49 protein-coding genes (2 of these 49 running past the window's edge) are annotated in these 57,671 nt (G+C 52.7%); 30 read left to right on the top strand and 19 right to left on the bottom strand.

What is annotated here, in order from left to right; genetic code table 11:
• The 4 genes from RB298_RS30505 to RB298_RS30490 all read left to right on the top strand — a co-directional run.
• Nucleotides 1-117: the final stretch of an ABC transporter substrate-binding protein gene (locus RB298_RS30505; protein ID WP_015734101.1), read on the top strand. It extends 1,212 nt beyond the left edge of the window; the window shows 117 of its 1,329 coding nt (coding positions 1,213-1,329); its start codon lies beyond the left edge, outside the window; the stop codon is at nt 115-117.
• Nucleotides 118-195: 78 nt separating this feature from the next.
• Entirely contained in the window at nt 196-1,089 is an 894-nt protein-coding gene (locus tag RB298_RS30500) for a carbohydrate ABC transporter permease (protein WP_036666213.1), read from the top strand.
• A 2-nt stretch (nt 1,090-1,091) separates the two neighbouring features.
• A complete protein-coding gene (locus RB298_RS30495) occupies nt 1,092-1,925 on the top strand; it encodes a carbohydrate ABC transporter permease (RefSeq protein WP_015734103.1) in 834 nt (277 codons plus the stop codon).
• 100 nt (nt 1,926-2,025) lie between these two features.
• On the top strand, nt 2,026-2,241 hold the full coding sequence (locus tag RB298_RS30490) for a DUF2905 domain-containing protein (RefSeq protein WP_009591958.1): 216 nt from the start codon (nt 2,026-2,028) through the stop codon (nt 2,239-2,241).
• 181 nt (nt 2,242-2,422) lie between these two features.
• Here the strand turns inward: RB298_RS30490 and RB298_RS30485 are convergent, their stop codons facing one another.
• The 5 genes from RB298_RS30485 to RB298_RS30465 all read right to left on the bottom strand — a co-directional run bounded on the left by RB298_RS30485 (nt 2,423) and on the right by RB298_RS30465 (nt 5,964).
• The gene (locus tag RB298_RS30485; RefSeq protein WP_486050155.1) at nt 2,423-3,292 is read right to left on the bottom strand and encodes a YitT family protein; all 870 of its coding nucleotides are present in this window, start codon (nt 3,290-3,292) and stop codon (nt 2,423-2,425) included.
• Between the two features lie 17 nt (nt 3,293-3,309).
• A complete protein-coding gene (locus RB298_RS30480; RefSeq protein WP_096772978.1) occupies nt 3,310-4,554 on the bottom strand; it encodes a cation:proton antiporter in 1,245 nt (414 codons plus the stop codon).
• Between the two features lie 3 nt (nt 4,555-4,557).
• A complete protein-coding gene (locus RB298_RS30475; RefSeq protein WP_009591954.1) occupies nt 4,558-5,049 on the bottom strand; it encodes a cation:proton antiporter regulatory subunit in 492 nt (163 codons plus the stop codon).
• A 237-nt stretch (nt 5,050-5,286) separates the two neighbouring features.
• Nucleotides 5,287-5,631 (bottom strand): hypothetical protein, encoded by a 345-nt coding sequence (locus RB298_RS30470; protein ID WP_015734106.1) that lies wholly within the window; start codon nt 5,629-5,631, stop codon nt 5,287-5,289.
• Nucleotides 5,632-5,772: 141 nt separating this feature from the next.
• Nucleotides 5,773-5,964: a hypothetical protein gene (locus RB298_RS30465; protein ID WP_096772979.1), complete on the bottom strand. Its 192-nt coding sequence runs from the start codon at nt 5,962-5,964 to the stop codon at nt 5,773-5,775.
• 217 nt (nt 5,965-6,181) lie between these two features.
• On the opposite strand from RB298_RS30465, the gene RB298_RS30460 reads away from it, so the two are divergent.
• The 11 genes from RB298_RS30460 (at nt 6,182) to RB298_RS30410 (ending at nt 23,155) form a co-directional block, all read left to right on the top strand.
• On the top strand, nt 6,182-6,811 hold the full coding sequence (locus RB298_RS30460) for a stalk domain-containing protein (protein WP_486050089.1): 630 nt from the start codon (nt 6,182-6,184) through the stop codon (nt 6,809-6,811).
• Between the two features lie 47 nt (nt 6,812-6,858).
• Nucleotides 6,859-7,290 carry a zinc ribbon domain-containing protein gene (locus tag RB298_RS30455; protein ID WP_096772981.1) on the top strand — a complete coding sequence of 144 codons (432 nt, stop codon included), beginning with the start codon at nt 6,859-6,861 and terminating at the stop codon, nt 7,288-7,290.
• Between the two features lie 181 nt (nt 7,291-7,471).
• Nucleotides 7,472-9,031, top strand: a complete 1,560-nt coding sequence (locus tag RB298_RS30450) for an extracellular solute-binding protein (RefSeq protein WP_486050088.1) — start codon at nt 7,472-7,474, stop codon at nt 9,029-9,031.
• Entirely contained in the window at nt 9,013-10,863 is a 1,851-nt protein-coding gene (locus RB298_RS30445) for a sensor histidine kinase (RefSeq protein ID WP_486050087.1), read from the top strand. The genes RB298_RS30450 and RB298_RS30445 overlap by 19 nt, the downstream gene beginning before the upstream one ends.
• A gap of 26 nt (nt 10,864-10,889) precedes the next feature.
• Complete coding sequence (locus RB298_RS30440) at nt 10,890-12,500, top strand: response regulator transcription factor (protein ID WP_213577345.1); 1,611 nt, start codon at nt 10,890-10,892, stop codon at nt 12,498-12,500.
• Nucleotides 12,501-12,896: 396 nt separating this feature from the next.
• Complete coding sequence (locus RB298_RS30435; RefSeq protein ID WP_486050085.1) at nt 12,897-13,238, top strand: hypothetical protein; 342 nt, start codon at nt 12,897-12,899, stop codon at nt 13,236-13,238.
• Nucleotides 13,239-13,672: 434 nt separating this feature from the next.
• Nucleotides 13,673-14,641: an ABC transporter permease gene (locus tag RB298_RS30430; protein ID WP_050802821.1), complete on the top strand. Its 969-nt coding sequence runs from the start codon at nt 13,673-13,675 to the stop codon at nt 14,639-14,641.
• A 16-nt stretch (nt 14,642-14,657) separates the two neighbouring features.
• A complete protein-coding gene (locus tag RB298_RS30425; RefSeq protein WP_375121077.1) occupies nt 14,658-15,575 on the top strand; it encodes a carbohydrate ABC transporter permease in 918 nt (305 codons plus the stop codon).
• Between the two features lie 298 nt (nt 15,576-15,873).
• Nucleotides 15,874-17,406: an extracellular solute-binding protein gene (locus tag RB298_RS30420; protein WP_096772987.1), complete on the top strand. Its 1,533-nt coding sequence runs from the start codon at nt 15,874-15,876 to the stop codon at nt 17,404-17,406.
• A 124-nt stretch (nt 17,407-17,530) separates the two neighbouring features.
• Nucleotides 17,531-22,180 (top strand): S-layer homology domain-containing protein, encoded by a 4,650-nt coding sequence (locus tag RB298_RS30415; protein WP_486050082.1) that lies wholly within the window; start codon nt 17,531-17,533, stop codon nt 22,178-22,180.
• Between the two features lie 867 nt (nt 22,181-23,047).
• A complete protein-coding gene (locus RB298_RS30410) occupies nt 23,048-23,155 on the top strand; it encodes a hypothetical protein (protein WP_015734120.1) in 108 nt (35 codons plus the stop codon).
• Nucleotides 23,156-23,178: 23 nt separating this feature from the next.
• Here RB298_RS30410 and RB298_RS30405 read toward each other — a convergent pair whose 3' ends face one another.
• The gene (locus RB298_RS30405) at nt 23,179-23,940 is read right to left on the bottom strand and encodes an aminoglycoside adenylyltransferase domain-containing protein (protein ID WP_486050080.1); all 762 of its coding nucleotides are present in this window, start codon (nt 23,938-23,940) and stop codon (nt 23,179-23,181) included.
• Between the two features lie 184 nt (nt 23,941-24,124).
• On the opposite strand from RB298_RS30405, the gene RB298_RS30400 reads away from it, so the two are divergent.
• Nucleotides 24,125-24,832 (top strand): 4'-phosphopantetheinyl transferase family protein, encoded by a 708-nt coding sequence (locus tag RB298_RS30400; protein ID WP_486050078.1) that lies wholly within the window; start codon nt 24,125-24,127, stop codon nt 24,830-24,832.
• Nucleotides 24,833-24,910: 78 nt separating this feature from the next.
• On the opposite strand, the gene RB298_RS30395 is transcribed toward RB298_RS30400, so the two are convergent.
• Together RB298_RS30395 and RB298_RS30390 are read right to left on the bottom strand one after the other, a co-directional pair.
• Complete coding sequence (locus RB298_RS30395; RefSeq protein ID WP_486050076.1) at nt 24,911-26,485, bottom strand: FAD-dependent oxidoreductase; 1,575 nt, start codon at nt 26,483-26,485, stop codon at nt 24,911-24,913.
• 145 nt (nt 26,486-26,630) lie between these two features.
• Nucleotides 26,631-28,943, bottom strand: coding sequence for a helix-turn-helix domain-containing protein (locus RB298_RS30390; protein ID WP_486050074.1), 2,313 nt, complete (start codon nt 28,941-28,943; stop codon nt 26,631-26,633).
• 198 nt (nt 28,944-29,141) lie between these two features.
• On the opposite strand from RB298_RS30390, the gene RB298_RS30385 reads away from it, so the two are divergent.
• The 8 genes from RB298_RS30385 (at nt 29,142) to RB298_RS30350 (ending at nt 38,341) form a co-directional block, all read left to right on the top strand.
• The gene (locus tag RB298_RS30385; protein WP_096772991.1) at nt 29,142-30,680 is read left to right on the top strand and encodes an extracellular solute-binding protein; all 1,539 of its coding nucleotides are present in this window, start codon (nt 29,142-29,144) and stop codon (nt 30,678-30,680) included.
• 210 nt (nt 30,681-30,890) lie between these two features.
• Nucleotides 30,891-32,429 (top strand): extracellular solute-binding protein, encoded by a 1,539-nt coding sequence (locus tag RB298_RS30380; RefSeq protein WP_036672196.1) that lies wholly within the window; start codon nt 30,891-30,893, stop codon nt 32,427-32,429.
• A gap of 150 nt (nt 32,430-32,579) precedes the next feature.
• Entirely contained in the window at nt 32,580-33,473 is an 894-nt protein-coding gene (locus tag RB298_RS30375; RefSeq protein ID WP_375121119.1) for an ABC transporter permease, read from the top strand.
• A gap of 21 nt (nt 33,474-33,494) precedes the next feature.
• Nucleotides 33,495-34,373 carry a carbohydrate ABC transporter permease gene (locus RB298_RS30370; protein ID WP_009592190.1) on the top strand — a complete coding sequence of 293 codons (879 nt, stop codon included), beginning with the start codon at nt 33,495-33,497 and terminating at the stop codon, nt 34,371-34,373.
• Nucleotides 34,374-34,419: 46 nt separating this feature from the next.
• Nucleotides 34,420-35,829: a family 43 glycosylhydrolase gene (locus tag RB298_RS30365; RefSeq protein WP_486050153.1), complete on the top strand. Its 1,410-nt coding sequence runs from the start codon at nt 34,420-34,422 to the stop codon at nt 35,827-35,829.
• 14 nt (nt 35,830-35,843) lie between these two features.
• On the top strand, nt 35,844-36,962 hold the full coding sequence (locus RB298_RS30360; protein WP_486050071.1) for a hypothetical protein: 1,119 nt from the start codon (nt 35,844-35,846) through the stop codon (nt 36,960-36,962).
• A 181-nt stretch (nt 36,963-37,143) separates the two neighbouring features.
• The gene (locus RB298_RS30355) at nt 37,144-37,476 is read left to right on the top strand and encodes a cupin domain-containing protein (protein WP_192569267.1); all 333 of its coding nucleotides are present in this window, start codon (nt 37,144-37,146) and stop codon (nt 37,474-37,476) included.
• Nucleotides 37,477-37,531: 55 nt separating this feature from the next.
• On the top strand, nt 37,532-38,341 hold the full coding sequence (locus RB298_RS30350; RefSeq protein ID WP_096772995.1) for an alpha/beta hydrolase: 810 nt from the start codon (nt 37,532-37,534) through the stop codon (nt 38,339-38,341).
• 96 nt (nt 38,342-38,437) lie between these two features.
• On the opposite strand, the gene RB298_RS30345 is transcribed toward RB298_RS30350, so the two are convergent.
• From RB298_RS30345 to RB298_RS30335, 3 genes are read right to left on the bottom strand one after another with little or no spacing between them, the layout of a single operon-like run.
• On the bottom strand, nt 38,438-39,541 hold the full coding sequence (locus RB298_RS30345; RefSeq protein ID WP_486050069.1) for an ABC transporter permease: 1,104 nt from the start codon (nt 39,539-39,541) through the stop codon (nt 38,438-38,440).
• Complete coding sequence (locus RB298_RS30340; RefSeq protein WP_486050067.1) at nt 39,507-40,529, bottom strand: ABC transporter ATP-binding protein; 1,023 nt, start codon at nt 40,527-40,529, stop codon at nt 39,507-39,509. Before RB298_RS30340 ends, RB298_RS30345 begins: the two co-directional genes overlap by 35 nt.
• Before the next feature lie 5 nt (nt 40,530-40,534).
• Nucleotides 40,535-41,698: an NEW3 domain-containing protein gene (locus RB298_RS30335; protein ID WP_192569264.1), complete on the bottom strand. Its 1,164-nt coding sequence runs from the start codon at nt 41,696-41,698 to the stop codon at nt 40,535-40,537.
• 235 nt (nt 41,699-41,933) lie between these two features.
• Here RB298_RS30335 and RB298_RS30330 point away from each other — a divergent pair, with 235 nt between their 5' ends.
• From RB298_RS30330 to RB298_RS30320, 3 genes are all read left to right on the top strand, one after another.
• Nucleotides 41,934-42,533 carry a sigma-70 family RNA polymerase sigma factor gene (locus tag RB298_RS30330; protein ID WP_015734135.1) on the top strand — a complete coding sequence of 200 codons (600 nt, stop codon included), beginning with the start codon at nt 41,934-41,936 and terminating at the stop codon, nt 42,531-42,533.
• Nucleotides 42,514-43,410, top strand: coding sequence for an anti-sigma factor domain-containing protein (locus tag RB298_RS30325; RefSeq protein ID WP_486050065.1), 897 nt, complete (start codon nt 42,514-42,516; stop codon nt 43,408-43,410). Before RB298_RS30330 ends, RB298_RS30325 begins: the two co-directional genes overlap by 20 nt.
• 90 nt (nt 43,411-43,500) lie before the next feature.
• On the top strand, nt 43,501-44,532 hold the full coding sequence (locus RB298_RS30320; RefSeq protein WP_486050063.1) for a dienelactone hydrolase family protein: 1,032 nt from the start codon (nt 43,501-43,503) through the stop codon (nt 44,530-44,532).
• A gap of 180 nt (nt 44,533-44,712) precedes the next feature.
• Here the strand turns inward: RB298_RS30320 and RB298_RS30315 are convergent, their stop codons facing one another.
• The 5 genes from RB298_RS30315 to RB298_RS30295 form a co-directional block, all read right to left on the bottom strand.
• Nucleotides 44,713-47,964, bottom strand: a complete 3,252-nt coding sequence (locus RB298_RS30315; RefSeq protein ID WP_486050061.1) for a carbohydrate-binding protein — start codon at nt 47,962-47,964, stop codon at nt 44,713-44,715.
• An 80-nt stretch (nt 47,965-48,044) separates the two neighbouring features.
• On the bottom strand, nt 48,045-49,394 hold the full coding sequence (locus tag RB298_RS30310; protein WP_486050059.1) for an ABC transporter substrate-binding protein: 1,350 nt from the start codon (nt 49,392-49,394) through the stop codon (nt 48,045-48,047).
• Between the two features lie 98 nt (nt 49,395-49,492).
• Nucleotides 49,493-50,392, bottom strand: coding sequence for a carbohydrate ABC transporter permease (locus RB298_RS30305; RefSeq protein WP_192569260.1), 900 nt, complete (start codon nt 50,390-50,392; stop codon nt 49,493-49,495).
• A gap of 14 nt (nt 50,393-50,406) precedes the next feature.
• On the bottom strand, nt 50,407-51,297 hold the full coding sequence (locus RB298_RS30300; protein ID WP_096773004.1) for a carbohydrate ABC transporter permease: 891 nt from the start codon (nt 51,295-51,297) through the stop codon (nt 50,407-50,409).
• Nucleotides 51,284-52,615 carry a glycoside hydrolase family 125 protein gene (locus RB298_RS30295; RefSeq protein ID WP_486050057.1) on the bottom strand — a complete coding sequence of 444 codons (1,332 nt, stop codon included), beginning with the start codon at nt 52,613-52,615 and terminating at the stop codon, nt 51,284-51,286. The genes RB298_RS30300 and RB298_RS30295 overlap by 14 nt, the downstream gene beginning before the upstream one ends.
• A gap of 526 nt (nt 52,616-53,141) precedes the next feature.
• On the opposite strand from RB298_RS30295, the gene sigK reads away from it, so the two are divergent.
• Nucleotides 53,142-53,843: an RNA polymerase sporulation sigma factor SigK gene (sigK, locus tag RB298_RS30290; RefSeq protein ID WP_006208952.1), complete on the top strand. Its 702-nt coding sequence runs from the start codon at nt 53,142-53,144 to the stop codon at nt 53,841-53,843.
• A 227-nt stretch (nt 53,844-54,070) separates the two neighbouring features.
• On the opposite strand, the gene RB298_RS30285 is transcribed toward sigK, so the two are convergent.
• The 3 genes from RB298_RS30285 to RB298_RS30275 form a co-directional block, all read right to left on the bottom strand.
• Nucleotides 54,071-54,340: a hypothetical protein gene (locus RB298_RS30285; protein WP_486050055.1), complete on the bottom strand. Its 270-nt coding sequence runs from the start codon at nt 54,338-54,340 to the stop codon at nt 54,071-54,073.
• 204 nt (nt 54,341-54,544) lie between these two features.
• Nucleotides 54,545-54,823, bottom strand: coding sequence for a hypothetical protein (locus RB298_RS30280; protein ID WP_213577375.1), 279 nt, complete (start codon nt 54,821-54,823; stop codon nt 54,545-54,547).
• A 103-nt stretch (nt 54,824-54,926) separates the two neighbouring features.
• Complete coding sequence (locus RB298_RS30275) at nt 54,927-55,763, bottom strand: sugar phosphate isomerase/epimerase family protein (protein WP_375121061.1); 837 nt, start codon at nt 55,761-55,763, stop codon at nt 54,927-54,929.
• Nucleotides 55,764-56,065: 302 nt separating this feature from the next.
• Here RB298_RS30275 and RB298_RS30270 point away from each other — a divergent pair, with 302 nt between their 5' ends.
• Both RB298_RS30270 and RB298_RS30265 read left to right on the top strand, forming a co-directional pair.
• Complete coding sequence (locus tag RB298_RS30270) at nt 56,066-57,031, top strand: acetylxylan esterase (protein WP_486050053.1); 966 nt, start codon at nt 56,066-56,068, stop codon at nt 57,029-57,031.
• Between the two features lie 280 nt (nt 57,032-57,311).
• Nucleotides 57,312-57,671, top strand: partial view of a Na-translocating system protein MpsC family protein gene (locus RB298_RS30265; protein WP_009592183.1) — the 5' portion only. It continues 15 nt past the right edge of the window; only the first 360 of its 375 coding nucleotides appear in the window; its start codon is at nt 57,312-57,314; the stop codon falls past the right edge of the window.

The raw sequence follows: 57,671 nt of genomic DNA, 5'->3' as shown, positions 1-57,671 counted from the left end.
CCCACCATCAACAACGTCCTGTGCACAACCACCTTCAACGAGATTTTTGAGGACGGCAAGGACATTACCGAAGCCCTGAATGACGCCCAGAAGCAAATCGAACAGGAATTGAAATAACGTTCGCTTATACGGTACAAAAACGAAGAGCTGCTCATGGATCGTCGGTGAGCGGCTCTCATTCAAAGGAGTCGAATCATGATTAAAAAATTTCTGTACTCTCAAAAGGTTGCTCCTTACGTGTTTGTCCTGCCGTTTATTCTGGTATTCCTCGTATTCTGGGTGTTTCCGCTCGGCAGCTCATTCAGCATGAGCTTTCAGAAAACGCAGCTGGGGCAGGAAGCGGATTGGGTCGGCTTGGCTAATTACGGGAAGCTGATGGGGGACGGCGTCTTTTTGAAGGCAGTCACGAACAGCGCGATTTACATGGTGTTGACGCTCCTGATCCTGATTCCGTTTCCGATGCTGTTCGCGGTGCTGATCAACAACAAGTTCATGTGGGGAAGGGAGTTCTTCAAGTCGTCTTTTTTCTTCCCTGCACTGACGTCGGTCGTTGTGGCAGGCACCATCTTCCGGCTCATGTTCGGCGAGATGGAAGGATCCCTGATCAACAGCATCCTGGGGTGGTTCGGGATCGATCCGGTGAAGTTTCTGAAGGGACAGGTCACCGGCTTTATCGCGCTGGTGGCTCTCGCCACTTGGCGGTGGACGGGGGTCAATATGCTATATTTTTTATCGGGACTCAAGAACATTCCGGGTGAATATTACGAGGCGGCATCCATCGACGGTGCCTCGGCCTTCCAGAAGTTTACCAAAATCACGATGCCTTTGTTGAAGCCGACCACGATTTATGTGTTAACGATCAGCATTTATGCGGGGCTTGCCATGTTTATCGAAAGCATGATGCTCTGGAACGGCAACAACTCTCCAAAGAATATCGGCCTCACGATCGTCGGTTACCTGTACCGTCAAGGCATCGAGAAGAACAATTTGGGTTATGCCGCCGCTGTAGGGATCGTGCTGCTGGCAATCACCATGATCATTAACCTGACGCAGCTGAAGCTCTCCGGCATGTTCAAGAAGGAGGATTGAGGATGAGAAGAGAAACGCTGGTCAAAATAATCCTCTTGATCTTGTTCTCCATACTGTGCTTTCTGATCCTGGTGCCTTTTTATGCCGTCACCATCGCTTCCTTTAAACCCGGCGAGGATTTGATCCGGTATGGCCTGAATTTGAAATTTGATCTGTCGGTGATGAGCCTGGACAATTTCGCCTACCTGTTTACGGGCGATCACTCCTACTTCATGTGGTTTTTTAACTCCTTGCTCCTCACGGTGGTGCAGGTTACGTTAACCCTGCTGGTCAGCGCAACCGTTGCCTATGGGTTTGCAGCCTATGATTTCATCGGCAAGAACTTCTTGTTTATCTGCGTGCTTTTGATTATGATGGTTCCTTTTGAAATTCTTCTTCTTCCGCTATACTCCCTGACGTACAATCTGGGCCTCATGAATACGTACTCGGCGATTGTGCTGCCGGGGATCGCAAGCGCGGCCACGATTTTCTTCTTCAGGCAGTATTTAAGAGGGGTTCCAAAAGAAATGATTGCGGCAGGTCGGGTCGACGGGGCCAGCGAATACGGGATCTATGTTCGGCTGATCCTGCCCGTGATGAAGCCGTCCTTTGCAGCCATGGCGATTCTGAACGGCATGAACAGCTGGAACAATTTCCTATGGCCGTTCATGGTGCTCAGCGATGATCGCAAGTACACGCTTCCGATCGGGTTGAAGACGCTGTTGACTCCTTACGGGAACAACTATGATTTATTGATTGTCGGCTCCTTTTTCTCGATCATCCCGATTTTCATCTTGTTCATGGCCTTCCAGAAATATTTCATTGACGGGATGACGGCGGGGGCGGTGAAAGGCTGATCGTTCGGTCGGTATGACCGGTCCTGCCCTTGCTGTCGGCACCTCAAATCCATTATGATACAAGGAAACCTGCGTATTCTGATGAATGAGGTGACATATCGTGCATCCTGTAACAAAGGCTCTACTATGGATTGGCGGCGCTCTGATCGTGATCGGGCTGCTGTGGCCTGTCATCGGCCGATTCGTCGGCCGGCTGCCGGGCGACATCGTCGTGGATAAACCCAATGTCAAAATTTATTTTCCGATCGTAACCTGCCTCGTCATCAGCGTGGTGGGTTCGTTGATTCTGTTTCTGATCCAGCAGTTTCGCAAGTAGTCGGGATTTCATAAGAAAAACGTCATCGACGTACTTTCTCAGAAGACAGACCGCGGTTAGGGGATGTTTTTCTTGCGATATCAGGAAGGCCTAAGCTTCGGAGTTTATACTTTCTGATATCTAAAAAAACAGGCCGGTTAGGGGAAACCCTTAACCGGCCTGTTTACGTGGAACAGCCGTTTTATTTTTGGATGATGGTGATTTCGGCATTCGGATCCAGGCTAAACACGATGGATTTGAACCTGGGCATTTCCAGAATGTGAACCCGGTAGACCAGCTGCTGCGAATGGGGGGCGTCACCGTGGTTCGCGCCTTCACCCTTGGCATGTGCCGATAGGGGATCATACCCCATGATGGCTTTCATGGTGTGCCGGATTTCCGCTTCGCTGATGCTTAGAATCCGTACCTCCCGTTTAAGCGGAAGGCTTGAAGTCGTAACGCGCCCTGTCTCCAGTGCCATCAGGCACGCGATGGCGGAATACATCGCCCGTTCCCAGCCGAGGAGGAGCCCCGCCAAAGTCAGTACCAACAGATTGATCATGATATGGACGTAGGGCAGCTTCAGCCGGGTCAGCAGCTGCGATAGCTGCTGGGGGATCTTCGGCATCTGGAGCGTATCCAGGACGACGCCGTAACGAAGGCCGATGCCGATGCCGAGACCGAGGAAAATGCCGCCGATGCCTGCGCTCCCGATCTTGCTGTCGATGAGAGCGGGGATCGGAAAGAACAGGATCGAGCATACGGAAAACGTAAGCAGCCCGACGGTTGCGATGACGGCTTTTTCCCGGTTCGACCGGCGATAGGCCAGCAGAAGCAAGGGCAGATTTAATGCAAACAAAAACATGCCCGTATGAAGTCCCGTCAGATGCGAAGCGAGCGCAGAGATTCCCGTTACGCCGCCCGCGATGATTCCGCTAGGAACAAGAAATAAATCCAAACCGAAAGCTGCGATCAGGCCTCCGATGGCAGCCATGCTCAGTCTTCTTCGTGTACTTGCCTTGCTTGCGGCCTCTTGTGCACCGTTCGTTGTCCGAACCGGGGCTTGAACCATAGGCAATGTACCCTCCTTTATCCGCTGGCACTTTCATCCTTTAGCTTCGGTTTAACCGGTTTCTTCTCCTTATGATCTTTAAATTTAAATATTTTGTTCAAGAAGTTATAGACGTGCTTGGACTCCTTGGTCAGCAGTGGTCCGAGTATGGCGAGTATCAGTACATACAGGGCAGCGAACGGTTGAATGAAGGTTGCAAGCCCGCCGGCTTTCCCCATATTGGCGAGAATGATGGAAAACTCCCCGCGGGATACAATCGTCAGACCGATATTGGAGGATGCTTTCGAAGACAATCCGGCGCTGCGGCCAGCAAGCATGCCTGCAATGAAGTTGCCAAGAAGCGTGATGATCACGGCGATCAGCGATAACCACACAGCTCCGCCAAGCTCGGACGGTACTATCGTTAAACCGAAGCTAAAGAAGAATATGGCTCCAAAGAAATCGCGGAATGGTAATATCAAATGCTCAATGCGTTCACGATGCTCGGTCTCGGCCAGAACAAGCCCGACGAGCAGCGCGCCGATGGCCTCGGCAACATGAATCGTTTCAGCGAATCCTGCGAGCAGGAACAACGCGCCGAATACGACCAAGGCAAACAATTCGTTAGACCGTATATTCAATGCTTTATTCAGAAGCGGTACGGCTTTACGCCCGATAATAATGACTAGCAGCATAAATCCAAGAGCGATTACGGCAGATATCAGGACGCCGCCCAGCGACGAGGAGCCGCTCAATACGAGTCCGGAAAGAATCGAGATATATACAGCGAGGAATACGTCCTCAAACATGATGATCCCGAGGATCATCTCGGTCTCCGGATTCGCCGTTCTTCTCAAGTCGACCAGCACCTTGGCTACGATAGCGCTCGAGGAGATGGTCGTTATGCCTGCGACAATGAGCGTCTCCGCCAAGGGAAATCCGGCAAAGATCCCGATCATCAGTCCAAGCGTAAAGTTAATGGCAATGTAGATGCTGCCACCTACAACGATGGACTTGCCCGATTTGATCAATCGGCCGACCGAGAACTCGAGTCCGAGATAGAACAGAAGGAAGAGTACGCCGATCCGCCCCATAAAGTCGATGAGCGGAGCACTTTCTATAAAACGAAAATCGAAAGATCCAAAATGAAAAGCATGAGGCCCAACCGCCATCCCCACCAGAATATAGAAAGGGACGACGGAAAACCGGAGTTTAGCTGATAGCAACCCCGCCAGGGCGATCAAGGCAATCGCCAATCCTACTTCTAAAACCAAATGATCCATTCATCAACCACGTCCGTTCATCAAGATTTGTTTAAATAGCCGCTGTTGTTGACGTTCACCCACGACGACGAGCGTCGAATCCGGTGTAATGATAACGTCAGGCCCGGGATTGATTTGTTTGCTGTTTTTGTCAACTCTTGCAATGATGGTTGCGCCTGAGGCTTGGCGTACGCCCAGATCGCCAATCGATTTACCTGCCCCGTAATAGTGGGGCTCGATGCGGTACCACTCGATGATCAATTCATCCAGCGCCATGTCGATCGTTTCGAGCGCCTTCGGTTTATACGTGAGACCGCCGACGATGGCCGCAATTTGACGGGCCTCGTCATCGTCCAGGGAAATCATGGAGATGCTTTCGTCCGGATCGTCGTATTCATAATGGTACATTTCACGGCGGCCGTCGTCATGAATGATGATGACCAGTTTATCGCCACCGCGGGTATCAATTACGAATTTCTTACCGATTCCAGGCAAATCTGTTTCGCGAACATGCATAGATTAGAGTCCTCCTAAGAAAATACACTTTTTAGTTGTTTTGCACACCGATCACACGGATATCAAAAATACACGCAGCCAAATAAAACAATCCATTCACGATGAAATTGCACAGTCTTTAATAAACCCTGATGCACAGGTCAATCCGCACAGGCTGTTTATGTTGTTGCATGGGAAAAGAAAAATTGGCAAATTTAAGAAACCGCAGTCAGTTGGAATGCGAAAAAGTGTGGAGGACTAGACGAACTTCGATGTGTATTTAATGGGGAATAATACTAAAAGCCGGAGTCGAAGCGGAATAATCGGCCGATAGGGCAGACGTGTTTTGGGAGCCTGCTGCATCACAATGGCCGACATCAATAAGAACAGCGCTATGGTATTGCCGGCTGCCTTAAGTTTGGAGAGAATTTGAGAGTGTTTCAGAACAGCCGCTTTCAGATGATGGTCATGCTTGTAAACATACCGCTCATCTTGGGTTTCGTTGCTGTAATACTCCTGGACGGGAATGTATAGGGCAAATGCCGTAACCAGAACAAGCACCAGCATCCATGCAATTCTTGCCGTTTTTAAGAAACAGTTCACGGTTACTCCCCCCTTCGTCCCAAGCTTCTATGTTAATCATAACATAAAAATAATCGTTCTCAAAATGAGAACGATAAATTATTTTTGAACACTTTTACAGATCGATTCAATTTTTTACATTATATAGAAGCGATGCTTCTTCTATTTTTTGCGAAGCTTATCATAGTTTTCCGTATCGGGCCCGATATCGGCTTTCGCTTGATCCTTATCTTCCAAAACGCCGAGGACAAGATCGTCGAGTTTATCGGTTGCGGCCTGATCCGGCCGGTCGGGCTCGGGGATCGGGTCCACGCCGGGGAATTGACCGTCAAATTCAGGTTTCTGTTTGCTCATTGGGCTCTCATTCCTTTCTGGCAATATTGTGGCACAAAAGGATCTGTTATATGTAACGAATAAACGCGGGAGATGAAAGTGAAACAATGCAGGAACGTCGGCCTGGTAACAATTCATAACAATTCACCTTCTATATAATGTAACCCTATATATCAATCAGCTATATAAGAATATGCTAGAATAGTAGAGGAATATTATACCAGGGGGTTATTTAGGCATGAAGAAAAAATGGATAGGCTGCACCCTTGCTTTATTGCTTGTATCCGGCTCTGTCGTATCTGCGCATCCGGGACGAACGGATGCCAACGGAGGGCATACCTGCCGAACCAATTGCGAACGCTGGGGTCTGTCATATGGCGAGTATCATTATCATAACGGCGGTGGGAGCTCTTCCGGAAGCAAGTCGTCCCCATCCGCGCCTAAGTCGAAATCATCGCAAAAGAGCACAGCTAAGCCTGCAGCGCCGAAGCCCGCGACTCCGGCTTATGCTAAGTCCGGCCTTAAGGTTTACGTCAACGGCAGCGTGGTAAAATTTGATAGCGAGCCATTGGTGTACAACAACATCAACCTGGTGCCGCTGCGAGAAATTGCGGAGGGCATGGGGGCTAAGGTCAACTGGAATCGCGATGCGGCCAGCATCGGCGTGCAGAGAGGCAATCATAAAATCACGCTCACGATCGGAAGCAAAACCGTTTTCTATAATGGCAAATCGGAAACCGTTGCGGTCGCTCCCAAAGTGATGGACGGCGTGACGTATGTTCCCATTCAGGTGTTCGCACGGGGGCTGGGCGCTGGCGTGAACTATACCGAGCATGATAAAATTCTGAGAATATCGTTTAAGGAATAGAATAAACACGGGTTCCATTTTGCGAACAGAGAGGGGAAGAGTTTGCTTTGAGTTTTTTTGATAAATTTAAAGCCGGTGTATCGGACGCCGGAAACAAAGCGAAAACGCTGGTAGAGATCAATCGCTTAAAGCTGCAGAACAACGGCAAAAAAAGCGATATCGACGAACAGCTCCTGGAAATCGGCAAGGTTGTATTCGCTTCAACCGAAGCAGGGAAGTGGCCGCCTGATCAGGAGAGCATCCAAAGCTACGTGGCCAAGATTCATCAATTGAATTTCGAAATCGAGCAAAATCTGCTCCAGATTGCCAACCTTACGGATGAGAAAATATGCCGGGGGTGCGGGAACAGTTCAGCCATGAACGCCAAATTTTGCGCCCACTGCGGCCGTACGTTCGAAGTGATTCAAGTTCAAACGGAAGAGCAGCGCAAAGAGGTTCCGCTGCTGGAGGATGGCGGCGACCAAGAGGAGCCGAAATAGAAGCTGTTTGCTTCATGAATAGCCGTACCCTGGTTCGGGAATGACCAGGGTCGGCTTTTTCTTTTTGTCCGGGGTGAAGGAAGCAGCGCTTGATTAGGAGAATGATTATTAAGGTGATCTTACTCACGACATCATCGTTATATAGTAATATTAGCTTACTAGCTGGAGGGAGTGAGGACATATGCCGAAGAACAAGGCCTGTAATGATGAATTTAGTCAACATGGGGATCGAGGGGTGTCAAGGCTGCTTAAAGGTAACGTTCTATTGCTTCCCGTATGCGTAATTTTGATGCTCTTTGCTGCCGGGTGCAACGGCCCGGGGTCTTCGGAGGAGGAGAATCCGCCGGAGAACCTCCCCAAGGGCGCATCCATCAACATCGTTATTTCCAGTCTGGGGATGACGTTCCCTGCAGGAATGGACGAGAATGACAATCCGTACCTGAATTACATCGAAGAGCGTACGGGGCTCGAGATCGGAGTCAATCTTCCTCCGCCCGAGGTATACAACGAGAAGCTCGACGTCATTATGTCCTCGGGCAATTTGCCGGATATGCTCCATACGTACGAGCCGGTGTGGTTCGACAATTACGTCAAGCAGAAGGCATTTATGCCGCTGGATGAATTAATCGACGAGTACGGCCCCCACCTGAAAGAAAAAATTCCGCCGGAGGTCTGGGATCGGGTCCGATACGGCGGTAAAATCTATGCGGTTCCGAGCTTGAATGAGGTGACTGGAGCCGAATTGATGTATGTCCGGAAGGATTGGCTCGATCGGCTCGGCTTAGAGCCGCCCGAAACGCTGGAGGAATATTACGAAGTCATTCGTGCCTTCACCCTGGATGATCCTGACGGCAATGGCGTCCAGGATACGATCGGTTTAACCTTGACCTCGAGCCTGGGAAGGTCCTCGCCGTTTTTCGGCGCTTTCGGCACGCAGCGAAATACGTGGTTTGAACGGGACGGGCAGCTGGTGAACGGAAGCATTCTGCCGGAAACGAAGGAAGCCCTCGCCTTTTTTGCCAAGCTGTATCAGGAGAACCTGCTCGATCGGGAATTTCCTTTAAACCTGCAAAACAATCTGTTCGAAAAAATAGAAAACGGCACGGTCGGCCTGTTCTCCGCGGCTTGGTACGATACGCGCGGACCGATTGCGGCCAATATGAGCAAGGACCCCGAGGCCGAATGGATGCCGCTTCCGTATCCGACGGGACCGGACGGATTTAAAGGCGTTGAAGGGAAGGACATCATACGAGGTTATAACGTCATACCGGCCGAATCGGAGAAGGCTGCCGAAGTAATCCGGTTTCTGGACTTCATTGCCAGCGACTACAAGACGCTGAAGCTCGGCTTCGAGAACGAAATCTGGCGCTGGGAGGACGGGGCGATCGTTACGGACTTCGCGCTGCACGACAAGCATTTATACCGCGGCATTTACCAATCCCTTGTCGACGTGCCGGATCAATTGCTGTTCAAGGAACGGCTTGACTCGCTCGGGGACTTCAATCTGTACAACAATCTGCAGCTGATCAATCAGCATATTATTCCGAATGCATTCTATGGAGTTCCTACCCCCGGGATGACGAAATACAACACGAAGCTTAAAAATCTGGAGGATGTGTTCACGAAAATCATCATGGGGCTTGAGCCGCTGGACGCATTCGACGACTATGTGAAGACCTGGAAGGAAGAAGGGGGAGATGAAATCACGAAGGAAGTGAATGAATGGTACTCCAAACAATAATGCTGGCGGCCAAGAGCGCGGGGGACCGAGTGATCGACTTGTTTCGCTGGATCCGGGATCGGTTTTCGCAGAACATTCAAGCCCGCTTGACCGGTTATTTTCTGCTGATCCTGCTGCCGCTGGTCATTATCAGCCTCTTCGCCGTTGAACGGTCCCGGGATATTCTCTACGAACAGGCGGTCGAGCGGACAGAGATGGCGCTTTCGTCGGCGATGAACCATTTTGATCTGGCGCTGCAAAACGTGGAGGAGATATCGACCCTGATTGCAAGCGACCCTGGAATGAATGAGCTGCTGAACAAAAACAGCACGAACTTCTCCCCTCAATCGATCGTGGATTTCTCCGATATATTGGAACAATTATTGAATTCCGTTTCGGTGAACCGGTTCGTATCCCAAATTTCGGTGTATCATCAGGCGTCCAATAGGATTATCTCTACCAATTACGGCGTCAAAGAGCTGACGGGCGAGACGCAGCAAGAATGGCTGGTCGAAGCTGCCCGGAGGAACGGAACGGGGATTTCCTACGTCATGTCGGAATCCCCAGTGGCGGAGGGCATTACGTTTGGCAAGATGACGAATACGGACAGCGTCTCCTTAATTCGGGCCATGGACCTGTACAACAGCGAGCGGCAGTCGAATCTCCTTGTGGTGTCCTTTAACAAGAGCAAGCTGTTAAATATCATCAAGACGCTGCTACCCTCTGAAAATAGCCGTATCGCCCTATTGAACGAAAAGGGAGAAGTGGTGGTGGAGACCGGCAGAATGTACGAGGATAACATTTCCGACAAGGATATGACCGTAGCGATTGACTCGGATTACTCCGCATGGCGCCTCGCGTTGGTTCAGCCGAAAAGCGAGCTGTACGAAGAGACCGATCAGCTGCGCCTGTTCACGGTTGCGATCATCGGGCTGAGCATCCTGCTGGCCATTATCATTTCATGGGTGGTGTACAGCGGGATTGCCTCGCCTGTGTTGAAATTGTCGCGCGGGATGAAGCGGCTCAGCAGCGGAGAGCTGAACATTCATGTCGACACCAAGCGGAAGGACGAATTCGGTTTTCTCATCCAGTCGTTTAACAAAATGGCTGTCGTGCAGAAGCATCTGATCGAGGATCATTACGAGCAGCAGCTGCGATTGACGACAACGGAGCTGAAGTTCCTGCAATCCCAGATCAATCCGCATTTTCTGTATAACACCCTCGATTCGATTTATTGGACGGCCAAAAACTACGATGCGGATGAGATCAGCGAGATGGTGATGAACCTGTCGAAGTTTTTCCGGTTGAGCCTGAACAAGGGCAGGCAGGTTTTTACGATTGAGGAGAGCATTACCCACCTGCACTACTATCTACGAATCCAGCAGCTTCGTTTCATGGACAATTTCACCGTGGATTATCAAATTTCGGAAGAGAGCAAGGGGGTTCCGATTCTCAAGCTCCTGCTTCAGCCTTTGGTGGAAAATGCCATCATTCACGGCATGGAGGGCAAATCCTCCGGAGGGAGCCTGGTCATCTCCAGCCGGATTGAAAAAGGGCATACGGTGGTTATCAGCGTACAGGATAACGGGCCCGGGATCAGCGAAGAGCGGCTGCGCTACATCCAGCATGAGCTGGAGATGATGGGTTCGCGCAGCGTGCCCGCGTCTTCCCAGGATGAAGAGCATGTGAAGGATCTGTTCGGTCTTCGGAACGTGCTTGGCCGAATGAAGCTGTATTATGGCAGAGAAGCGGATCTGACGGTACACAGCGTGGCAGGGGAAGGCACCACCGTCACGATTTCCATCCCGCTGGATCGCTGCAAGGAATTTAACCTGAAGCAGACACTTATATAGAGATGCTCGAAAGGGGAACAAACCGAATGAATCTCATGATCGTGGAAGATGAACCCCGGCTGCGCAACGCACTGGCTTACAATATCCCATGGGACAAGCATGGGATTGAAGTTGTGGGCATGGCGTCCAACGGTATCGAGGCCCTTGAGCTGGTTGGCCGAAAAAAACCCGATATTATGCTGATCGATGTGCAGATGCCTGAAATGGACGGGCTGACGCTCCTCGGCGAGCTGCGAAGCCGGCAGGACATCAGCCGATTGACGAAAATGATCATCCTGAGCGGACATGACAACTTCGAATTTGCGCAGCTGGCGCTGGAATACGGGGTGTCCAAATATTTATTGAAGCCCGCCGGCGAGGAAGACATTCTCGAAGCGGTGCTTGAAGCGAGGCAGCAGCTGCGGGAGGACTTGGAGCAGTGGCAGCGCAAGGCGGCTTTGGAGCAGAAATGGAAGGACAATCTGCCGCATTTGCAAAATCTCTTTTTTATCCAATGGGTCAGCGGCAAATATACGAAACAGGACGTCCTTACCAAGGGCAGGGAATTATATATTTCATTGAAGGAGAATGACCGTTTCGCCGTCGCAGTGGTGGATCTGGACCCCTTGCCGGAGAGCGAGACCCGCTTTCAGCGGGGGGATGTCGAGCTGCTGCAGTTTACGATGCAGTGCCTGGCCAAGGAGCTGCTGTCCCATCCATCGCTTTGGATCACGTCGGATTCAGGCAATATGCTCCTGATGGTCCTGATCCTGGAGGAAAGCCAGGATGCCAAGGAAGCCATGCTGCGGCTGAATGCGGACGTATCCAAGCTACTCTCCCAAACGAGGGAGGTGCTGAAGATAACGGCCAGCGCCGGCATTTGTGCATCCATCGGGACGATCGAGGAGATGAGCCTCTTGTATGCGCAGGCTTGCCGGGCGCTCCAGGAGCGCGTCGTGTATGGACACGACCTCGCGATTCCTTACCGGGAGCAGCTTCAGCGGGATATTCAGGGCGTGATCGTGCAGCAGAACCTGGAGAAGACGCTGGAGATCGCGCTGGAAACGGCGGATGAAACGAAGGCGCTGGAGGCGCTGAAGGGATTATGGGAGGAAGCCTTCTCGAGGTCCGAATCCTCGGACGAATTCCAGGAGGCGGTGCTTTACATGAACAGCTTCTTTACCCGCATGATCCAGAAGCAGGGCTGGACGGTTAAAAGAGTCGTCGGCGACGATATCGAATATTTCCACAACGTCAAGCTGCTGAGCACCAAAATGCAAACCTGGTCGCTCCTGGAGCGAACGGTGAAGCATATCATCACGTTTATGGGCGAACAGCGGAAAACGACAAGCAATCAGGTGGTAAAGGACATTCTGAACCTGCTCGAGGAGGAGATGGACCAGGAAATTACGCTGCACACGGTAGCGGACCGGCTTTACGTGAATTCTTCCTACCTCAGCCGGCTGTTCAAGCAGGAAATGGGGGTCGTCTTCTCCGCATATGTGCTGGAACGCAAAATGGAGCGGGCCAAGTCGCTGCTGCAGGACGGTCTCAAGGTATACGACGCAGCCCGGCTGGTCGGGTACCGCGATGTCAGTTATTTCACCAAGGTGTTTCGGAAGTATTGGGGCGTGAACCCGGGGGAGTTCAAGGGATAAGGATATGGGAGAGGCCGTACGACACTGCTGCACACATGTGAAAGCCCGCTGCGCGGCCGTATCGTTCTTTCAATCGCTGTTGTCGCCAAATTTCCTGGAATGAATGTTGCAGAGGAAGAAATTCGGCTCTAGTCAATGCTTTCGATGCGAGTTTTCCGTTGGAAAACTTTCGGGCGAGCGCTAACGCTTTTCCGGAATCGATTCGCCCTCTCCGCTGGTTCATGTGGGGCAACCCCCTCCATATCCTCTCCAAATTGGTCGGGGAAGGGAGAGATGTGGAAGCCCGCTGCGCAGCCGTATCGTTCTTTCAATCGCTGTTGTCGCCAAATTTCCTGGAATGAATGTTGCAGAGGAAGAAATTCGGCTACAGTCAATGCTTTCGATGCGAGTTTTCCGTTGGAAAACTTTCGGGCGACCACTTCGCTTTTCGGAATCGATTCGTCCACTCCGCTGGTACGCGAGGGTCCCCCATCCTCCCCCAATGAGGATGGGGGGAGGGGGCAAAACGCAGCGCAGCAGAGCGTGCGCAGTTACATAAACCAAGCAAACGAGCCGTTCGGGGCATACATCCCGAACGGCTCGTTTGCGTTTACCCCCAGCCCCAACCATCGGCAGGGCGGAAGTAATCACCCGCGCAGAATGGTTGAGGCTAGGGAGGCCAAGCTCGGCGCAGAGCAGAGGAGGCCTCGCTTGGCGACGAAGCACGGCATTGCCGTATTTCGAATGCCAACGCCATGATTGAAACGGCTTCAACGGAGCAGGCGGAATTGTTCTGGAGAAGCGGCAGCGGTCCCCTTTATCACCGGATTTCTACATTATCTATCCATTCGGAAGAAATCTGGGGGTAACAGGGATTGGAAGAACAATCCGCATGCGGAGTGATGAACAATCCTCTTTTTTTGATGTGGGTTAAAGGCTCCTAGGGGTTCAAATAGCGTATGCTTTGAAATCCAGTTATGAATTTCGTTGCCAACGGTTCGCCGATCGTCACAAGTTAACATCCCATGAAACACCCACCGCAACCCCATGGCATAATTACTGACGTCCGTGCCCCAACACAACATCATATTACCATAAATAGTAATGATCCTCGCCTACTCAGTCCCTGCGCAGGGAATTACAATTTGTAGTAACCAAGGAGATTGAATCAATAGAAAGGGGGAGACGAGTCGATGAAACCCACGCTAGAACCATCGCCCGCACCGCATAGAGAGATGAAGCCAAAACGAGGGTATTGGGGCCGTTTAGGGTCCGACATATGGAAAGAGTGGGATCTTTATCTGCTGCTCGTGCCGGGCATTTTGTTCATTTTACTGTTCAAGTACACGCCGATGTACGGGATCACGATCGCATTTAAGGATTTCAACATCTTCACCGGATTTGCCGACAGCCCGTGGGTAGGATGGAAGCATTTCGAGAAGCTGTTCACGTCGCCGGATTTTGCTCAGGTATTCAAAAATACGGTCATCATCAGCTTCCTGAAAATCGTGATCTTGTTTCCGCTCCCTATCATTATCGCACTGATGCTCAATGAGCTGAGGCATATGGTATTTAAACGCACGGTGCAAACCGTCATCTATCTTCCGCATTTCCTGTCCTGGGTCATCGTTGGCGGATTGTTTATCGATTTGCTGTCGACGAATGGAGGAATCGTCAACAAATTGCTGGTGTCTCTGGGCATGGAGCAGATTGCGTTCTTCCTGGATAACAGCGTGTTCCGGAGCGTGCTGATCACGTCGGCGGGCTGGAAGGAAACGGGCTGGAGCACCATCGTATATTTGGCAGCGTTTACAATGATCGATCCGATGCTGTATGAAGCGGCGAAGATTGACGGTGCCGGACGCTGGAAGCAGCTGTGGCATATCACGCTGCCGGGGATTGCTCCAATCATTGTCCTGATGTTTATCCTGCGGCTGGGGAATGTGCTGGAAGCGGGAACCGAGCAGATTCTGGTCATGTACAACCCGGTGGTGTACCAGGTGTCGGATGTCATTGGTACCTATGTTTACAGGCAAGGCTTAGGGAACCAGGACTATAGCTTCTCGACCGCGGTCGGCTTGTTCGAAGCGGTGATATCGTTCACGTTGGTCATTCTCGGTAATGCCATGAGCAGAAAATACTTACAGCGCGGGATCTGGTAAAGAAAGGGTGGCACAAATGGATCACAAAAAAGCTTTGGAAGGAACAAACACCACCCGAGGTGTCATCAAAACGTCGTTCTCGGAAAAATGCTTCTCGGTATTTAATTATACGTTCTTCATCGTGATGGGTTTAACGACCTTGCTGCCTTTCATGAACCTGATCGCGAAATCCCTGAGCAGCGAGGGAGCCGTCATATCGGGTCAGGTTGGGCTGCTCCCGGTCGGGGTTCAATTCGAAACGTACAAGTACGTGCTGCAGGATTCCATGTTCTTGAATTCGCTCAAGGTGTCCATCTTACTGACGATCGTCGGAACGGCTTGCAGCTTGTTTTTGACCACGCTGACGGCTTATCCGTTGTCCAAATACCGGCTTCGCGGACGGAAAGGCCTTCTGTTGATCTTCGTATTCACGATGCTCTTCAGCGGCGGACTGATTCCGACTTACCTGCTCATGCAGAATTTGAATCTGGTGAACTCCTTCCCGGTGTTATTCCTGCCGGCGATGGTGAACGTGTACAACATGCTGATCATCAAAAACTATTTCGAGGGTCTTCCGGATGAGCTGGAGGAATCCGCCAAGCTGGACGGCGCGGGGAACATCCGCATTTTGGTTTCGGTCATCGTGCCGCTCTCGCTCCCCGTCATGGCAACAATCGGATTGTTCTTTGCGGTCGCTTTCTGGAACGACTATTTTGCAGCGATGATCTACATTACCGATCCGGCGATCAAACCGATGCAGCTGTACCTGAAGGAACTGCTGGTTTCGTCCAGCGGGGATTTCCTGAAGGACAATGTCGACGCCGCGATCAACGCAACGCCGCAGTCCATACAAGCTTCGTCGATTCTGCTGGCAACGATCCCGATTCTGCTGGTGTATCCGTTCCTGCAAAAGTATTTTGTCAAAGGCGTGCTGGTGGGTTCGGTTAAAGGTTAGGGTCATCAGGTTTTCTGAAGATATCAGAAAGTATAAACATTGGAGGGATCTGCAGCCTGGTATCGCAAGAAAAACTACCGCTAAACGCGGTCTGTCTTCTTTGAGAGTACATCGATAGATCGATAGACGTTTTTCTTAACATTATAGAAGTTATAATTTCCGGGGGCCCCACAAAGAACCTGAATGGACTTCGGAGCAAGGCCCCACTTTGTGGGGGGGATCTTAAAGGTGGTGATGCGCTTCGTATTGCTCAGCTGGCAGAATTCATTGAATTTCTCAATCACAAGGAGGGTTATCCATGATCAAGATTAAAAAATCCGCGGTACTAGCCGGGATTCTCGGATTCACGCTGGCGCTGTCCGGCTGCGGCGGCGGGGGAGGCGGCACGACGAACACGCCGGCGGCTCAGCCATCGGACACACCGGCAAGCACCCCGAAAGACGACGGGAACAAAGACACAACGGCTGAAAAACCAGGGCTGCGCATGATCATGCAATATGGATTGTTTGATCCGAAGACCGAATACGTGGCCAAGTACATCCAGGAAAGAACCGGGTTCAACGTAGAATACGAGCTGCTGCCGGCCGAGAACGCGGACGAGAAGCTGAACCTGCTCGTGTCCAGCAAAGATAACTATGATCTGGTGAAATTGAATGCGGCCCAGTTCTACAATCTGGCCTCTGCGGGTGCGCTCGAGCCGATCGATGAGCTGTTGGAATCCCACGGCAACTATATTAAGCAGTCCATTAAACAGGAATCCTTCGGCAGTGCAACGATCGACGGCAAGATTTTCGGCATTCCTGAAACCGGAGCCGGCGTAAGCATCGGGGAGGAACTTGTGGTCAGACAGGATTGGATGGATGAATTAGGGCTGGCCACGCCTACGACCGCCGATGAGCTATATAATGTGCTCAAAACGATCAAAGAGAAGAAAAAAGTCATTCCGCTCACCATGAGCAAGGATTCCCTGTATGGCGACATCGCAACGACATTCGGCATTTTGACCGATTGGAAAGAGGTTGACGGCAAGCTGGTGCATCGTGCCGAGCAGCCGGAAATGAAAGAATACATCACCTTTATGAACAAACTGTACAAAGAGGGTCTGCTGGACACCGAAACGCCGATCAATACCGCGCAAAAGTCCATCGAGAAATTCTCGGGCGGCAATGCGGCGATGTATAAGCTGGCATGGTGGAACGCAGGCACGACGATTGCCGCACTGGAGAAAAACTTCCCGGATGCCAAAACGTCCATCATTCCTTATCTGAAAGGCAAGGACGGCAAAGCCGTGGTCGGAGCGAAAGCGAACACCACTTGGTATGTAGCCATCCTGAAATCCTCGAAGAACAAGGAAGCCGCCATGGAGTTCCTGAACGCGAAGATGGAGCCGGAGACCTTCAAAGGCATCGCGCTGGGTAAAGAAGGCGTCCACTATGAAGTGAAAGACGAAAAATACTATCCGATTCTGCCGATTTTCAATGATGAATTGAGTAATGCAAGCAGCTTCCTGACAGGGGTAGACGAAGAGAAATACCCGATCTACTGGCAGGCACGCGTACGTAAAGATCCGATTCTGCAAGCGCATTTCGAAGCCTTCCAGAAGAATGCCGAAGGCATCATCGTTGTGGATCCGATGTCAACGGCACCGCCGATTGAAGCCGTATCCAAAAACCTGCTGAAATTGACGACCATGCTCGATGACAACGTGCTGCAATTCATTTCCGGAGCGAAGCCGATTGATGCTTACGATCAATTCCTGGCTCAATGGAGAGCCGAAGGTGGAGCCGATATGGTGACCGCAGCAAATGAATGGTTTCAATCCACGAAGTAAATGACCTAAACGAAAAAGCAGTCTGCGCAAGCAGCTGCTTTTTCAAAATTCGTAAAGGGGGTGACTGTTGAATTTATATTCACGTGATCGTTCATTCTGAATAAAAGAAGGGTGGTATTCCTTGATGTATCGTTTATTTCGCAGGCGGATCGCGCTGCTCCTCAGTTTGTCGCTGATCGTATCGCTCATCGTGCCGATTGGTTCTTCCGCGTTCGCGGATAACGAAATTGCCCCGGCTCAAAGCGCGGTTCCCGAACCGGTTACGCTGGTCTCCCAAGGCGGAAACAGTCTGGAATTCACGGATATCAACGTGGCAGGCGACGCGCTGGAGAGCAAAAATGACTACTTGGCGCTGTACACGAGCGGCGCTTCGGTTACGGGCTCCGTGTACACCGATGAGGTATGGGTACCCACGCTTCATGTCGCGGTCTCGGTGGATGCCGGCGGTCAAGTGCTGGACATTCTCGGACCGAAAGACGATCCTCCGACTGCCTGGGATCCGGGCACGCTGCTGCCGATTCCGGCCGGCGGTTATGTTGTCGTGGCCGGCGGGACGCTTCCGTGGGAGCAATCCGCTTTTCAAAAGCCTCTCTTTAATCAAAACAAAACAGGAGATTCGGTGAAGCTGATGCGCGCGGGCGTCGAAGTGAAAGCAGCCGATTTCCTGCCGGATCAGCCAGGGCCAGGGCCGGATCCGCTGCCGCCGGAGCTGCATCTGCTTACGCCAAACGATGCGACCGTGGATATCCCGGTCATTGAGATTGCGGGTTTTGTGGCGAACTATGCCGCGGACCTGGATTTAAGCGTGACCGTCAATGGCGATGAAACGGCGCTTACGGCGGATGGCGTGTTCCGCACGAATGTGTATTTGGAACCGGGCCCGAACGCGGCTGAGGTAAAGCTGTTTAAGGGAGATGGCGAATTGGCCGTCCAAACGCTGAACATCGTGTACGAACCGATCGAGAACCAGGATTATATTGAAGTCGAGGCGGCCCCGAAGGATATTACGATCGACATCGAAGGTCCGCGCAAAAAGCTGGATTACGTCGATAAGGATGTCACGGGCGTGCCGAACATCGTGGCGGTTTTTACGAGAGATTACGGCAGCTCCATCACGATTCCCCAGACTAATGTGGCCGTGCAGGTGGATGCCAACAACCGCGTATTGCTGGTGGTCAATCCTTCGATCAACGGCAAGCCTCCGGTATGGACCGGACCGACCGATCTTGAAATACCCGAAGGCGGTTATGTGCTGATGGCACAGGACAACAGCTATGCAGGCAACAACATCAAGCGGTATTTGGCCGAGAACTTTAAGGTCGGCGACATGATCAAGCTGCGCAAGAACGGGGAAGTGGTTCAGGTACGCGACATCATGAGCGGCAACGGCCTCATTGCACGGCTCACGCTGGATAACCAGACGATGTACACCGTAACGGAAGGCAGCACCGCCATTACGGGGCGTATCGACAACATGGACGATGTCGCGGCGATCAAGCTGCTGGTGAACGGGAACGAGATTCCGTTTGAAGCGGATGGCACCTTCAATCACAATTTTACGTTAACGAACGGCACCAACTATATCGAAGTGAAAGTGATGAAGAATGACATCGAGCAGGATGTGCGTCATTTGGCCGTGTTTGCCAGACCTGGTTTTTCTCCGGAAAAAGAAGTCATTCTCTGGGTGGACCAGGCATCCAATGCGAGAAAGTTCAAAACCAGCGAGGATGTTTTGGCATTTCTGCAAAAAGCCAAGGAAACGGGCGTGACTTCGGTCGCGTTTGACGTGAAGGGCGTTGAAGGCTATGTTTCGTACAAAAAGAACGATTTGACGGGCAGACCTTACGTCAGCGAGATCAAAGCACCCGAAAAGGCGGGGGCAAGTCCGGATCTGGACCTGCTGCAGGAGTTCATAGACCATGGTCATGCCCTGGGATTAGAGATTCATGCGGCAATCAACGTGTTTGCCGAAGGATCGATCGCACATAACGAGTATGCGGTTCTGAACGACCACCTCGACTGGGAAGAACGCGTGTATTTCCCTGAAAATAACGGCGAGATCAAGCGTCTGCGCGAAAGCAAAAAGCAGGGCCTGGTTGCCTTTGTCAATCCGTCCAATGACGAGGTCCGCGATTATCAGCTTAGAACGTTCGAGGAAATCATCAAGAACTACGACGTGGACGGGGTTGTCCATGACCGAAGCCGGTATGACAACGAAGGGGCCGATTTCAGCGACGAAACCCGCGTGAAGTTCGAGCAGTTTTTGCAGGCCCGGGGCAAGCAACTTGACAATTGGCCAAACGATATCTTCTCCTATGAAAACAATGTAAGGGTATACGGTCCGCTGATTCAGGACTGGTGGGAATTCCGCTCGGGCACGATTCAGAGCTTCTTCGGCGAAGTGAAGGCGCTGGTGGATTCCTATGAAGTCTCAGAAGGCAGAAAGATCGAGGTATCCTCTTATGTAGGATCCTGGTATGAGACGTATTATCTAAACGGCGTCAACTGGGGCAGCAAGAACTTCCGGTTCAATCCCGCACTCGGCATGCCGGACGAATCGGTGTATACGGAGGAATATTACCAAACCGGATACATCGAGTATTTGGATTTTCTGATGATCGGAGCTTATCAGACCACCAGTCAGGAAATCCAGAAATACATTACGCTCGGCAATATCGTAACGAACGGGGAAATTCCGCTGTATGCAGGCATTGCCATGAACAACGTGCAGGCGCCGGCCGTCCAGCGCGAAGTATTCCAGGCGGGGCTGAAGTCCACGAACGGCCTGATGCTGTTTGACGCATCCCAGGTCAACTGGCCGATCGCGGCTGCCGCTCTCCAAGATAAGGAGTGGGTGAAGGACTACCAGCTCGGCATGAGCTTGCCGGGAAGCCCGGATTCGTTCCTTGAAGGCAATTTCTATAATATCAACCGGATCGAGGGCAACGTCAACGTGATGACGGAAGCCTTCGGATACTCCACGGGCACGAACCGCTTCGGGGTTGAAGTGGTTGTGGATAACACGGGTCACGTGACGCGAGTAGTCAACCGGAACCAAGCGATCAACTGGAGCTGGGGAGCCCCGGAAGAGAATAACAGCGTCATACCTGCGGGAGGTTTTGTTATTTCCGCTCTGGATCCGTCAGGCACAAGAACGCTTCGTCAGCTCGTGGCCAATGCTTACAATACGGGCGACCAGGTTCGTTCGGCCGTATTAAGCGGGCTGATGGACGACGAAGGCAAGGAAACGCGCGCCAGCCAGCTTGCGTTGACAGGGCTGGTCGAAGTTCTCGGACCCGGCCAAGCGGCCGTGAAAGTGAACGGTGCCGATGCGACCCTGTCGGCGAAAGGTGAATTTACAGCGAACGTGCCGCTGCAAACGGGCGCCAATTCGATCACCGTAGACGTATTCGTTGACGACTTCAAAACAAACAGCAAGACGTTTGAGGTCATCCGGACTTCTACGGGAGACGGCGGATCCGATCCGGGAAATCCGGGCGGAGGATCCGGTTCACCTGGTGGAGGAACGCCGCCGCCCCCTCCAAAACCGACCGAACCCGAGCGCTTGAACATCAAGAAAGAGACGGCACCGGACGGCAGGACGGTCATCATAGCGGATGCAAACGAGAAGTCTTTGCTCGATGATGTGGCACGGCTTAGCAAGCTGCCGGCGGCTTCACGCTTGCTTACGTATTCGGTGACCGACGCTTCGGATTCCGTCATTCTTCACTTGCCGGTTCAAGGGCTGAGCGCCGCCGTGAAAGACCTGCCGGGGGGCTCCATCGTGTTGGAATCCTCCCAAGGGCGATTGGAAATACCGCTCCAGTCGCTGACGGAAGCTCTGCAGCAGCGAGGGACGGCGGAAAGCTTGCAGATCCGCGTCGGGTTTGCTTCGAAAGAAGAAGAGGACCGGATGAAGGCAGCACTGGAGGAGGGAGCCTCCATGCTGGATGCATCGCTTGCCATAACCTTGGCTTGGAAACAAGGTGACAAGTTGTCGACACTTCCGGCACTGAAAGGGCCTTACGCTAAGTTTACGAAGGTTCTATCCCGTGTCGCCAGTCCATCCCAAACGACGGTGCTGCGGATGGATCCGGCTTCCGGGAAGCTGGTCTTCGTACCGGCGCTCATTCGCACATCGAACGGTATCTCCCAAGCGGAGTTCAAATGGAGGGAGAGCGGTGTTTATTCCGTTGTCTCCCATGCGAAGACATTTGAGGATTTAAGCAGTCATTGGGCCCGCGAGGACGTATCGCTGCTGGCCTCGAAAAAATTGATTGAAGGACTGAGCGATACGCGTTTTGGTCCGAACGAGCCGATCACGAGAGCGCAGTTCACGGCCATGCTCGTCCGTGCGCTCGGGTTGAAGGATCAGGGAGCCGACACGGGCTTCCAGGACGTAAAGGCAAACGATTGGTTTGCGTCCGCTGTCGCTACGGCTGTGGAGAGTGGGCTGATCGAAGGCTTCAGCAATGGCACATTCCGTCCGGACGAGGAGATTACCCGTGAGCAGATGAGTGTCTTGCTGCTCCGGGCGCTGAAGCTTGCCGGCAAGGATCTGGAGACAGGAGACTCCGGCTCCATATTGGAAGGGTTCAAAGATCGTGACCGCATCGCATCCTGGTCCGAAGAGGCCGTGTCGGCCATCGTCCATTCAGGTCTGATGGAGGGACGTTCTTCTGACAAGTTCGTTCCAAAGGCACATTCTACCCGTGCTGAAGGAGCGGTCGTATTAACCAGAATGCTGCAAATGGCTGAATTTATTAACCGTTAAAGCCAAAGACCCGTTCGATTCTATCGAACGGGTTTTTGTTATGTACCAGGGCGTTGCGCATAAGCAACGATCTATTGAATACGGATAGATCATTATCGATCCGTATCGTCAGTGTTATTTTTTATTCTTAAGTAAACCCATCTAACAATCAACAGTATCAGTAAGGAGGTTGTTACGTACCAAGGAGTTGCGTTACCGACGAATCTGCCGAGCAAGAAAACACCGATAAATAGAAGGATGAATATAACAACGGCCAGAGACTTAACCATTATGATCGTTAATTTATCCATAAGAAACTCTCCTAGAAGAACCAATTCAATCTAATTCCAACAGCCATAAATAAAATGATCCAACCCCACAGAACCAATAAACGAAAAGGACGCGGGATAATTAAATATTCCGAATACAGTTTGAGTATCATCTTCATCCGATTACCCCCTGTTTGATCGTGAGAAAGGAATAGCCTTTCTAAATAAAAATATTAGTGCATCGCTGCGGCTACTGACCCAGCCATCAGTTGAATAGCTTCATCATCAGTCGCGGGATATATAACACGGTATCAGTGATGAGGGTAAGGATGTTTGCCCAGTTTTCGATACGGGATCTTCCAAACCTGAACTTTTTCATATTAAGCACCTCGCTTCAGAATGAGATTAGCTCCTTAAAGTCAATATTACGCAGGAATCTATACAAAGTTCCAATAAATAGGAGGTAAGCGGATGTACCGAACCCTGCTTCGTGCGTGCAGAAGGCATGGCATGGAAATTAGACTCATGCACATTCTGATCATCATTGCCGAAATGCCCTGTCTAAGGGCATCCGTTTACATAAACTGTACCATACCATCACACAAGGAGGTTTATATCGATGAGCTACGATAAATGCTGCTACGGCGGCGGATACGGAACTTCGGTAGGCATTGTTCTGGTATTGTTTATTCTGTTGGTTATTGTATTAAGCACCTTTTGGATTTAAGTCATGATGAGCATCCTCGTCAATCATAAAGCCTTTCGGATTCGCTCCAGCATGTCGCCGGCAAACGCGATGAGTCCTTCCGATGTGGATTCCGCGGGTTTCCCGGCTCCACCGGTATATTGATGCAGGGCATGCTCGATCATCGGATGATACTGCGAGGGAAGTGCGCGAAGCCCCCATTCGCCTCCTTCTTTTTTGGAGGACACCACGCCTTCCCTCAGATAGTACAGCACCCGGCAAAGGTTCAGCGTGTAATACACAGGAGAGGCGGTAATATCCTGTACCGCACTCTCTACATCCTCGAGGACGGCTTGAACGTAATAGGATCGGTCCACGGGCGGGAAGACCTCGCGAACGGGTTTGCCGTACAGTGCAATGCCCCGATGATAGATCACGGTATAATGGGCGGCCAGGTCCGCATCTTGGAATCCGCCGCATAGGTAATCGTCATCGGCCAGATACCTCTCGCGATGGAAGGCGGAGTAGTGGAATTCGAATGATGGCGGATAGACGAGCTCCCGAAGACTGGACTCCAGGACCAGGCTCAGTTCCAATCCCTGCTGATTGGCCATTCCATCGTGGAGGGCTATGAGTTTGTTGGCAAGCCGCCTCAATTGATCCCGGGACGGCTGCCTTGCTGCCACGACCAGCAGATCCACGTCGCTTGCTTCCGGGTTGAAACAGCCCATAGCCAAGGAACCATGCAAGTAAACGCCGACCAAATGGCTGCCCAACTCCTCCGTAAACAAGTCCACCGCTTGATCCAAAACCGATTGCGTGTCCAATCGAACCCCCACCTTCATTTAAACGATAATTTTCTCCATTATGGTAGGGTGGTCTTTCCGTTGTCAATGATCATTCCTTCCCCCGTATATGAAGATAAGGCAGCAGGAGGGCGGAAAGAAGCAGGGGAACGGTACGTACATATCGAAGTGAACACGGGACTATGTTTAGAGAAAGGGCGGAGTTATGGACACTTTTAATGAGAATCAGCCTAGCGCTGTGGAGGTCTACGCGATCCGGAATTCGGATCATATCCGCGACGAAACGTTTCGGGCCTTGTTCCAGACGCTGTCCCCTGATCGACAGGAGTATGTGTCCAAGTTCAGAAGGGCGAGCGATTACCAGCGTTCGGTGCTTGGCGATGCCTTGGCCCATCGCATGCTTCGGGATAAGCTGGGACGAGAACGGACGAATATGGAAATCATCAGAAACGCTTACGGCAAACCATTCTTGAAGGATCATGATAACCTGCATTTTAACGTCTCCCATTCCGGGCAGTGGGTCGTGTGCGCCGTCGGCTATGAGCCGGTCGGGATCGACGTCGAGAAAATGGAGAACATCGATATGGATATCGCCAAACGTTATTTCCATAAAACCGAGTTTAACGCGCTGCTTAACTGCCCTCCATCCGAACGGCTTTCCCGCTTCTTTGATTTATGGACGCTAAAAGAAAGCTACATCAAGGCCGTTGGCAAAGGCTTGCATTTGCCGCTGGATTCTTTTGTAATGAAGCGGCAAGGCGTTGAATGGGAGTGGGCACCCGTGGTTGGCGAGAACGGAGGAACCTACTATTTTAAGCAATACGCGCTGGAAGAAGGGTACAAGCTGTCGGTGTGCAGCATGGATCGCCATTTCCCCGAGCAGATTCAATACGTAACGGCTGATGAGTTATAAAAGGGAAGGAAACAACAAAACCAGCTCAGGGCGTTGTCCTTGAGCTGGTTTTGGCAGCGGTTCTATAGCGGCAGCGGATCAGACGGGCCGGAGTGCCGGCCATGCCAGCTCGATGCCTTCGCTTACGAGCTTTTGCTGGAAGCTGGCCAGTCTTTCTTCGTCGTTCCGAACATCCGTCGGCAAAATGTCATGATCCAGGCAATGGCTGATGCAGTATCCGGCGGCCTCGCCGATGTTCCATTCTACGGGATGCAGCCGGTAGCAGCCGTTCGTAATGTGGGTGACCCCGATGTTTTTGCTGGCCGCCAGCACATTCTTCACCCGCTTCGGTATTAAGCTGCCCAGCGGAATTTGGAATGGCAGGGAAGAGATATCAATGTAAGGACGCTCACCCGTGCTCGGGTGCAAATCGATCCGGTAACAGCCGATACCGACGGAATCGTGGAACGTTTCGGCAACGCCGTCAGGGCGCGATTCGGTTGCCACATGCTGTTCCAGGACCGTGAACTCGGCCTGAATTCTTCTCGACTCACGGATGTAAGGATACATGGCCATTCCGTCTTCCGTTCCAACCACATCGGGACGCAGACGCAGTCCGGGATAACCCTGTCCGCCATCCGGCCGGGGCACCTCGGTTTGAAGCCAGTACAGCAGGGACAAGCTGAGCTGTTTGGCTTGATCAATATGATGGTCGGCCTCTTCCTTCGGCACATCGATAATGGAACCCAGCCAGTAGTCGTTCTGCGGCCAGTTCACTAGCGACACCGAACTGTCGAACGTACCTTCGGCAAAATGCTTCGGGTCCAGGATTTGACGGTATTGATAAAGCGGGAACTTGCCGTGTCCCGGGAAAATCTCATACTCGACCGGCTCATTCGTCGACGGCTTGACGGCGGTCAGGCTTAACAGCTTATCCGGCCAGAAATCGGGTTTATACTCCCGCCAAAAATCATAAAGCGCGGGCTTCTCAATCGTATGGTCTTCACCCTCCAGATAGTCGACGGCAAAACAATACGTAAAGCCCTGCATGTCCTGCGGCAGCGGATCGCCGTCGACGGCGTGCGGCTCCCCTGTCTGGGATTTGGACTCCGCACCGGTGACATATTCGATGCCTGCCAGCGGAAGCAGATCCCCTAGCTCGGTGGCATCCACGAAGAACGGGGCGCGGAGGACGATTTGATCCTCGGTTTCAAGATGACGCACGGTTACGCTGTCCACGCGATCCCCTGAAACGTCGGCAGACTCCGCCGCATATTGATACAGGATCGTCAGCCGCCCGCTGTGAATGTACGGGGCCAGCATTTGGTGCAGCACGGCGAGCGCCGTGCGGGGCTCATGGCACAGCCGGCTGACGATGCCGCTGCCAGGATTCAACTGCACGTAGGATCTGGCCTCGGGCGTCATGGGAAAATAATCGCGATAGTACTGGCGGACGCCTTCGCGGAACTGCCGGTAGCTGCGCGTGCAGCCAAAGGATTCAATCCACGGATGCTCGTCGGGCGGAACCGCCTGGCTGGTCAGCTGTCCCCCGATCCAAGTCGTTTCCTCGGTCATGATGACGGTTTTTCCTGATTTGGCGGCGGCAAGCGCAGCGGCTGTTCCTCCTGTCCCGCCGCCGAGAATGACGATATCGGCCTGCATTTCTCGTATCATGGCACAGATTCTCCTTTTGGGATGGTTTCGTAAATGATCAACAATCGGCACAAAAAGTGACTATTCTAATTGTAGATGCTCATCCTTAGGAAAAGTACGGGACACAGGTGACCTTTTTTGGTAATCTGATGCCGTTTTACAAGGCTTATGATCCGGTTTTGTATTTGCTGCGATATTGCCCGGGCGTCATCCCCTCCAGCTTGCGGAAGGACCGGATAAAGTTCTGCGAATTGTTGTAACTCAGCTTCTCCGCAATATCCTTAATGGGCATATCGGTTTCGACAAGCCATTTCTTGGACATCTTGAAGCGGTATTGGGACAGGTATTCGCTGAAGGACATGTTGGTTTCTTTCTTGAACACGCTGCTTAGATAAAAATTGTTGTAATGGAGGCGCGAAGCACATTCCTCAAGCGTAATGTTGCGGTCGAATTCCTTGCGAATCATCTCGATCATCTGCTCGGAGAGGTTCTGGTATTGAGAGTCCTGGCGATCCCTGAACACACTCACCATCGGCCGGATGATCCGGGATTTGAACCAGCTCTCGATATCGGGATTGGTGTAGAGCCGAAGAAGCTCCTCCACGAGGGAGCTGTCCCGGATGTCAAGCTGCTCCAGCATGATCCCGTTCTCCTGCATCACGATCATCAGGTCATTCAACAGCCGGATGAGCGAGATTTGATACTCATGCGGCGTCCGGTCCTTGCGAAACACCTCGTCCAGCCACTGCCTCAGAAGCTCCACGGCCCGTTCCTCGTCAGCCAGCTTGATGGCATCGATCAGCTCGTTCTCCACCTGCATCGGGTAGAAGTAGACCCGGGTATGCTTGCCGGAGTTCAGGCTGAAATAAGGGACGATGACGCCGGTTCCCAGCTTGATGCGGTGTTTCAGGGCTTCAAGCCCTTCCTGGTAAGCGCGCGACGTTTTGGACAGGTTGTCGTAAGGCAGGCTGATGCCGATGCTGACCTCCAGGTCCAGGAAACTTCGCATCGTCTTCTGGATCTCCTCCGATAGGGTATACACATAATCGTTGAATGCCTCAGGCGTGATGCCGCCTCGTCCGATGAGCGTAACCTGCGTAAGGTCGATAATGACGGAGGGGAGCCGGTGGGAGGAGGGGATCATCTCCTCGATGATATTGTTGACGGCAAACAGCAGCAAATCCCGGTCTTTGCGTTCATAGCGGGTTTCGTCCAGCATGTCGATCTGGAGGGTGAAGACCGCCAGCTGTTCCCATGCGGATACTTGCTCCTTGAAGCCGAACATCTCGATCTGTTCCATCGCTTCGGGCGGATTGATCTTGCCCAGGAACAGTTTATGGAGGAAAAAGGTGCGCACCTGCTGGCTCGTCTGCCGAAGCTCGCTGCGGAGCTTGGTATTCGAATTGAACATATCCCGGATATGTTCGTCGATGACTTGCAGCTCGTTCTTTTTGTTCGCTTGGATTTCTGGGAGACGCTCCACGATATTTTCGAAAATGTGACGGATCGGCGTATACATCTTCCGCGTTCCAAGCCATACAATCAGGACGCTGAAACCGATCATCAGCAGGCAGATATACAGCGTGAACCAGCCGATGGAACGGGACTCCTTCGTGATGGCGGACATTTCGGTGAAGGAGGCATACAGCCAGCCGTTAAAATCGGAACGCACGTACGTAACCGACACTTGCCTGTTGTCGATCTTCGTCTCGAACTGCCCCGATTTGCTGTCAAAATGGTCCAGCTCCGCCTCCGCATACCCGGTATCGGTCAGATATAGTCCCAGTTTCCCTTGCTCCGGATGCACAACGATCCGGTAATTGTGGTCCAGCACCATGACCTCCCGGGATTCGGAAGGGCTGTCCATCATGGCGGCAAGACTGCAGCTGGGAATGGTGGCAAGGGCGACGCCCCGGGCGCTGGAGGAGGAGAGCGGCATTTTCTTCACAAGGGCGATCGTATAGGGGCAGGCATAACTGAGCGTATCGCTGGAGCCGAGGGATTCGGTCTCCAGCATCATCCAATTGGAGTTTCCTTGCAGCTCGAGAAGCTTCAGGAGCGTCTCTTTGGAAGCGTATTCATTAAATTCGTACATGCCCCGGTTATTGATCAGCCAGTTGCTTGTCGCATTCGCAAGAATGACGTCCGTTACTTTGGTTTCGGGAGACTGCAGCAGACTCATCTCTTCTCTCAGCTTGTTATACAGCTGGAAGTCATAATAGGACAGGGGACGATATAAGGCGCTTTGCAGCATGTTGGAATTGATGACGTAATTCAGTGTATAGTCTACGGTCCTCAGCACCTGTTCAAGATTGCTGTTCGTTTGATTCATGATCTGGATGTTGCTGCTGTTGACATGGTTTTGCACGGAGGTGGATGATTTCATGAACGAGAAGAAGCCGAGGGCCACAAGAGGAATGATGCTGATGAAGCAGCCGAACAGGACCATTTTAGAATAAAAGCTACTTTTTGGATGCAATAGGTACACCTTCCTGTTTAACAAAGTGTATAATCATTGTATGGGCAACCCCCGTTACATTCAATAATCATTTCAAAATGAATAATCACTGGATTTGATCATCCTGGTTTGTCATAAAAAAAGATGTACATATGATATGATCGTCTCAGTCAGCTGGGATCCGCAAGAAACATGGGGGAACGGAGGTAGAACGGATTGATGACCCGTCTGTCAAACTATGTTATGCTTACGCTCGCTATCCTATTGGTATCGGCTGCTTGCATCACCATGGCCCGCTCATCGGGGGCGGATGGCGGAAATGCGTCTTTTGAACGCAGTACCCGCATTTCGATGATGGCCAACCTGCACACCACCGAGATTCCATCCGATCGGATCGAGAAAGAGATCGAGGAAAAAACGGGCGTTCAGCTGGACATCCAGTGGGTGCCGGACGGCAGTTATGATGAAAAAGTGTTTGCAGCGCTTGCGACAGGGACCTTGCCGCAAGTCCTCTATCTCAAGAATGCCGCATCCTTGTCCTACTTCAGGGATGAAATACGAAGCGGGCTGTTCTGGGAAATCGGCCCGTACCTTGACGGCTATCCGAATTTAAAGCGATTGAAGCCCGAGGTTTTAAGGAATACCGCTATTGACGGGAAGCTGTACAGCCTGTATCAGGAGCGTGCCTTGGCCCGCTCGGGCATCATTTACCGGAAGGATTGGGCGGATCGGCTGGGGCTTCCGGCGCCGGAAACGCTTGACGATTTATACGAAATGCTGAAAGGGTTTACATTTAACGATCCGGACAACAACGGCATCGATGATACCATCGGGTTAACGGACCGCAACGACTTGATTTACGGGGCTTTCAAGACGATCAGCTCCTACTACGGAACGCCGAATCGTTGGGGATGGTACAACGATTCGTTGCAGCCGGAATTCGTCTTTCCGCAGTATATGGAAACGATGAGATTCTTTAAGAAGCTGCATAGCGAAGGACTGGTGAATGAAGATTTTCCGATTACCAGCAAGACGGACCAGCAGGAGCTGTTCATTACGGGGAAAGCCGGGGTCTATATCGGCGCGATGGGGGACGTCCTGTCTCTGCAGTCAAGGCTGCTGGCGAATGACCCTGAGGCCGTACTCGATGTTCAGAATCGGGTTCGCGGGCCGGAAGGGTTCGGGATATGGGCATCGCAGGGATACGGAACGGTCATCTTGTTTCCGAAGTCCGCGATCGCCACGGAAGAGGAATTGAAGAATGTGCTCTCCTTCTACGATGCGCTAATGAGTCCCGAGCTTGCGAACCTGATGTATTGGGGAATCGAGGGCACCCACTATACCGTACAGGATGGCAAAGCGGTGGCGGTGGATGCTTTTGAGCTGAGGGAGAAGGACGTGAAGCCTTACCAGGCTTTGATGGCCGGAAGCTTCAGCACCATCCCGGGCATGCTGGAGCCGGTTAACACGAATAAGGTCAAGGATAAAGCCGAGCGGCTGATTTATGATAATGAAAGCTTCCTCATCTATGATCCTACCGCACCGCTCGAATCTCCGCTGTATAACGAGATCGGCGTCCGATTGAATGAACGCATGCGGGACGCCACCTATCAATTCATGCTGGGAATGATCGATGAGAAGGGGTTCGAGGCGGAGATCGACCGTTGGCTTGAAGAAGGGGGCAGCCAGATTATCGAGGAATATGATGCTTCGTATCGAAGCACGGTGGGACCGTATCTGCATGAGAAATACCGCTAGGGGATTGATTTCCCCGGCGGTTTTTTTGTTGTCGCGCCATCATCGGCGATCCCATTGCCTATGTAATCATTAGATTTGATTCCCCCGGCTCCCTATGCCGGGTGCGGCCGAACTCCCCATATCCAATCGAAGGATTATATACGCACCGAGCTTCCGTCATCTAAGCTGTTTCTTGTCAGTCCTTAACCCAATTATAACGGAGGTCAGATGATGAAGAAGAAAAAAGCCAGTACCATCCTGGCAATTGTAACCGCTTTATCCGTGTTGGCGGGCTGTGGCGGCGGCTCCGCCCCTGCAGCAACCGGCAGCAGCACAAATGGAGGTCAGGCGCAAGGCGAGAAACCAAGCGAACCGGTTGCCATCTCGATCATGGCCAACCTTCACACCCCTGAAGTTCCTTCCGACATGATTGAGAAGCTGCTGGAAGAGAAAACGGGCACCAAGCTTGACATTCAGTGGGTGCCGGACGGCACTTACGACGAAAAGGTCAATGCATCCTTCGCAACCGGAACGCTGCCGCAGGTGACGTATCTGAAGAATGCCGCTTCGCTAGTCAATATGCGGGACGCGATCCGCAACGGGCAATTCTGGGAAATCGGGCCGCTGCTGGATCAATATCCGAACCTCAGCAAGCTGAAACCCGATGTGTTAAAAAACACGGCGGTGGACGGCAAAATCTATGCGTTATACCGTGAAGTGCCTTTGTCGCGCCAAGGCATCATTTATCGCAAGGATTGGGCCGACAAGCTTGGGCTCAGCGCTCCGACCAATATTGACGAGTTCTATAATATGCTGAAGCAGTTCAAGGAAAAGGATCCTGACGGCAACGGCCAAGACGACACGATTCCGTTGACGGACCGGAACGATCTGATCTATGGGGCATTCAAAACGATAAGCTCATGGCTCGGGACACCGAATAACTGGGGCGAGAAGGACGGCAAGCTGGCTCCCGAGTTCATGTTCCCCGAATATATGGAGACGATGAAATTCTTCAAGAAACTTCATCAGGAAGGGTTGATCAATCAGGATTTCCCGGTTACCAGCAAAACCGATCAGCAAAATTTGTTCATTACCGGCAAATCGGGCGTTTATATCGGAGCGATGGGGGACGTATCCAGCCTGCATCCCAAGGTCGTCGAAGTGAATCCGGATGCGGAGCTCGATGTTCAGAATAAAATCGAGGGGGGACCGAACGGCTTCGGAATCTGGTCGGTTCCCGGCTACGGCTCGGTGATACTCTTTCCGAAAACAGCCATCAAATCGGAGGAAGAACTGAAAGGAGTGCTTGCCTTCATGGATCAGCTGATGAGCCCTGAGCTCGGCAACCTGATCTATTGGGGAGTGGAAGGACAGCACCACCAGCTGGAGGAAGGCAAGGTCGTTCCTTCGGAGGACACCAAGCTGACCGATCGTGAAGTGAAGCCTTATCAAGCGATGCAGGTGGGCGGGCCGCTAACGATCGAAGGATTCTATGAGCCGAAGCATATGCTTCCTGTTAAAGCGAAGGCGGAGGAAATGATCGTGGAGAACAATGATTATCTCATAGAGGATCCTTCGGCTTCCCTGGACTCCAAGACGTTTAACGAAAAGGGCGTGCAGCTGCAGGAGATGATCAAGGACGGCACGTATCGGTTCATGCTCGGAGATCTGGACGAGGCCGGATTCCAAGCCGTCGTGGACAACTGGCTAAAGAGCGGCGGTCAGCAAATCATCGATGAGTTCAACGTTTCCTACGAATCTTCCAAATAACGAACATGCCAGCATCCCGAACGGCCGGAGACTGCAATGCTGCAGTCTCCGGCAGGCTTCGGGGCAGAAAGGAAGTCTGAGATCATGAGCGAAACCGCAGTGAAGACCGGGATGCGCAAGGACGCCCCCACAATACCGGAGTCCGGTCGAATGAGAAGAATCGTTAAAAACCGGGCGATCTATCTCATGATACTTCCGGGATTTTTATACTTCCTGATCTTTAAATACATCCCGATGTCGGGATTGATCATAGCCTTCCAGGATTATCAGGCTTATCTGGGCGTAACGGGCAGCCCCTGGGTGGGGCTCAAGCACTTTGAGCGGCTGTTTACCGAGCCGATGTTCTTCACGATATTAGGCAACACGCTGCTGCTGTTTTTCTTGAACCTGGCATTTTATTTCCCCGTGCCGATCATTCTTGCCTTAATGCTCAACGAGGTCCGGCGCGAAGCGTTTAAACGTTTTATCCAGACGCTGGTGTACATTCCCCATTTCATGTCGTGGGTTATCATCGTATCCATTTCGTTTGTCATGCTCTCGATGGATCGCGGCATCATCAATGAGCTGCTGGTTATGGCCGGATTCGAAAAAATCAATTTCCTGATGAGCAGCGAGTGGTTCAGGCCGATGTATGTCCTGCAGATCATCTGGCGTGAGGCCGGCTGGGGGACCATCATTTATTTGGCCGCCATGGCCGCGATTGATCCGGGTTTATACGAAGCGTCCCGAATTGACGGAGCCAGCCGCTTTCGGCAAATGTGGCATATCACGCTCCCTTCGATTCGAAGCGTGATCGTCGTTTTATTGATTTTGAAAATCGGCGACGTGCTGGAACTTGGGTTCGAACATATCTATCTCCTCTTAAACTCGATGAACCGGGATGTTGCGGAGATTTTCGATACGTATGTGTACACCGCGGGTCTGAAGCAAGGACAGTTCAGCTTCAGCACGGCGGTCGGGTTCTTTAAATCGCTGATCGGTCTCATTCTGGTGATGCTGGCCAATTGGCTGGCCAAAAAGGCCGGAGAAGAAGGCATCTATTAATTATGAGAAAGGTGGACCGCTATGGTACAAGATAAAACGATATCGAGCCGGATCTTCGATATCGTGAACTACACGCTGCTGTCGATCATCGGCCTCGTTACCATTCTGCCTTTCCTTCACGTCATCGCCGGATCGTTCACGACGGTGACGGAGCTGGCGCAGAAGCAGTTTGTCCTGTTTCCGACCGTATGGTCCCTTGACGCTTACAAATACGTGTTTTCGACCAATACGGTTTTTCGTTCGCTAGGCGTTTCCGTTGGCGTAACCTTCCTGGGCACTTTGTTCAGCATGCTGTTAACCTGCCTGATGGCCTACGGGCTGTCGCGCAGGGATCTGGATGGCCGAAATTTCATCATGTTCATGGTCTTGTTCACGATGCTGTTCAGCGGGGGGATGATACCGACGTTCCTCGTAGTGAAGGAGATGGGGCTCATCGATACGTATGCGGCCTTGATTGTCCCGACGGCGATCAATGCCTTCAACCTCATCATCATGCGAAACTTTTTTCAGAACCTGCCCGAGGGGCTGGAGGAATCCGCAAAAATCGACGGGGCCGGCGATTGGGGCATCCTGTTCCGAATCGTGATTCCGCTGTCGATGCCTGCCATTGCAACGATATCGCTCTTTTATGCGGTTACCTACTGGAATACGTATATGTCGGCGATTCTGTACCTGAATGACGCGGCCAAGTGGCCTGTGCAGGTCATCCTGCGGCAGATCGTCATTCTTGCCAGCGGCTTGACTGCCGATACCTCCGGCATGGACGAATTCGTCCGGCCGCCGGAGCAGACGGTGAAAATGGCGGTCATCGTCATTGCCACGCTGCCGATACTATGCGTGTATCCGTTCCTGCAGAAGCATTTTGCGAAGGGCGCGCTGCTGGGATCCATCAAGGGATAGAGAGGAGCGAAGGAGCGTGTTGGAAAAGAAACGGCATGCACCGATCATGGCCGGCAATTATGCGGACCCGTCGATCATCCGGGTCGGCGAGGATTATTACATGACGCATTCATCCTACAAGCTGACGCCCGGGCTCGTCATCTGGCATTCGCGTGATTTGCTGAATTGGAGCCGGGTCGGGGCCGCACTGCCCCATTACGAGGGAGATGTGTGGGCGCCGGATTTCGTCGCGCATAACGGGAGGTATTACATCTATTATCCGGCAGGGCGGACGAATTGGGTCGTTACGGCATCCAGTCCGGCGGGACCGTGGAGCAAGCCGATCAATCTGGGGATCAAGGGAATTGATCCGGGGCATACGGCAGGACCGGACGGAAAGCGTTATTTGCATATGTCGGGCGGTGATTTTGTAGAGCTTACGGCAGACGGGCTCGCGGTCGCGGGCGAAGTGAGGCATGTGTATAACGGCTGGCGGTATCCGGAGGATTGGGTCGTAGAGGCATACAGCCTGGAAGGGCCGAAGATGACCGTTCGCGACGGATATTATTATCTGACGGTAGCTGTCGGGGGGACGGCAGGACCGCCTACAAGCCATATGGCCGTATCGTCAAGATCCCGAACGCCATGGGGGCCGTGGGAGCATTCGCCTTATAACCCGGTCGTTCATACGGAATCCAAGGAGGAGCCCTGGTGGTCCAAGGGACATGCCTCGCTGATCGACAGTCCTGACGGCCAGTGGTGGATGGTCTACCATGCATATGCGGGCGGATTCCATTCGCTCGGTCGGCAGACGTTGCTCGAACCGATCGAATGGACCTCGGACGGGTGGTTTCATGCTGCGGAAGGCCATGAGAGGCTTGACCGGCATGTTGGGTCGCACGACGAAGAAGAAATCGATGCGGTAAATCAAAGCGTTTCATTCAGGGATACCTTTGCCGGATCTGAACTGGGCCTTCATTGGCAGTGCGAAGGCGTGGAGCCTTCCACCCGGTTCCGTCCGGAGAATCATGAGTTGGCAGCCGAAGCAGCACCCGAGGAAGCCAAAGCTTCTCCGCTGCTCTACATGGCGGGCCATAAGCGTTACTCAGCAGAGGTCGAGATTATCGTGGAGGGTCCGGCGGAGGGCCGTCTGCTGCTCTATTACAACGATGCGGCATATCTCGGCATGGGAGTCAACGAGCGCGGAGTCCGGCATTTCCGGTCATTCAAGGGATACGGCACGATGCCGAACCATACTCGCAGGGCATTTCTGCGGTTGGTTAACGATGCGCATATCGTTTCGTTCTATTACAGCTTCGAGGGGACGCAGTGGATCCGGTACGACAAGGTCGCGGATGTTTCAGGGTTCCATCATAACACGTTTGGCGGATTTCAGAGTCTCCGCGTCGGATTGGATGCCATCGGAAAAGGCAGGGTGATTTTCCGGAATTTTTCATATAACGTCATAAGCAGCTGAAAGAAGGGGTAGAAATGGCACAGGGATTAGAGGATATTCTGGCAGGCGGCGACAGGCTGTTTGAAGGCTTCTTCGAATGGCTCGAGGGGCAATACGACGCGGCTTCCGGCGGATTCTATTATGCCCGCAGTTCACGGGATTCCGAGGCGTTCGTTCCGGACATCGAGTCGACCGCGCAGGCATTGGGCATTATCGAGCGATGCGGGCTTCTGCAAAGACTGTCCGATGGCATCAAGGCGGGGCTCGTGCGGTTTTTTCAGTCCAAACAAGACCCCGTGACGGGTTACTTTTATGATGCCGATCCCAATATGAGAACAGACGATGTGATGGTGGGGCGAGCGCTTGGGTACAGCGTGGGAGCACTCCGCAAGTTGGGTGCAGCCCCCTTGCACCCGCTGCCGGGCAATCGGCATATGGCTCCGGCATACTGCCGCTCTCCCGAGGAATATGCGGAGTGGCTGCGCTCGATCAGTCTGGTGAACAGCTGGCGCGGCTGCGATCGCCTGTGTAATTCGGCCCCTTATTTATCCCAAATGCCGCAGGAAGAGAGGGAGCCGTTTTTGCGTGAGGCGCTGTCGTATTTTGCGAGCATACAAGATCCGGCGACGGGGCTGTGGGGCGAAGGCACGCCATATGTCCGAATATCGGGAACCTTCAAGCTGCTGACGTTCTATAATCGGTTTCAAGCTCCCTTGCCGCGGATATCGGAAATATACCATTCGTTGATGCGTGCGCTGCAAAGCGAGGAGGCCGTTGATATGTGTTATATCCGGAACCCGATCAGTCTCCTCACATCGATGAAGCTGCGCATCCCGGAGCAGGATGTTCGGATCATCGCGGAAATCACCTTGCAGAATATGGCTCGTCTCAAACGCGCGGACGGCGGATTTTCACGGGAAATCGATCATTCCCCGCCGGCGCCGAATGTGGCCCAGGTAAAGCCGGGAGAGTATTATCCCGACATGCCGGAGGCGGTTCCGCTGGGCAATGGAGAGGTAGAGGGGGATATGAATGCGGGAACCCAGGCGATTCTGATCCGCTATTCGCTGCGGGAGCTGGGCGGGCTGCAGGAGCGAAAGCTGGATGCCGCCGATTCCGCATTCTCCAATCTTCGGGCAGCTGCAGATACATAGTTGCGGGTTTGAAGGCAAGGACCTTCTCATTAAGAAAGATCCATCTTCGTGCGGACATTTCGATTTTTTTGGTGATGGCCATAGGAAAATGCATGACCTTCGCCGAAGAAGTAGAAAGCTCGTTTACGGAAGAATCGATGGCGCGAAAATAAGGCGCTTGGCACAGGAGAGGAGAAAGAGGATGGCGGAGATCGGGGTTTGGGAGCAAGCGGAGCCCGGTGTGACGAGGAAGGTATTTAAACCTGGGACCGGTCTGATGATGATGGAGGTTCACTTTGAAGCAGGAGCGGAAGGGGCACTCCACAGTCATCCCCATGAGCAGATGAGTTATTGCCTGAAGGGAGCCATTGAATTCTATATCAACGGCGAGACGACCCTTGTGCGTCAGGGAGACACCATCGTCATTCCGGGCGGAGCGGAGCATGGCGTGAAAGCACTCGAGCCATCCGCTCTTTTGGATGCGTTTACACCGTTGAGGCTTGATTTGCTTGGACCCGAAGAGAGTTGCGGCTGAAAGAAATCGATTCGAAGGACAACGACAATTATGAAGTCGGAAAGGAATGGATAGAATGAAGCTTTGGGAACAGGATACACCAGGATATGCGTCGGTGGAAGAGTCGTTCACGCCTTATATGACACCTTATCTTCTACAAAAAGAAACACCACACGGAGCCGTGCTCGTTCTGCCGGGCGGCGGATATGGACGGCGGGCAGATCATGAGGGCGATCCGGTGGCCCTGTGGCTGAATTCGATCGGCTTATCGGCATTCGTCGTTCATTATCGGGTTGCCCCGTACCGGCATCCTTATCCGCTGTATGATGCCCAGCGGGCGATTCGGCTCGTAAGGCATCATGCCAAGGAATGGAACATCGATCCGGAACGCATCGGAATTCTCGGATTCTCTGCCGGCGGACATCTCGCGGCCAGTGCAAGCACCTATTTCGATGAAGGAAATCCGGAGGCCGAAGATCGCGTTGAGAGGCAGGGCTCCCGTCCGAACGCATCCATTCTCTGTTACCCGGTCATTTCATTTAAGGACTACTACCATGAGGGCTCCATGATCAATTTGTTGGGGGAGAATCCGGCGGAAGACTTAAGGAATGCGATGTCCCTCGAATGGGCGGTAAAACCGGATACCCCGCCTTCCTTTCTGTGGCATACCGCGGATGACGGCGCGGTCCCGGTCGAGAACAGCCTGATGTATGCCGGATCGCTGAGCAAGCAGCAAATTCCGTTCGAACTGCATGTTTTCCCGGAAGGCCGGCATGGCCTTGGCCTTGCGGAAGAAGATGCCAGTGTTTCCCAATGGACGCGCCTGTGCGAGGGTTGGCTGCAGAAGATTGGGTTCCTGTCGCAAGCCGTCGTGCAAGGAAGGTAGAACAAATCATATAACTTGAGAACGCTTGAACGCTCGATAAAAAAACAAGCTCATCTGAAGAATCCTTCAGATGAGCTTGTTCGTATAGCCTGAAGATCAGGACCGGCCTCGAATCTCCTGGCGGAGGAACAGGACGTAGGAGATGGCAAAGCAGATCAACGTGGCTGCGGCCAGCCCGATAATTTGCGGCCAGACGAGCAGCAGGCTTTGGCCGAACGGCAGCGGACTGGCAATGGCTCCATACACCTGCTCCTGCGTGAGCGGACCGAGATTGCGGATGGATGGCATCAGCAGGGTGGTCGTCGCTTCATTGAACAGGGTATACGGCGACAGCCGGCCTAGCCACAGCATCAGATTCTGATAGCTCATGACATCTTGGACCGTCGCCGAGGCAGTACTGGGAGCCAGTCCCCGCGACAGCAGCTGCAGGATCATGTCAAAGAAGAAGCTGAAGAACAGCCAGACGGCGATGCTCGACAAGGCGGAGGTGGCTGGCTGTCGGAACCTTACGGAGAACGTAATGGACAGATTCAGCCAGAAGCCGACGTAACAGATCGTCACGACCAGAAAACTGATGATCCGTAAAAATTCCTCAAAGGTAGGCGGAATGCCGATAATCAGGGTGCCCAGTGCCATGGTCAACAGCCCGAGCGTGATAAACATGATGCTGATGACGATCAGGGAAGCCCCGAATTTTGCATTGAGCAGATCGTCGCGATGAATCGGCTGGGCCATGATTCGGCTGAGCGTGCCTTTGTTCCGTTCACTGTTGATGGCATCAAAACCCATGCCGATTCCGAGCAACGGACCCAGGAAACCGACAAACCCGATGAAGGTCGGAAGGGTGCCGTCCGAGATGGTGAACAGCTTCAGAATGACAAAATCATGGACCCCGTTCTCCGATCCGAGGGCTTCCCGGATGCTGTTCATGGCGGTATACAGCGAGGCTACGCAGGTTAGGGCAATGATGCCTAGCAGCAGGATGAAGCGCCAGCTGCGGATATGGTCCGCTATTTCTTTGCGGACAAGCACGCCGAATGCCGAGGGCATGGAGGGTTGGGCGGATTTTTCGGCTGCCGTTTCTCCGGGGGCCCGGGCGGGCTTGGCAGATCCCTTTTTCCTGCTTTCGAATAAGGCTTGCAGCCGGCGGCCCATGCCGGTCAGCTTAGCCGGTATGCTTGGCGTCGTTCGTTCTGCCATGCTCCTCACCTCCTGCAAAATAACGGTGGTAGATTTCGTCCAGGCCGTGCTGCTGGCGATTCAGCGAGAACAGCCGAACACCTGCATTTATGACCGTTCGGGCAATCTCCGGGCTGCAATCCCTATCGGCCCGAATCAGAACCTGAATTGGCAGGTCTCTGGTCAGCGTGTCGTTTGATTCAGCCGGACCGCTCTCGGCAGGCGGAACTTCGATCTGGTGAACCCCTGGGATGCTGCCGATGGCATCCCGCAGTTCGGGCACAAGCTCATCCAGCTCCGCCGTGATCATAATGGGATCATCCGCAAACAGAGTTCGGGACAGACTCCCGACATCGCCTTCGGCGAGGAGCCGTCCCCGAACGAACAAGCCGACGCGGTCGCAAATCTGCTGAACCTGGTGGAGCTGATGGGACGATAACAGCACGGTCAATCCTTGCTCGCGGCTGAGCTTCCGAATCAACCGCAGCAGCTCTTCCATACCTGTCGGATCGATGCCCAGGGTCGGTTCGTCAAGAATGATGATTTCGGGGGATTTCATTAAGACGTCGGCAAGTCCGAGCCGCTGCCGCATCCCGCGGGAATAAGCCCCCGTCTTCTTGTGGGCAGCATGCGTGAGACCTACCTGCTCCAGCAGCTCCAATGCCCTTTCGCGGGCTTGGTTATCCGGAATTCGATTCAACCGCGCGGTTAGCATCAGGTTTTCCATGCCGGTACGGTCTTCGTAAAAGCCGACGTCATCCGGAAGGTACCCAACCCGCCGCTTCACCGGAATCGGCTCTCTTGTCGGATTGATGCCAAGCACGCTTATCGATCCCGAATCCGGTTCGCTCAGCCCCAGCAGCATCAGGATCGTGGTGGATTTGCCCGCACCGTTCGGACCGAGCAGGCCGAAGATCTCGCCCCGCCTGATTTGAAGGGATAAACGGTCCACCGCTCTCGTGTCGTGGTAACTCTTCGTCAGTTCCTGAATGTCAATGACCGTATCCATCAGGGTCATCTCCTTCCGTATTTGCGAATGAGGACATAGATGCCTCCCAGAATGGCTAATATGACAAGCACGCCGATCCAGCCCCATAGCATGGAACCTTTGACGGCTACGCGGAATTGGGCGTCGGAGCTTGCTTCGGCCGCAGCGGCTTTCAGGCTCGTGACATAATCGCCGGCGATGGCTTTGTCGCTTGAAGTCAGCTTGGCTTCTACCGTTGTGGATTTGCCTGCAGGCAGATTCTCGATCGTTTTCGGATTAAAGCTGACCTCCCAATCCACCGGCGTATCGGCGCTGAGATTAATGTCCGAGAGTGGTGCGGTGCCCGTATTCTTCACCAGCAGCTCTATGGTTTTGCTTCCGCCCGCATTGACATTCGTGCTGAGCAAGCCGCTTGGCGTTGTAAGCTCCAGCCCGTAAGACCCTGTAATGACGGCTTCCAGCGCAAGCTCGGAGGACGTCGATGAATTGGAGGCGCGGATCGGAATGGAGAAGGAGCCTTCCGTCACCTCCGCAGGCGGCTTGACATCGACGGTAATGGATTGGCTTGCGCCTGCTTCGATTTCGACGGAGGATACCTGCTTGCCGCCTGACGTGAACGTAACGTCCCAACCCGCCTGGGCATCGGCGCTCAGGGCATAGTTTTGCTTATTGGCCGTTCGGTTTTGCAGATTCACCGTGTAGGTGAACGTGGAATCGGCGTGGCCCTCCAGATTGGCCTGATCGGTTGTGAGCTCGGTTTGATAGGTTCCTTTTTCCGTGATATCCACGGTTAACTGCAGACTGGCCATCGAGCCCGCGGTTAATTGAAACCGGTAGGAGCCTTTATCTACCTTAAGCGGCACGGTTACCTCCAGGGTCACCGATTCGGATTCGCCGGGCTTCACCGATACCTCCTTCAGCTGCCAGCCTCCACCGTTTAGCTTGGTGCTCCAGCCGCTCGGGAGGCTGTTGATTTGCAGTGGAACCGTAATGACGCTATTCGTATTGTTTTTGACCTCTAGCGGGTAATTGATGACTTCTCCAGGCGGAACGGAAATCGACGTATATGGTGTGTATAACGTGATTTCTCCGGCCGCTAACGCGGTGTTCCCCCCGCCGTACAAGCAAGCACCCAGGATGAACAAGAGCATCAGGCTCAGCTGCTTGGCTCGTTGTTTACATGATTTCATGACACTACCCCTCCTAATTTTTTTTTGTCACAAAGAGTACGTTGGAACGACCGGGATTGGATTTATCGGAAAGATTAAAATTACCTAAAAAATTCATTAAAGGAACCTGAAAAGCGTCCCGGTTTATTCAAAAGCCAAGGACGGTTTGCTAAAATATTGAATCGAAAATGGCTGTATGCAGGCGAGCCATCCTTAATTATTGGAGAGGAGAACAGGTTAGGGGGGAGTTATGGGGATGAACGATCATTCCGCGTTATGGTTGGAGGAGATTGCCGAGGGTTCCGCCGCAGCATTCAGACGCTTCTATGATGCCTATGCCCGTCTAGTGTACCGGTTGGCTTTACAGATGACGAAGGACCCGGCCGAGGCGGAGGATGTATGCCAGGATATCTTCATGGAGGTGCTGCATAAGGCGGATCAGTACGATCCCGCCCGCGGAAGCGTCGAGGCTTGGCTGGCGGTGAGAACAAGGTGCAGGGCGATGGATCGCCTGCGCAAGCGGCAGCGCATCGCTGCGGCCGAATGGAACGGGGAAGCGCTGCCGGAGACGGTATGGAGCGAAGAGCAGGAGTCGGTTGAGCTGGCCGCCTTGCGACGGGTGGAGCTGGAGCAGGTAAAGGAGGCGCTGCAAGGCATTCCGCCCCTTCAGCGGATGGCGGTTTACGGAAGCTACGTCGAGCAGCGGTCCCACCGGGAAATGGCGGAATTGTTAAACCGGCCGGTCGGCACCGTCAAATCCTTAATCCGGTACGGCATCCTCAATGTCAGGCGGCGGCTGGATGCGATGAACGGGAAGGAAGGGGGAAGCGCACAGCATGAAACTTTCAAAGCATAACCTTGAACACCTTGTCCAAGGTGACATCGGCTGTACGGCCTATCCCGAGGAGAAGCTTGTCGATTACGTCATGAAGCGTTTGCCTTACGCGGAGAGCAGGAATCTTGAGCTCCATCTTAAGGAATGCGAGGCGTGCTCCGGAACGGCGGCGGAATGGGCCGACCTTATGGGAGCAGAAAATCTCGCAATGCCATTCCATGAATCCGATGTCTTCGGGCAGGAGCTGTTTCGAAGCCGTGATATGGACGGCGAACAGCTCGGATCGACTCAGCCGGCAGGTACGGAGCCGGCCATACGGGGGGCCGTGCAGGATCAAGCTCCGGATGATGGACCCATGCCTCCCGATCGGCTGCGCCACAGGCTCATGCGAGCGGCTTATATCCGGTCCTTCCGAAGCAAGGTCCGAATCAGGAAACATGCTGCCTTGCAGGCGATATCCGGAGCGCTGCTCATCCTGTTGATAGCCGGTTTATTCACCTTGAAAGGGAACGACGTCCAGACCCAGGCGGCCTTCGAACATACCGTGAGCCAGCGGATTGCCGATATGCAGAGCGACGATACCGAGCGGTACGTCATACAGCCCGTAGAGCCGTTTTACGGCAGCGGATCGGTATGGCTCAAACGCGGCTCTGGAGAAATGCTGATCGTTGTGAACGGCCTGCATTCCTTGCAGGAAAAAGACTATCAGGTATGGCTGCAGGATGAGGAGCGGCTGTCGAGCGCCGGCTTTATGCTGGTTCAGGGTCCGCAGGGAAAGAGTTATTATTACGGGTTCGGCGCGGAGAACGCGAAGCGGATCGTGGTCAGCATGGAACCCAAAGGGGGGAGCCGGAGTCCGACCGGGCCCGAAGCCGTCCTGGTGAATATGGGGCCTTGATGCCCTGAGGTTGAGGTGCAGGGAAATGAGATGATCCAAGGGAGCACCTGATCTACAATAGTGACTTTATCGAAGGGGGTGAGTTTTCGGATGTGGCGTGCAGATGCATTTCTGGAATCCATGTATAACGAGGCTGAGAAAAAAACGAAAGACAGTCAGGCTGCCATGAGCGCCGAAGAGCGCAATCGGTATTTGAAGCACGCGCTTCGGCGATTGATCGGCGAGTTCGAAACCAACGAAAATCACAAGCCTGTCCTGCTCGAACAGGTATCATGCGACGGTTATATTCGCGAAAGGATAGAATTATCAGCCGTACCGGGCGTATCCTTTGCCGCGTATATCCTAATCCCGGAAGATCAGCGGAAGCCGATGCCCGCAGCCGTCGCCGTTCATGGCCATGGCTATGGAAGCCGGGAGATCGTAGGGCTGAGGCAGGACGGATCCAACGATTCGGATCCGCCAGGCATCCATCGGCATTTCGCGGTTCAGTTGGTGCGGCGGGGCATGGTGGTGATCGCTCCGGATGTGGCCGGTTTCGGAGAGCGTCGCCTAGCCGCCGATCTTGCACGGAACCCGGAAGCCGCGAACTCCTGCCACCGGCTGGCCGCCCAGCTGCTGATGCATGGCAAGACGCTCGCCGGTCTCCGCGTAGCCGAGACGCTAAGGGCAGTGGACTATCTGGCCGAGCGCCCCGAAGTCCAGCCTGGCGGAATCGGCATCATGGGTTTTTCGGGAGGCGGCCTGATCTCGTTCCTGTGCGCGGCGCTGGATGAACGGATCCGGGCTGCGGTGCTTGCCGGTTATCCCAACACCTTCAAGGACAGCATTATGGCGATGCAGCACTGTATATGCAATTACATTCCGGGTATCCTGAACCATGCCGAGCTGCCGGAATGGATAGGGCTGATCGCTCCGAGATCCTTGTATCTGGAGTCGGGAGCCGATGATCGGATATTTCCGGCTGCGGGTTTTAACTCGGCGGTTGAACAGCTCAGGGAAACCTATCGGCGTGCCGGCGCGGAGGATAGGCTTCAAGCCGACCTGTTTCCTGGAGCGCACGAAATTAGCGGCCGTCATTCGTACGATTGGTTGTTCGAACGGTTAAGCAGCCCGGAGAATTGAAGATTTTCCCTGCTGGCCGCTGATCAGCACTGAAATAGAGCCCGATCTCGCATTGATTAAGGTATGAACTTGGAAGAGTGGCGCACGCACAGGAGATAAAAGCCGAAAAAGATGACTCCCGAGTGACCGGGAGCCATCTTTTTTACATGTCATCCAGGGGGGGGCTAAAGCGCCTCCGGTTTACTCCAAGTCATCCTGCCAATCATGGATCAGAAAGTTGGCATCCGTATTCAATACTGCTTTGGCTTGATCGTTGATATTGCGTCCCATAGCCTCTTTATTCAGGTGCTTGGTGAAATTCTGCATATGTTTCACGGCCTGATCGCGTCTTCCCTTATCCAGATGATGCTGGACCTGGTTAAGGGCATTGCTCAGCTGGGGAATGAGTGCACCGCGTACATCGCCTGAATCCGTGAATCGCTCGACTAATTGTTTCATGGAATTCACGCTGGTGATGACCCGGAACCGGAGGTTTTTCCGAAGCTTGTTTCCTGAGCGGTCCTCGGTCGTAATCGTGGCGGTTTTATCGCCCAAGTTGCCGGCCAAATCAATGTCGATAGGATCCATGGTCATCGGATCGAGGGTGTAAGCCTTTCCGTCGATGGTGATTTCGGCAAAACGAATGGAAGAGTCCAGGATATTAAAACGGAGGGGCGTAAAATCCTCCATGGAATCGCCGTCTTGCAAGCTCTTGCCATTCACAGTCAGAGAGAAGGCAGGCGAGTCGGTTACCTCGAGGGTGATCCCCTGCGAAACATTGCCGGATAGATCCTTGGACCGGATGAAAAGCGAATAATCCTTGCCCGCTTCGATTCCTTGTATCACCGCTGTTTGAATTCCGCGATTGACCTCGATGACGTCTCCGACCTGCTGCCCATCGCTCCGCAGCGTAATTTGCACTTTTTGAGCATCGATATCGTAAGGACCGTCCCAATACAGCGTCATACTGCCCTCTCCGCGCTTCACCTGCACGTTCTCTACTTCGCCCGGAGCAACGTCGTCTTCTTCGGGTATGGTAGGAGGGGCAGGCTCCGTGAATACGGCCGGATCGCCAAAGGTGAATTTATCGAAGTTGTATAACCAGTCTCCGCCTTTAAAAGACATGAATACAATGTGTTTTCCCGTTACGGGAGTCGTTACGTCCGCTGAGAAAACCTTGAAATTTTGCCAGCCCCCGGTTCCAGAGACGGTTCCGGTAGCAATAACAGGCCCGTTAAGGCTATCCAATCGGACTTCAATTGTCCCGCCGCTAGTGTCGCTGGCCGCATTGACATGGAACTGGGTTGGGCTTTCGCTGCCGAAATCGATGTAATTGTACATGGCATAAGGATTATTCGGTCCGAACATGCCGGCCAGGTAGGTTTCCCCGCCCCCGGTTTCATTGCCGAAGCCTACTCCGTTCGTATAGTTTTCGGCCTCCAGCTTGCCGTAAGCATCCCTGGCTTTTCCTTTCATGGTGGTAAAGGTGAACCACTCCAGATTAAGGGGATAATCGCTGCCGTTCGCTCCCTTGAAAACCAGGTAAACATCGTGCACCCCTACGGCCAGGGTGTCATCGATATTCGCCATAATATCGACCCAACGATCCCAGCTTCCAAGCGCCGGAATTGGGATTACGCCTGCGGTAGGTCCATCCAGGCCGTCCAACCTGACTTCGATCGTGCCGCCCTGATTGCCGCTCGCCACATGGACGGTCACGCCTGCCGCACCCGATCCAAAGTCGATTCCTTCATAAGCCGCATAAGCATTGTGATGAATACCGTCTAAGTACCCAAGCTCGGCATGTTTGCTGAGACCTTCGCTGCTGTCGTAATTTCCCGCTTTAAGCTTGGCATAGGCATCGGTTTCGGTGGGATCGGTCGTCGTGAATTTAATCCAGTTCAAATTGAACAAATAATCGTCATTCGTTTTGGTGAAGACAAGATACACATCATGGACGCCGGTAATGGAGCTTGGCGATCCCTGGTCGTCCTTAAGGAGGGTGACGGCATCGATATAATTATTCCAGCCGCCCGTTCCCTCAACGTTCAAGGTCCCGACCTTAGGGCCGTCTTTGGAGTCGAGCCGGATTTCGATATGGCCTCCGCCCGTTCCGCTGGACGCCCTTGCGATGAAGCCGATCGCCCCTTCTGATCCGAAATCCACATTTTTATATGCGGCATAAGAGCCGTGCTGAATTCCGCCCAGTTGGAGCGAACCTTCAAACGCACCCTCGAGCACGAATCCGGAACCGATATTATAGCGTTCCGCCTCGATTTTATCGAAGGGATTCTTAACGCCATAATGAAGGTCGGCTTCCATCGGCTTGATGACGTTCAGAGCTTGAACGGCAGCAGCCGAGGACCAGGACTCATAGGTTCCGGACAGCAGCTGTCCTGCCCAGTTTCCATCCACGATCTGATTCGGATTGCGGTGGCTCCAGGCCATTTCGGTATTGAAGGCAAGCCACTCGTCGAATTCAGCGCTGAACTCCGGGTGCTGCCCGGTCTCATCCAGTGTTTTTTGCAGGTGGGCCAAATTGCGCATCAGGATCGTTTTGCCGCCCTTCAGATCCCCGTTGGGACCTTCATAGTTCAACACGCCGTTTGCATCCACCAGACGGCTCTTGGTAAACCTCGCGGCTTTGACCGCGTCGTCGAGGTAAACCGCATTCCCGGTCGCTTTATACAATCCGACGGCCGCTCCGATGTATGTACCCTGGTTGTAGTGAGTGGCGTCCGGAACCGCGCCGCGTTCGAGCTCGATCCGGTCGAATACTTTTCCGTTTCCGTCCGTCAGCATCGTTTTGCCCCATCTGAATATTTGGGTTGCCGCGTTTAGATAATGCTCATCCTTCGTAATATCGTAAAGATACAATGCCGCTTGTGCGGCCGGGAAATTGATGCACGCGTTCTTGGTGTTATGGTCGCTGTTCAGCCACCAAATGCCGCCGCTCGCGAATTCTTCATCCCACTGCGTGTCGTACACGAAATCGAAATGATGCCTCGCTGCCTCCAAGTATCTTGGGTTCCCGGTGATTTGATAGGCTCTGGCGCTGCCCATCGCCCACCACATGATATCGTCATTGAACGGATTATTCGTCCAATCTTCGCCGTACTTGGCTACGGTGCCGTCATAAACATCGTCGATCTGTGTTCTGAGCTCAGCCTTCAAAGCAGGATCTGAGGTGTGCTGATACGCATCCATGACCAATTCCCACAGTTCGGCCTCCACCCAGAAGTCCTGATGCTTGTCGCGTTTGGTGTCCTTCCAGAACATCTTGGCGTTCGGATCCCAGAATGTTTCGTTATAAGCTTTCATCGCCGTATCCCCGTCCGATGCGGTATAGGCATAGGCTTTGGAAGAGCCGATCCCCGGCATGGATCCAAGCAAGAATGCGAGGGTCAAAGGCACCGTCAAAAACCTGAACCATTTGCCTGATCTTCGTGACATGAATATTCCTCCTTCATTTTCAATTGGAAGCCGATCCGGGCAGATTCGCGATCGGCTTCATGAGCGCTTGATGCTTCCGGTTATTTGCCGGTAGTGATCACGTTATTGATTTTTTCAGCCATCACATCCAGTTCGGTGATCGGGGCTTTGCCCATCAGTATGTTTTTCCATGATGCTTCGATGAACGGGTACGCTTTGCCCGCCCACGTCGACAGGAAACGAACCGGCTGCGTATTCGGGGATTTCAGAATATGATCGAGGCCTTCGCCTACTTCGGGATGGCCTGCCGCTTTCAGCGCATCGTAATAAGCTGCGGAAGAAGCCTGGTAGGCTGCAGGAGCGACCGGGGTCGATGGGAGGACCTCTTCATACATTTTGGAATCCAGGTACTTGAGCACTTTCCATACCGCCTCGGGATTTTTGAGCGTTGCCGGGCTGGACCAGCCTACGGCGTCGTAAATCTCGGTCTGGCTGTTCACCACCGGCATCGGCGCGTAGCCCCATTCCAATTCCTTGGGAGCCGTGCGGATCAGATCGTCCGCTACCCACTGTCCTTGCAGGGTCATCGGAACTTTGCCTTGTTTGAACGAGCTCATGGCATTCGTTAAATCAAAGGTAGGGGGATTCATGTAGCCGTTTGCAATCGCGGACTTGTACTTTTCGACGCCTTCCCGGAATTGGTCGCTGATTTCCACCTTCGTCGGGTTGATGATGGCGTCGGCGAAGGGAGCACCGCCCGCGGAAACCGAATAGAGTGAGACGTGGAAGGGATCAAGGGGGGCATAATAACCGAATTGCTGCACGCCGCCTTGATTGCTCGAAAGCTTCTCCATCGCCGCAAAGAATTCGTCATAGGTCCAGCCGATTTTCGGTTCCGGAAGGCCTGCCTCCTGGAAGGACTTTTTATTGTAAAAAATGCCGTACGTGTTCAAGAGACCCGGTAAGCCAACGAGCTTGCCATCATAGTACCAGCTGTCCACCACGCCTTCGTAAAAGCCCTCCATGAACGCTTTGTCCTGGGTGGCAAGCTCCGTCCAGTCGTAGAGTAGTCCCTTGCCGGCATTATCGAGCAGCATGTCGTTGCCGGTCATGAAGATGTCCGGCGCTTTCTTGGCCGTGATCATCCCGTTGATCTTGGCGCCGTAATTATCCAATGGCGTAGGGATGAGTTTTACTTTGATGTCGGGGTTTTCCTCTTCGAATTTTTTCATGGATGCCATGATTTTTTCGTTCATGGCCGCCGACTCCCAAGTAATCATCGTGACTTCGACGGGTTTGCCGGATCCCGCGTTATCTTGTCCGGACGGCGCGTTCCCGGAGTCCGCCGAACCGGAGCCTCCGCCGCCGTTCCCGCCGCAAGCGGCCAGCAGACTTGAGAAGAACAATAAAGCGATGATAGCGCTGGCCCACCCTTTTGCACCCTGTCTCATTGAAAGACCTCCCCAAAGGTAAATTTAATGAACTGAACATCACCTAGTTTTCGCTTCAGCCAACCCGGTCTGCATCACCTCCCATCCGTGAGGACGACTTACTTCAAGCCTGCGGAATTCATGGAGCCGAGCCCCTGCATAAAAAATTTCTGGCCAAAGAAAAAGAGCAGCAGCATCGGCAGGATATAAATCAGATCCGCGGCCATGAACAAATTCCAGGCTGTCGCATAGGTGCCCGTATAGGTAGCCATTGCCAGAGACAGCGTCCATTTGCTTGGGTCGATAATATAGAGCAGGGGTTCCAAATATTGATTCCATGCGCCTTGGAACGCAAAGATCACCATGGTCATGATCACCGGCATCGACATGGGCACCAATACCTTAAGCAGCACATACAGGTCCGAAGCCCCGTCGATTTTGGCCGCCTCGTCAAACGAAACGGATATCGTTCTTAAATACTGGACGAACAGGAAGGAGAACGTGGCGTTTCCAAAAAAAGCGGGCACGATGATGGGCAGCCACGAATCGTACCATCCGATGCTGGTGTACAGATTAAACATGGGAATCATGCCTACGAATCCGGGAAGCATGAGGCTTCCTATAAATAGCGAGAACCACAGCTTCCGGCCCGGGAACTTCAGCCGTGCGAGCCCATACCCGACCAGCACCGAGCTGATAATCTGCCCGATCGTGCAGGTGATGGCAATGAACAGGGAGTTCCCGAATGTTTGCCAAAAGTTGATTTCCTTCGTTCCGGTCACGAAATTGGACCAATGAAATTCCCGCGGAAACCATTCGGGCGGAATTTTGAACACGTCATTGTTGCTCTTCAGCGCAATGGTGACCATCCAGAAGAGAGGGAACAGCATCGCTATGGCGCCGATGGCCAAGACCATAAATCGAAAGGCGTCAATCCAATTGAACCTTGCTCTCCGCTTCACGCGAATGTCCGCTGGATTCAGGTTTCCTCTTAGTTCCGGCCGTACTTCCGCTTGCATCGCTTCTTACCCCCTTATTTGTCGCTTTCGTAATAAACGAACCGGTTGGAGTACCGGTATGAAATAACGGTAAAAATCATGATGATAACGAACAGAACCCATACCTCCGCGATGGCATATCCAAACATTCTTCCGTTGAAGGCATCGGTATAGATCTTGTAATTCAGCAGGGAAGTGGAAAAATTCGGCCCGCCTCCGGTCAGCACCTGAACCTGGTTAAACGCCTGGAATGCGCCGATGATGCCGAGTATAAGCTGCAGAAACAGGATGGGCGTGATCATCGGAAGCGTAATGTTGATCGACATTCGCCATCTGGAGGCGCCGTCGACTTCGGCGGCTTCATACATGTCCTGCGGAACCGACTGCAGCCCGCTCAGAAAGATGATGACGCTGGAACCGACCTGCCATAAACCGATCAACACGATGGATGGAAGCGCTGTCGTTTCGCTCGTCAGCCATGTGCCCGGCGGCAGCCCGAACTCCCTTAGCAGCGAATTCGCCAGCCCGTATTGCGGCTCATATATGAACTGCCACAACGTGAGCGTAGCGATGGAGGGAACGACCACCGGAAGATAAAAGATGGTACGGAACCATTTGATGCCGGTCAGGTTTTTGTTCAGCATCATCGCCAACAACAAACCTAGGATCAGCGATAACGGAACACTCAGGATCACGAAATAAAACGTCGCGCGGATCGATGGCCAGAAAGCCGGATCCTCCGTGAACAGGTATCTAAAGTTCTCGAAGCCGATAAAACGGGGGGTGTCGTACCCGCTCCATTCCGTCAAGGCATAATACATGGACGAAAGCAGGGGATATCCGACAAAAACACTAAAGCCGATAATGGACGGCAAAATGAACAGATAGCCGATGACCCAGCCGCGAAGCTTTCTATTGGTTCCCATGATGATCCCGATGACCTCCTAGGCGTTCATTCGCTTTGACCCGAATGCCGTTATAGTCCATGATCAGCTCGCAGAACATCATATTTGCCCAAGAAAACCATGGGCGGGTATAACGGGCAGGGTCGTCAACCAGAAATCCCTCATGCATCATGCCGGTGCCAGCATCGGTATCCGCCATTAACCGAAGCAGCCGAAGCTTCTCCTCTTGATCGGTGGTCGTCAAGCCCTGAATGGCCAGCCCGATCGGCCATATATAACGAGCCGGCGTATGGGGGCTCCCGATGCCGGAGGCGGCAGTGCCTTGGTAATAATACGGATTGGCCTGGCTCAGCACGAACCGGCGGGTATTTTGATAGACCGGGTCATCGGCGTTTGCATAACCCAAATAGGGGATGGACAGCAGGCTGGGGACGTTGGCGTCATCCATAAGCAGGTGGTTTCCCATTCCGTCCGTCTCATAAGCGTAAATTCTGCCGTATTCGGGATGGTCGAGTACGCCGTACATTTCGATGCCATGCCGGATTTCATCCGCCAGTTTCGCCGCTTCCGCCGCCATCTGGGGATCGCGAAGGACGTCTCGGCAAATTTCCGCCAGATAACCGAGCACGACGACGGCGAACATATTCGACGGAATCAGGTATCCATAGGCGCAGGCGTCGTCGCTCGGACGGAAGCCGGACCAGGTCATTCCCGTATAAGCCACTTCCGTGCCTTTGCCGCCGCGGGGCAGCGTGTCGCTTGGAGGACAATCAAAGCGTTCGAAATAATACGGCGATTTCGATTCATGATGCTGTTCGGTTCGCCAAAGGGCCAGAATCGCCTTGGCAGCTGAATGGAATGTGTGATCGAGGTGAGAGGTTCTGCCTGTTTCTTTCCACAACAGGTAAGCAAGTTGGAGGGGGTAACACAATGAATCGACCTCATATTTGCGCTCCCAAAGCCAGGGGTTCATGGCGGTGCGATCGTTCTGATGGCCTTGACCGGAAGGCGAATCGTTAAACGCGTTGGCGTAAGGATCCAGCAGGATGAATGCCGACTGCCTCCGTACGAGCCCTTCGATCAGATCGGCCAGTCTGGGGTCTTGGCCTGCCGGAACGAGGAACGGCCGGATTTGCGCCGCCGAATCCCTCAGCCACATGGCCGGAATATCGCCGGTAATGACAAAGGTGGTGCCGTCAGGCTGTCTTCGGATGGTCGATCCCAGCGTGTTGTCCAGCATGCTCCTGAACATATGCCCAAGTTTCGGATCATCCGGGGTGCCTTCGGATATCGTGCGGTGCAAATCGTGCAAAACAGCAAAATAGTCCAACGTAAACATGTTAGCTCTTCTCCCTTCCATAGTTCCGGGTGTCGATCGTTGCTGTCATGCCCATATATAAAACGCTTACATTCAATATAATTACATACCAATTTAATGTCAATATATTATATTTAATAAATTTTATGCTGTTATATTATTTTGTTGTTCTGCGCGAGTTGATGGTGGTTCTTTGGATCGTTTACTTTGGTTTGAAGTGAGATCTCTTTGTTTTCAAGATGTGGATTCTGCTGATTATTTGATTTATATCATGTTATATTGATATGGGGCGTACCTCTGGATTTTCGATGTTTCGGATCGTTTATGTTTGGCAGCAGGATCCATTGGATCCGCAGAAACTCCATTGGCCCAAGAGAGCGAATGGCGTCTGGAATTTACGGGAAAGCGATAGCGCATTTAACGATTTTGCGCATCAGTTTCCCCCGTACAGGCACTTCTGGGCCGCTGCCTACATACAATGAGAAGACCGAGAAACCGAGCGCGATAAGGGCCGGTTGCATTGTAACTTCGCAGGAGGTGTCCTAAAGTGCCTGGATTGTTTACCGCAATTGCTTTGTTCATTAAAGAGTTGACCCTGCTCGTTTCGTATGTGAAAAACAACGCGTTTCCCCAGCCTCTGACCGAGGAGGAGGAAGCTAAACATCTGCAGCGAATGGCCGAAGGCGATCCTCAGTCGCGGAATAAACTGATTGAGCATAATCTTCGGCTGGTCGCGCACATCGTCAAAAAGTTCGATAACACCGGCGAGGATCTGGAAGATCTCATATCCATCGGCACCATCGGTCTGATCAAAGCCATTGAAAGCTTTCGGCCCAACAAGGGGACGAAGCTGGCGACGTTTGCTGCCCGTTGTATAGAAAACGAAATATTGATGCACTTGCGTTCGCTTAAGAAAACGCGCAAGGACGTATCCCTGCATGATCCGATCGGAACGGACAAAGAGGGGAATGAGATTACTCTTATCGATATCCTCGGGACGGAAGCGGATGACATTGTGGATGCAGTGCAGCTGAAAATCGAAAAGAGCAAAATTTATCGAAATCTGGACATATTGGACGACCGGGAGAAGGAAGTTGTCATAGGACGGTTTGGATTGGAAGCCGGGGGAGAAGAACGGACGCAGCGGGAAATCGCCAAGGAACTGGGAATTTCGCGCAGCTACGTGTCGCGCATTGAGAAGCGGGCGCTGATGAAGCTGTATCATGAGTTTTATAAGCAGAAACGATAAGAAGCTGCTGTTCTCACATGAAGGACCGAAGCGGGATTATCTATATAAAGCAGGATAAAGCCACTTCACATGAGGAAGTGGCTTTATCTTAGTTGCTTCGGTGAGAAAAACCATATGCTCGGCAAAAGGTTTCCGATATTAGGTGTGGTCAGTCGAAACCGTTATGATGTACGGTGTTTGCATAGATAACGAGCGAAGCGGCAGTTATAAGGCTGCCGCTTTGCTTGTCATGCAGGGTTCGGCGCCCGCTCCTTAAAGAGTGAACGCAGATCCAGGCGCGCATGACGCCCGGATTTGAGCTGCTGCCATTGCAGCACGCGGCGGATCGCCATCGGGGCGATGATGCTGCCGATCATGCCGAGCAGATCGGATTGAAGCGCTCTTTGAGCGATGATGTAACCGCAAGAACCGCCGATAAATTCGATGGACATGTAGCGCTTGACGTTGGATAACGAAACGACATAAATCACGAATTCCTTCTCTTTCTTAATGGGCATGGTATACTCCCCCGCTCCCTCATGTCTTTTAACACTGCAGCCAACGGTGTTTCTTCCTGGGGATCGTGTGTTAGATGCGCGTTTTTTACATGCCATTTTATGTATTTTTATAGGCCATTATGCATTCGGTGTCGGGTGAATACAAGCCCTGTTACGACAAAAACCAACCGTCTTGTCCAAATAACGACGGTTGGTTATAAACTCCTACTCAGGTTCCTCTTGTCCCGGATCTGCTTGCATGCTCTCGTCTTCGCCGGGATACTCCCGCTCGATGCCCATATGCAGCCGGCGATCCTCATAATCGAACCGATTCGGAGGCCGCTGATCCTTGCGCCAAGGCGTGCTCTTGCCGAGGGAATCGCTGCGAAGATCGGAACCGTAGGGTCCCTCGGGAAATTCCTCTGCCACCAGATCGTTCCGTTGGGACTCAACGGTAGACAAATCCGTGGACTCCGCTCGTTTTTCCTTCTCAAATCCGTTCATGCTAAAGACCTCCCGAAAAGGTACTTAACGTACCCTTTCAGTGTGCCCTGTATTAGAGGAATCATTCCGATATGTGCGCGGCACCGACTGTGCAAACTAAATATTACAGACCTGCAGCGCCGAATACGTTGTTGAAGGCTTGGCGCGATTTGGCAGCCAGCTCCTCTGGAGTACCCGCCGGTGTGGAAGGCGTCAATATTTCTTGCGTAACCGGGCCCTTATAGCCGATATCGTTCAGCGCCTGAAGGAAGCCTGGCAAATCAATCACGCCCTCACCCGGGTAAAGGCGGTCATTATCGAGCACGTCCCGAATTGGAATGTCCTTGGCATCGTTGATGTGGACATGAACAATCTGGTCTGCGCGCAGCTGCCGAATATCGTCGGTTGTCATCTCGTTGGTGTACCAGTGATAGGCATCATACAGCAGCCCGACATTCGGCTCCCCGATGGCATCGATCCAGTCCAACGTCTCTTGTACCGTCCAAATGAACGGGTTCTTCCATTGGGTGCGCAGATGGTGCGGACCGACGAACTCCAGGCCCAATCGGATTCCGTATGCTCCCAGAATGCTGGCGCAGGCCCGCAGCCTGGAAGTGGCCAGCGCCATGAAATGGGCTGCAGGCGCGTCCGTGGAAGGAAGAATGTATGTACAGCAGCGGGTGCTGCCAAGCGCCTTGGCGGCGGCCGCGGCGGCCGGCAGCTTCTCGAGTCCGCTTAGGAACTGCTCGTTCGACCCTCTCCATTCCACCGGGAGACCGATAGCCCCGATTTCCAGTTGGCGGGATTGCAGCATTTCGGCAGCCGCTTCCGCGCCAAGCCGGTCCACAAGACCTTTGGCATCGATATCGACGCTTTGGAATTCATATTTGGCCGCAAGCTCGATAAACTGTAAATCGCTTTCAAGTTTTCCGAGCCCTGCGCTTGTTAAACCTTGCAGCATATTCATCGTCTCCATTCGCTATATGATGTCGTATTGCTAGAGGCGGGTGCTTGTTTATATCAACCCGTTTGGCATTTCATAGTTTCTATTATGATATGTTCAACTCTATAAATCTATGATCGCTTTTTAATTTTTTGAAGAAAGATAACGATGGTGGCTGCGGCCGATTCGTTATTTTGAGAGGATTTTGTAATAAACCGGCATGAATTCCAATCGTTTCGAAGGGGATAAAGGACGTTATGCCGAAATAACCATGTCATATGAACTTTCACTTAACACGCGAAAAGGAGATTTAACACAGAATGAATACCATTGAGCAGCGTAAGAAAGAGCTTGGCAACTTGCGTCCGGAACCAACGATCGACGAGCAGGTTTTGAATGTTTTTTGGGAGGGAGTGCTGAAGTCGCATGGGGACAGACCGCTTCGCATGGTTAGTAGACCGGAACCTACGCCTTATCCCCATATGGAGGTATCTCGGGTAACCTATCATGGATATGATGATACTCCTATCAATGCTTGGCATATAGCGCCGGCTAATCATTCATCGAAAGCAGAGGCCAGGCCGTGTATCGTAACCTTCCCGGGTTATACCGGAGACCGCGGATTTCCTGAACGGTATGCTCATTGGCTGATGCTGGGGTATACGGTGTTTGCCGTCGACGTCAGAGGTCAGGGCGGGGAGACGGGGAATTTGCTGCCGCTGGACAGCGGCGTGGTTAAAGGCTGGGTGTCGCAGGGGATTACGGATATCCATCGCTCCTATTACATGGCCATTGCCATGGACGCCGTGAGAGCCGTGGATGCGGCATCACGGCAACCGGGAGTAGACCCTGCAAAAATCGCCGTGGTGGGCGGGAGCCAGGGCGGCGGCCTGTCGATGCTGGCAGGGGCGCTGAACCCCAAGGTTGCGGCCATCGTAGCCGACATTCCCAACATGTGCAGGATGGATTACGGCATTTTGTACTCGGTCAGCTCGTTGAACGAAATCGCCCAATACATAAAGCGGTACCCGGAGCAGCTGGATCAGATTTTGGCGCATCTCGCGCATTTTGACATGCTGAATCTCGCGCCGCGAATCCAGGCGCCGATCATGGTGTCCGTCGGATGGAAGGATACGGTTTGCATGCCCGAGACCATCTATGCGGCTTACAACCGGATCGAGGCGGCAAAAGAAATCAGGGATTATCCGTTCTCCGGCCATGAAGTCAGTGAGTATCAGAGACGGGAAGGCGTTTTGTTCCTGGAACGGGTATTTAATCAGAGATAGACAAATGAACGGAACGGGAAAATAGGGCTTTGTCCCGTTCTAAGGATGTGTAAAAATGTGAAAAGAGATCACGCACGAACGGTATATCGCAAGTCGATTTGTTATATATATGTCATATAAATTAACATAAAACTAAATGTTGTTAACTTTTTTGACGTTAATGTATTGACAATCCCCTGTGTTTGCCTATAATTAAACCCAAGGACACAACGAACTCGATAAACACCCTATACCTACCCCGGTCAATGTAATAATAATTTACACAAAGGGATGTTGAACCATGATGACAGCAGGCGAACTCAAACAGGATCTTTTGAGGGTTTACAACGCGATAAATAAGAAAATATTTAACGTGGGTGTAAAGCAGCAAAAAGTCGATTTCGTTGGCAACAAAATCATCATTGTGTCGAGGAATAGTAGAGTCCCCGTCCTAAAACTGCTGGATGAGAATTACCCCCTCTCTACCCGGCAGTTGGACCACCTTTTATTCCAGGTGTTCAAGCAGGAGATTAAAACCAGCCTGGAAGAGAAGTTTCCGTTTAAAATCATCTCCATTCTTAAAGACTATGATGCAGAGACCGAGTTTTCCGGTACCATCGTATTCTTGGAGAAGGAGATAGAAACATATCTGAACGACATG

This window comes from Priestia sp. BR_2, assembly GCF_041954005.1.
Lineage (GTDB): Bacteria > Bacillota > Bacilli > Paenibacillales > Paenibacillaceae > Paenibacillus_AQ > Paenibacillus_AQ lautus_A.
This window is presented reverse-complemented; position numbering and strand designations above follow the sequence as displayed.

Excerpts from the sequence above, each read along its gene's own strand:
- RB298_RS30460 (WP_486050089.1), top strand. The coding sequence starts at position 6,182 with ATGAAGAAAAAATGGATAGGCTGCACCCTTGCTTTATTGCTTGTATCC.
- RB298_RS30445 (WP_486050087.1), top strand. The coding sequence starts at position 9,013 with ATGGTACTCCAAACAATAATGCTGGCGGCCAAGAGCGCGGGGGACCGA.
- RB298_RS30355 (WP_192569267.1), top strand. The coding sequence starts at position 37,144 with ATGGCGGAGATCGGGGTTTGGGAGCAAGCGGAGCCCGGTGTGACGAGG.
- RB298_RS30385 (WP_096772991.1), top strand. The coding sequence starts at position 29,142 with ATGACCCGTCTGTCAAACTATGTTATGCTTACGCTCGCTATCCTATTG.
- RB298_RS30485 (WP_486050155.1), bottom strand. The coding sequence starts at position 3,292 with ATGGTTCAAGCCCCGGTTCGGACAACGAACGGTGCACAAGAGGCCGCA.
- RB298_RS30315 (WP_486050061.1), bottom strand. The coding sequence starts at position 47,964 with ATGTCACGAAGATCAGGCAAATGGTTCAGGTTTTTGACGGTGCCTTTG.
- RB298_RS30350 (WP_096772995.1), top strand. The coding sequence starts at position 37,532 with ATGAAGCTTTGGGAACAGGATACACCAGGATATGCGTCGGTGGAAGAG.
- RB298_RS30365 (WP_486050153.1), top strand. The coding sequence starts at position 34,420 with ATGGCCGGCAATTATGCGGACCCGTCGATCATCCGGGTCGGCGAGGAT.
- RB298_RS30410 (WP_015734120.1), top strand. The coding sequence starts at position 23,048 with ATGAGCTACGATAAATGCTGCTACGGCGGCGGATACGGAACTTCGGTA.
- RB298_RS30300 (WP_096773004.1), bottom strand. The coding sequence starts at position 51,297 with ATGGGAACCAATAGAAAGCTTCGCGGCTGGGTCATCGGCTATCTGTTC.
- RB298_RS30285 (WP_486050055.1), bottom strand. The coding sequence starts at position 54,340 with ATGCCCATTAAGAAAGAGAAGGAATTCGTGATTTATGTCGTTTCGTTA.
- RB298_RS30275 (WP_375121061.1), bottom strand. The coding sequence starts at position 55,763 with ATGCTGCAAGGTTTAACAAGCGCAGGGCTCGGAAAACTTGAAAGCGAT.
- RB298_RS30500 (WP_036666213.1), top strand. The coding sequence starts at position 196 with ATGATTAAAAAATTTCTGTACTCTCAAAAGGTTGCTCCTTACGTGTTT.
- RB298_RS30420 (WP_096772987.1), top strand. The coding sequence starts at position 15,874 with ATGATCAAGATTAAAAAATCCGCGGTACTAGCCGGGATTCTCGGATTC.
- RB298_RS30475 (WP_009591954.1), bottom strand. The coding sequence starts at position 5,049 with ATGCATGTTCGCGAAACAGATTTGCCTGGAATCGGTAAGAAATTCGTA.
- RB298_RS30345 (WP_486050069.1), bottom strand. The coding sequence starts at position 39,541 with ATGGCAGAACGAACGACGCCAAGCATACCGGCTAAGCTGACCGGCATG.
- RB298_RS30415 (WP_486050082.1), top strand. The coding sequence starts at position 17,531 with ATGTATCGTTTATTTCGCAGGCGGATCGCGCTGCTCCTCAGTTTGTCG.
- RB298_RS30380 (WP_036672196.1), top strand. The coding sequence starts at position 30,891 with ATGAAGAAGAAAAAAGCCAGTACCATCCTGGCAATTGTAACCGCTTTA.
- RB298_RS30400 (WP_486050078.1), top strand. The coding sequence starts at position 24,125 with ATGGACACTTTTAATGAGAATCAGCCTAGCGCTGTGGAGGTCTACGCG.
- RB298_RS30280 (WP_213577375.1), bottom strand. The coding sequence starts at position 54,823 with ATGAACGGATTTGAGAAGGAAAAACGAGCGGAGTCCACGGATTTGTCT.
- RB298_RS30320 (WP_486050063.1), top strand. The coding sequence starts at position 43,501 with ATGTGGCGTGCAGATGCATTTCTGGAATCCATGTATAACGAGGCTGAG.
- RB298_RS30330 (WP_015734135.1), top strand. The coding sequence starts at position 41,934 with ATGAACGATCATTCCGCGTTATGGTTGGAGGAGATTGCCGAGGGTTCC.
- RB298_RS30310 (WP_486050059.1), bottom strand. The coding sequence starts at position 49,394 with ATGAGACAGGGTGCAAAAGGGTGGGCCAGCGCTATCATCGCTTTATTG.
- RB298_RS30425 (WP_375121077.1), top strand. The coding sequence starts at position 14,658 with ATGGATCACAAAAAAGCTTTGGAAGGAACAAACACCACCCGAGGTGTC.
- RB298_RS30375 (WP_375121119.1), top strand. The coding sequence starts at position 32,580 with ATGAGAAGAATCGTTAAAAACCGGGCGATCTATCTCATGATACTTCCG.
- RB298_RS30360 (WP_486050071.1), top strand. The coding sequence starts at position 35,844 with ATGGCACAGGGATTAGAGGATATTCTGGCAGGCGGCGACAGGCTGTTT.
- RB298_RS30295 (WP_486050057.1), bottom strand. The coding sequence starts at position 52,615 with ATGTTTACGTTGGACTATTTTGCTGTTTTGCACGATTTGCACCGCACG.
- RB298_RS30305 (WP_192569260.1), bottom strand. The coding sequence starts at position 50,392 with ATGCAAGCGGAAGTACGGCCGGAACTAAGAGGAAACCTGAATCCAGCG.
- RB298_RS30370 (WP_009592190.1), top strand. The coding sequence starts at position 33,495 with ATGGTACAAGATAAAACGATATCGAGCCGGATCTTCGATATCGTGAAC.
- RB298_RS30430 (WP_050802821.1), top strand. The coding sequence starts at position 13,673 with ATGAAACCCACGCTAGAACCATCGCCCGCACCGCATAGAGAGATGAAG.
- RB298_RS30480 (WP_096772978.1), bottom strand. The coding sequence starts at position 4,554 with ATGGATCATTTGGTTTTAGAAGTAGGATTGGCGATTGCCTTGATCGCC.
- RB298_RS30340 (WP_486050067.1), bottom strand. The coding sequence starts at position 40,529 with ATGGATACGGTCATTGACATTCAGGAACTGACGAAGAGTTACCACGAC.
- RB298_RS30450 (WP_486050088.1), top strand. The coding sequence starts at position 7,472 with ATGCCGAAGAACAAGGCCTGTAATGATGAATTTAGTCAACATGGGGAT.
- RB298_RS30270 (WP_486050053.1), top strand. The coding sequence starts at position 56,066 with ATGAATACCATTGAGCAGCGTAAGAAAGAGCTTGGCAACTTGCGTCCG.
- RB298_RS30335 (WP_192569264.1), bottom strand. The coding sequence starts at position 41,698 with ATGAAATCATGTAAACAACGAGCCAAGCAGCTGAGCCTGATGCTCTTG.
- RB298_RS30395 (WP_486050076.1), bottom strand. The coding sequence starts at position 26,485 with ATGATACGAGAAATGCAGGCCGATATCGTCATTCTCGGCGGCGGGACA.
- RB298_RS30440 (WP_213577345.1), top strand. The coding sequence starts at position 10,890 with ATGAATCTCATGATCGTGGAAGATGAACCCCGGCTGCGCAACGCACTG.
- RB298_RS30325 (WP_486050065.1), top strand. The coding sequence starts at position 42,514 with ATGAAACTTTCAAAGCATAACCTTGAACACCTTGTCCAAGGTGACATC.
- RB298_RS30465 (WP_096772979.1), bottom strand. The coding sequence starts at position 5,964 with ATGAGCAAACAGAAACCTGAATTTGACGGTCAATTCCCCGGCGTGGAC.
- RB298_RS30495 (WP_015734103.1), top strand. The coding sequence starts at position 1,092 with ATGAGAAGAGAAACGCTGGTCAAAATAATCCTCTTGATCTTGTTCTCC.